At 50.5% G+C, this 55727-nt stretch carries 65 protein-coding genes and 1 pseudogene (2 of these 66 cut by a window edge); 53 read left to right on the top strand and 13 right to left on the bottom strand.

The features are described 5' to 3' along the window. The 4 genes in view from J7438_RS07045 to J7438_RS07030 are tightly spaced (at most 8 nt apart) and all read left to right on the top strand, a layout consistent with a single transcriptional unit that may run on beyond the window. Nucleotides 1-897, top strand: partial view of a phage tail tape measure protein gene (locus J7438_RS07045; protein ID WP_209275988.1) — the 3' portion only. Its footprint begins 1269 nt before the window's first position; the window shows 897 of its 2166 coding nt (coding positions 1270-2166); its start codon lies beyond the left edge, outside the window; the stop codon is at nt 895-897. Continuing rightward, the gene (locus J7438_RS07040; RefSeq protein ID WP_209275987.1) at nt 897-1283 is read left to right on the top strand and encodes a phage tail protein; all 387 of its coding nucleotides are present in this window, start codon (nt 897-899) and stop codon (nt 1281-1283) included. The genes J7438_RS07045 and J7438_RS07040 overlap by 1 nt, the downstream gene beginning before the upstream one ends. Further along, on the top strand, nt 1283-1489 hold the full coding sequence (locus J7438_RS07035) for a tail protein X (protein ID WP_209275986.1): 207 nt from the start codon (nt 1283-1285) through the stop codon (nt 1487-1489). The genes J7438_RS07040 and J7438_RS07035 overlap by 1 nt, the downstream gene beginning before the upstream one ends. Nucleotides 1490-1497: 8 nt before the next feature. Continuing rightward, nucleotides 1498-2508, top strand: a complete 1011-nt coding sequence (locus tag J7438_RS07030; protein ID WP_209275985.1) for a contractile injection system protein, VgrG/Pvc8 family — start codon at nt 1498-1500, stop codon at nt 2506-2508. A gap of 94 nt (nt 2509-2602) precedes the next feature. On the opposite strand, the gene J7438_RS07025 is transcribed toward J7438_RS07030, so the two are convergent. Then, a complete protein-coding gene (locus J7438_RS07025) occupies nt 2603-2953 on the bottom strand; it encodes a helix-turn-helix domain-containing protein (protein ID WP_209275984.1) in 351 nt (116 codons plus the stop codon). Between the two features lie 169 nt (nt 2954-3122). On the opposite strand from J7438_RS07025, the gene J7438_RS07020 reads away from it, so the two are divergent. Next, nucleotides 3123-3332 carry a hypothetical protein gene (locus J7438_RS07020; RefSeq protein WP_209275983.1) on the top strand — a complete coding sequence of 70 codons (210 nt, stop codon included), beginning with the start codon at nt 3123-3125 and terminating at the stop codon, nt 3330-3332. A 7-nt stretch (nt 3333-3339) separates the two neighbouring features. On the opposite strand, the gene J7438_RS07015 is transcribed toward J7438_RS07020, so the two are convergent. Further along, complete coding sequence (locus J7438_RS07015; protein WP_209275982.1) at nt 3340-3687, bottom strand: hypothetical protein; 348 nt, start codon at nt 3685-3687, stop codon at nt 3340-3342. 16 nt (nt 3688-3703) lie between these two features. Next, nucleotides 3704-4480 (bottom strand): hypothetical protein, encoded by a 777-nt coding sequence (locus J7438_RS07010; protein WP_209275981.1) that lies wholly within the window; start codon nt 4478-4480, stop codon nt 3704-3706. A gap of 219 nt (nt 4481-4699) precedes the next feature. On the opposite strand from J7438_RS07010, the gene J7438_RS07005 reads away from it, so the two are divergent. The 23 genes from J7438_RS07005 to J7438_RS06900 all read left to right on the top strand — a co-directional run bounded on the left by J7438_RS07005 (nt 4700) and on the right by J7438_RS06900 (nt 16603). After that, nucleotides 4700-4882 carry a hypothetical protein gene (locus J7438_RS07005; RefSeq protein ID WP_209275980.1) on the top strand — a complete coding sequence of 61 codons (183 nt, stop codon included), beginning with the start codon at nt 4700-4702 and terminating at the stop codon, nt 4880-4882. A 181-nt stretch (nt 4883-5063) separates the two neighbouring features. Then, nucleotides 5064-5549 (top strand): phage regulatory CII family protein, encoded by a 486-nt coding sequence (locus J7438_RS07000; RefSeq protein WP_209275979.1) that lies wholly within the window; start codon nt 5064-5066, stop codon nt 5547-5549. A 4-nt stretch (nt 5550-5553) separates the two neighbouring features. Then, entirely contained in the window at nt 5554-5793 is a 240-nt protein-coding gene (locus J7438_RS06995) for a hypothetical protein (RefSeq protein WP_209275978.1), read from the top strand. Further along, nucleotides 5786-6391 (top strand): tyrosine-type recombinase/integrase, encoded by a 606-nt coding sequence (locus J7438_RS06990; protein WP_209275977.1) that lies wholly within the window; start codon nt 5786-5788, stop codon nt 6389-6391. Before J7438_RS06995 ends, J7438_RS06990 begins: the two co-directional genes overlap by 8 nt. After that, nucleotides 6388-6723 (top strand): hypothetical protein, encoded by a 336-nt coding sequence (locus tag J7438_RS06985; RefSeq protein ID WP_209275976.1) that lies wholly within the window; start codon nt 6388-6390, stop codon nt 6721-6723. Before J7438_RS06990 ends, J7438_RS06985 begins: the two co-directional genes overlap by 4 nt. Before the next feature lie 11 nt (nt 6724-6734). Next, on the top strand, nt 6735-7058 hold the full coding sequence (locus J7438_RS06980; protein ID WP_209275975.1) for a carbon storage regulator: 324 nt from the start codon (nt 6735-6737) through the stop codon (nt 7056-7058). Further along, entirely contained in the window at nt 7055-7384 is a 330-nt protein-coding gene (locus J7438_RS06975) for a DUF7673 family protein (protein ID WP_209275974.1), read from the top strand. Before J7438_RS06980 ends, J7438_RS06975 begins: the two co-directional genes overlap by 4 nt. Continuing rightward, complete coding sequence (locus J7438_RS06970; RefSeq protein WP_209275973.1) at nt 7374-7619, top strand: hypothetical protein; 246 nt, start codon at nt 7374-7376, stop codon at nt 7617-7619. Before J7438_RS06975 ends, J7438_RS06970 begins: the two co-directional genes overlap by 11 nt. A gap of 133 nt (nt 7620-7752) precedes the next feature. Continuing rightward, the gene (locus J7438_RS06965) at nt 7753-7935 is read left to right on the top strand and encodes a hypothetical protein (RefSeq protein ID WP_209275972.1); all 183 of its coding nucleotides are present in this window, start codon (nt 7753-7755) and stop codon (nt 7933-7935) included. A 71-nt stretch (nt 7936-8006) separates the two neighbouring features. After that, a complete protein-coding gene (locus tag J7438_RS06960; RefSeq protein WP_209275971.1) occupies nt 8007-8216 on the top strand; it encodes a hypothetical protein in 210 nt (69 codons plus the stop codon). After that, nucleotides 8203-10956: a toprim domain-containing protein gene (locus tag J7438_RS06955; RefSeq protein WP_209275970.1), complete on the top strand. Its 2754-nt coding sequence runs from the start codon at nt 8203-8205 to the stop codon at nt 10954-10956. Before J7438_RS06960 ends, J7438_RS06955 begins: the two co-directional genes overlap by 14 nt. Before the next feature lie 59 nt (nt 10957-11015). Next, on the top strand, nt 11016-11141 hold the full coding sequence (locus J7438_RS27615; protein WP_286196449.1) for a hypothetical protein: 126 nt from the start codon (nt 11016-11018) through the stop codon (nt 11139-11141). Beyond that, nucleotides 11138-12028, top strand: a complete 891-nt coding sequence (locus J7438_RS06950; RefSeq protein ID WP_209275969.1) for a hypothetical protein — start codon at nt 11138-11140, stop codon at nt 12026-12028. The genes J7438_RS27615 and J7438_RS06950 overlap by 4 nt, the downstream gene beginning before the upstream one ends. Then, on the top strand, nt 12025-12189 hold the full coding sequence (locus J7438_RS06945; RefSeq protein WP_209275968.1) for a hypothetical protein: 165 nt from the start codon (nt 12025-12027) through the stop codon (nt 12187-12189). The genes J7438_RS06950 and J7438_RS06945 overlap by 4 nt, the downstream gene beginning before the upstream one ends. Further along, nucleotides 12186-12590, top strand: a complete 405-nt coding sequence (locus tag J7438_RS06940; RefSeq protein ID WP_209275967.1) for a hypothetical protein — start codon at nt 12186-12188, stop codon at nt 12588-12590. Before J7438_RS06945 ends, J7438_RS06940 begins: the two co-directional genes overlap by 4 nt. A gap of 3 nt (nt 12591-12593) precedes the next feature. Further along, nucleotides 12594-12830, top strand: a complete 237-nt coding sequence (locus tag J7438_RS06935; RefSeq protein WP_209275966.1) for a hypothetical protein — start codon at nt 12594-12596, stop codon at nt 12828-12830. Between the two features lie 56 nt (nt 12831-12886). Then, a complete protein-coding gene (locus J7438_RS06930; RefSeq protein WP_209275965.1) occupies nt 12887-13501 on the top strand; it encodes a hypothetical protein in 615 nt (204 codons plus the stop codon). Nucleotides 13502-13583: 82 nt separating this feature from the next. After that, nucleotides 13584-13832 (top strand): helix-turn-helix domain-containing protein, encoded by a 249-nt coding sequence (locus J7438_RS06925; RefSeq protein WP_209275964.1) that lies wholly within the window; start codon nt 13584-13586, stop codon nt 13830-13832. Nucleotides 13833-13876: 44 nt separating this feature from the next. Beyond that, entirely contained in the window at nt 13877-14215 is a 339-nt protein-coding gene (locus J7438_RS06920; RefSeq protein ID WP_209275963.1) for a Lar family restriction alleviation protein, read from the top strand. Nucleotides 14216-14294: 79 nt separating this feature from the next. Then, on the top strand, nt 14295-15164 hold the full coding sequence (locus J7438_RS06915) for a DNA cytosine methyltransferase (protein WP_209275962.1): 870 nt from the start codon (nt 14295-14297) through the stop codon (nt 15162-15164). Between the two features lie 330 nt (nt 15165-15494). Next, nucleotides 15495-15707: a hypothetical protein gene (locus J7438_RS06910; protein WP_209275961.1), complete on the top strand. Its 213-nt coding sequence runs from the start codon at nt 15495-15497 to the stop codon at nt 15705-15707. 104 nt (nt 15708-15811) lie between these two features. Then, nucleotides 15812-16036 (top strand): hypothetical protein, encoded by a 225-nt coding sequence (locus J7438_RS06905; RefSeq protein WP_209275960.1) that lies wholly within the window; start codon nt 15812-15814, stop codon nt 16034-16036. 345 nt (nt 16037-16381) lie between these two features. After that, a complete protein-coding gene (locus tag J7438_RS06900; RefSeq protein WP_209275959.1) occupies nt 16382-16603 on the top strand; it encodes a helix-turn-helix transcriptional regulator in 222 nt (73 codons plus the stop codon). Here J7438_RS06900 and J7438_RS06895 read toward each other — a convergent pair. The 6 genes from J7438_RS06895 to J7438_RS06870 form a co-directional block, all read right to left on the bottom strand. Further along, complete coding sequence (locus J7438_RS06895) at nt 16590-17795, bottom strand: tyrosine-type recombinase/integrase (RefSeq protein WP_209275958.1); 1206 nt, start codon at nt 17793-17795, stop codon at nt 16590-16592. The two genes, J7438_RS06900 and J7438_RS06895, sit on opposite strands and share 14 nt — an antisense overlap. A gap of 509 nt (nt 17796-18304) precedes the next feature. Continuing rightward, on the bottom strand, nt 18305-19228 hold the full coding sequence (locus J7438_RS06890; protein ID WP_209275957.1) for a hypothetical protein: 924 nt from the start codon (nt 19226-19228) through the stop codon (nt 18305-18307). Nucleotides 19229-19378: 150 nt separating this feature from the next. Next, nucleotides 19379-20479, bottom strand: coding sequence for an ABC transporter permease (locus J7438_RS06885; RefSeq protein WP_209275956.1), 1101 nt, complete (start codon nt 20477-20479; stop codon nt 19379-19381). Then, complete coding sequence (locus J7438_RS06880) at nt 20473-21174, bottom strand: ATP-binding cassette domain-containing protein (protein WP_209275955.1); 702 nt, start codon at nt 21172-21174, stop codon at nt 20473-20475. The genes J7438_RS06885 and J7438_RS06880 overlap by 7 nt, the downstream gene beginning before the upstream one ends. Nucleotides 21175-21202: 28 nt before the next feature. Then, entirely contained in the window at nt 21203-21790 is a 588-nt protein-coding gene (locus tag J7438_RS06875; RefSeq protein WP_209201335.1) for a ZrgA family zinc uptake protein, read from the bottom strand. After that, nucleotides 21787-22338, bottom strand: a complete 552-nt coding sequence (locus J7438_RS06870; protein ID WP_209275954.1) for a putative ATP-dependent zinc protease — start codon at nt 22336-22338, stop codon at nt 21787-21789. The genes J7438_RS06875 and J7438_RS06870 overlap by 4 nt, the downstream gene beginning before the upstream one ends. A 213-nt stretch (nt 22339-22551) precedes the next feature. Here J7438_RS06870 and J7438_RS06865 point away from each other — a divergent pair, with 213 nt between their 5' ends. Both J7438_RS06865 and galU read left to right on the top strand, forming a co-directional pair. After that, entirely contained in the window at nt 22552-23919 is a 1368-nt protein-coding gene (locus tag J7438_RS06865; RefSeq protein WP_209275953.1) for a phosphohexomutase domain-containing protein, read from the top strand. Nucleotides 23920-23986: 67 nt separating this feature from the next. Further along, entirely contained in the window at nt 23987-24811 is an 825-nt protein-coding gene (gene galU, locus J7438_RS06860) for a UTP--glucose-1-phosphate uridylyltransferase GalU (RefSeq protein ID WP_209201332.1), read from the top strand. Here the strand turns inward: galU and J7438_RS06855 are convergent. From J7438_RS06855 to ispB, 3 genes and pseudogenes are all read right to left on the bottom strand, one after another. Then, nucleotides 24777-24989: pseudogene (locus J7438_RS06855) on the bottom strand (phage head morphogenesis protein); the annotation flags it as partial. The gene galU and the pseudogene J7438_RS06855 sit on opposite strands and share 35 nt — an antisense overlap. 69 nt (nt 24990-25058) lie before the next feature. Beyond that, nucleotides 25059-27962 (bottom strand): ankyrin repeat domain-containing protein, encoded by a 2904-nt coding sequence (locus J7438_RS06850; RefSeq protein ID WP_209275951.1) that lies wholly within the window; start codon nt 27960-27962, stop codon nt 25059-25061. Between the two features lie 259 nt (nt 27963-28221). Then, nucleotides 28222-29199 (bottom strand): octaprenyl diphosphate synthase, encoded by a 978-nt coding sequence (gene ispB / locus J7438_RS06845; protein ID WP_209275950.1) that lies wholly within the window; start codon nt 29197-29199, stop codon nt 28222-28224. Nucleotides 29200-29703: 504 nt separating this feature from the next. Here ispB and rplU point away from each other — a divergent pair. The 4 genes from rplU to proB all read left to right on the top strand — a co-directional run bounded on the left by rplU (nt 29704) and on the right by proB (nt 33049). Further along, entirely contained in the window at nt 29704-30015 is a 312-nt protein-coding gene (gene rplU, locus J7438_RS06840; RefSeq protein ID WP_209201329.1) for a 50S ribosomal protein L21, read from the top strand. A gap of 258 nt (nt 30016-30273) precedes the next feature. Beyond that, a complete protein-coding gene (gene rpmA / locus J7438_RS06835) occupies nt 30274-30531 on the top strand; it encodes a 50S ribosomal protein L27 (RefSeq protein WP_020581555.1) in 258 nt (85 codons plus the stop codon). 194 nt (nt 30532-30725) lie between these two features. Then, the gene (gene cgtA, locus J7438_RS06830) at nt 30726-31925 is read left to right on the top strand and encodes an Obg family GTPase CgtA (RefSeq protein WP_209275949.1); all 1200 of its coding nucleotides are present in this window, start codon (nt 30726-30728) and stop codon (nt 31923-31925) included. Continuing rightward, nucleotides 31922-33049: a glutamate 5-kinase gene (gene proB / locus J7438_RS06825; protein ID WP_209275948.1), complete on the top strand. Its 1128-nt coding sequence runs from the start codon at nt 31922-31924 to the stop codon at nt 33047-33049. Before cgtA ends, proB begins: the two co-directional genes overlap by 4 nt. 229 nt (nt 33050-33278) lie before the next feature. On the opposite strand, the gene rpsT is transcribed toward proB, so the two are convergent. Beyond that, a complete protein-coding gene (rpsT, locus tag J7438_RS06820) occupies nt 33279-33548 on the bottom strand; it encodes a 30S ribosomal protein S20 (protein ID WP_209275947.1) in 270 nt (89 codons plus the stop codon). 83 nt (nt 33549-33631) lie between these two features. Here rpsT and J7438_RS06815 point away from each other — a divergent pair, with 83 nt between their 5' ends. From J7438_RS06815 to J7438_RS06725, 19 genes are all read left to right on the top strand, one after another. Next, nucleotides 33632-33979: a hypothetical protein gene (locus tag J7438_RS06815; RefSeq protein ID WP_209275946.1), complete on the top strand. Its 348-nt coding sequence runs from the start codon at nt 33632-33634 to the stop codon at nt 33977-33979. Continuing rightward, on the top strand, nt 33976-35553 hold the full coding sequence (gene murJ / locus J7438_RS06810) for a murein biosynthesis integral membrane protein MurJ (RefSeq protein WP_209275945.1): 1578 nt from the start codon (nt 33976-33978) through the stop codon (nt 35551-35553). The genes J7438_RS06815 and murJ overlap by 4 nt, the downstream gene beginning before the upstream one ends. A gap of 138 nt (nt 35554-35691) precedes the next feature. Further along, complete coding sequence (gene ribF, locus J7438_RS06805) at nt 35692-36606, top strand: bifunctional riboflavin kinase/FAD synthetase (protein ID WP_209275944.1); 915 nt, start codon at nt 35692-35694, stop codon at nt 36604-36606. 67 nt (nt 36607-36673) lie between these two features. Continuing rightward, nucleotides 36674-39520 carry an isoleucine--tRNA ligase gene (gene ileS, locus J7438_RS06800; protein WP_209275943.1) on the top strand — a complete coding sequence of 949 codons (2847 nt, stop codon included), beginning with the start codon at nt 36674-36676 and terminating at the stop codon, nt 39518-39520. Nucleotides 39521-39893: 373 nt separating this feature from the next. Next, the gene (gene lspA / locus J7438_RS06795; protein WP_209201323.1) at nt 39894-40400 is read left to right on the top strand and encodes a signal peptidase II; all 507 of its coding nucleotides are present in this window, start codon (nt 39894-39896) and stop codon (nt 40398-40400) included. Nucleotides 40401-40420: 20 nt separating this feature from the next. Next, nucleotides 40421-40858 carry an FKBP-type peptidyl-prolyl cis-trans isomerase gene (gene fkpB / locus J7438_RS06790; protein WP_209201322.1) on the top strand — a complete coding sequence of 146 codons (438 nt, stop codon included), beginning with the start codon at nt 40421-40423 and terminating at the stop codon, nt 40856-40858. A gap of 50 nt (nt 40859-40908) precedes the next feature. Continuing rightward, entirely contained in the window at nt 40909-41859 is a 951-nt protein-coding gene (gene ispH, locus J7438_RS06785; RefSeq protein WP_209201380.1) for a 4-hydroxy-3-methylbut-2-enyl diphosphate reductase, read from the top strand. A 342-nt stretch (nt 41860-42201) separates the two neighbouring features. Beyond that, complete coding sequence (locus tag J7438_RS06780; protein ID WP_209275942.1) at nt 42202-42819, top strand: GspH/FimT family pseudopilin; 618 nt, start codon at nt 42202-42204, stop codon at nt 42817-42819. After that, a complete protein-coding gene (gene pilV, locus J7438_RS06775) occupies nt 42810-43328 on the top strand; it encodes a type IV pilus modification protein PilV (RefSeq protein ID WP_209275941.1) in 519 nt (172 codons plus the stop codon). Before J7438_RS06780 ends, pilV begins: the two co-directional genes overlap by 10 nt. Next, nucleotides 43325-44374 carry a PilW family protein gene (locus J7438_RS06770; protein WP_209276049.1) on the top strand — a complete coding sequence of 350 codons (1050 nt, stop codon included), beginning with the start codon at nt 43325-43327 and terminating at the stop codon, nt 44372-44374. Before pilV ends, J7438_RS06770 begins: the two co-directional genes overlap by 4 nt. Then, nucleotides 44374-44997: a pilus assembly PilX family protein gene (locus J7438_RS06765; RefSeq protein WP_286196452.1), complete on the top strand. Its 624-nt coding sequence runs from the start codon at nt 44374-44376 to the stop codon at nt 44995-44997. The genes J7438_RS06770 and J7438_RS06765 overlap by 1 nt, the downstream gene beginning before the upstream one ends. A 44-nt stretch (nt 44998-45041) precedes the next feature. Continuing rightward, nucleotides 45042-49835: a pilus assembly protein gene (locus J7438_RS06760; protein WP_209275939.1), complete on the top strand. Its 4794-nt coding sequence runs from the start codon at nt 45042-45044 to the stop codon at nt 49833-49835. Between the two features lies 1 nt (nt 49836). Then, nucleotides 49837-50244 carry a type IV pilin protein gene (locus tag J7438_RS06755; RefSeq protein ID WP_209276048.1) on the top strand — a complete coding sequence of 136 codons (408 nt, stop codon included), beginning with the start codon at nt 49837-49839 and terminating at the stop codon, nt 50242-50244. A 111-nt stretch (nt 50245-50355) separates the two neighbouring features. Continuing rightward, nucleotides 50356-50901, top strand: coding sequence for a GspH/FimT family pseudopilin (locus tag J7438_RS06750; protein WP_209275938.1), 546 nt, complete (start codon nt 50356-50358; stop codon nt 50899-50901). Then, nucleotides 50898-51473 carry a PilV family protein gene (locus tag J7438_RS06745; RefSeq protein ID WP_209275937.1) on the top strand — a complete coding sequence of 192 codons (576 nt, stop codon included), beginning with the start codon at nt 50898-50900 and terminating at the stop codon, nt 51471-51473. The genes J7438_RS06750 and J7438_RS06745 overlap by 4 nt, the downstream gene beginning before the upstream one ends. A gap of 3 nt (nt 51474-51476) precedes the next feature. Then, entirely contained in the window at nt 51477-52268 is a 792-nt protein-coding gene (locus J7438_RS06740) for a PilW family protein (protein WP_209276047.1), read from the top strand. A gap of 87 nt (nt 52269-52355) precedes the next feature. Then, nucleotides 52356-52751, top strand: a complete 396-nt coding sequence (locus J7438_RS06735; RefSeq protein WP_209201315.1) for a type IV pilin protein — start codon at nt 52356-52358, stop codon at nt 52749-52751. A 318-nt stretch (nt 52752-53069) separates the two neighbouring features. Beyond that, nucleotides 53070-53546, top strand: a complete 477-nt coding sequence (locus J7438_RS06730; protein WP_209201314.1) for a pilus assembly PilX family protein — start codon at nt 53070-53072, stop codon at nt 53544-53546. A 204-nt stretch (nt 53547-53750) separates the two neighbouring features. Continuing rightward, nucleotides 53751-55727, top strand: partial view of a sensor domain-containing phosphodiesterase gene (locus J7438_RS06725; protein ID WP_209275936.1) — the 5' portion only. It continues 114 nt past the right edge of the window; the window shows 1977 of its 2091 coding nt (coding positions 1-1977); it begins with the start codon at nt 53751-53753; its stop codon lies off the right edge, out of view.

Genomic DNA, 55727 nt, shown 5'->3' with positions numbered 1-55727 from the left:
GCCATGAACAGTCTTGATCCGGACACGGTGCAAACCATTATGAAATCCCTTGCCGGTGGTGCATTGGCTTTGGGTGGGCTTGCGATTGGTCGTAGGGTGTTGGGAGCAGGTCGATCCATTGCCGGAATGGTACGTGGTAAAAAAGGCGGTGGTGCCGCTGGCGGTATTGGTGGTGCTCTTGCTTCTGCCGGTGGCGTGCAGCCTGTTTTTGTTACAAATTTTCCGGGCGGTGTGGGAGCTGGTATGGGAATGGGCGGCTCATCGTCAGCCCGTCGCAGTGGTTACTCTGGCAGCTTACCCAAATCGTCTGCCAGACCAACCACCAGAGCCAGCCGACTTACCCAGTGGGGCAGGCACGGTTCCGGAGCCATGAAACTGATGGGCAAAGCTGCCATGCCGCTGATGCTGGCCGGTGGTGCGCTTTCCGTAGGTTCAACCCTCAGTGACGATGGACTCTCCAGAGCGGAAAAAGCCAAAGCTGTTTCTTCTGATGTGGGTGGTATGGGTGGTGCCCTTGCGGGAGCCGCTGCCGGTGCTGCCATGGGTTCTGTGGTTCCGCTTATCGGTACGGCAGTGGGCGGTATTCTGGGTGGCATTCTCGGCGGCATGGGTGGCGAATGGCTTGGGGGTAAAGTGGGTGGTGCCATGAACCCCATCGAACAGGAAGTAAAACGAGCCAATGCCCGACCAAAAGCCATCGCAGGAACCGGTAGCAATACGCCAGCGGTTACCCGACAGATCACCAATAGCGTACCGATCCAGATCACCCAACAACCGGGACAAAGCAGCCAACAGTTAGCGGTGCAGGTAGCGGATGAAGTGGAGAAGGTGCTCGAAAAACAACGGCTGAAATCCGAACTCAGCCTGATGGATAACTACTCACTGGGGAATGCCTGATGGCGAAAACAATGCTGGCATTGGGTGACTTCCGGTTTTCGGTGGATACTGCCGCCTATCAACGACTGCGTAAAGTGGCTTCATGGCGCTGGGCAAAAAAGGACACCGCCAGCGGGAAACCGGGGCTGGATTATATTGGCCCCGATCTGCAGGAAGTCAGTATGAATGGCACCATTTACCCACACTACAAAGGTGGGCTTGGGCAGGTTCCCAAAATGAAAGCCATGGGCGACAGTGGCACACCGCAGCGATTGGTGGATGGGCTGGGTAATGATTTGGGATTATGGGCAATCAGTCGTTTAGAAGAGATCCAGAGCCAATTCCATGATCGGGGCGTACCCCTGAAAATCGACTTCGATTTAAGCCTGATGGAGTACCCCAGCTAATGGCCAGATACACCACCAAACAGAATGATATGCTCGATGCCATCTGCCATGAGTATTACAAAGGGCAACGGGGCGCACTGGAGGCTGTGTACAACGCTAATCCGAAACTGTGTGAATATGGCTTGCTATTGCCTGGCGGACTGGTGATTGTGCTGCCGGTACTGGCACCCAAAGGCAGCTCCACCAAAATTGATTTATTTGGATAGGAACGACTATGCAACCAGCCCGAAAAATTGTGATCAATGGCACCGACCGCACCACTGAATACAACCGTTACTTTGTCAGCCTGGAACTTACCGATGAGGCCGGGCTCTCTTCCGATAGCCTGACCATAACCCTCAATGATGATGGGCAGCTGGCCTTCCCTGCCAAAAAGAGTGAACTGCAAATCTGGACCGGCTACCAGAAGCCGGGAGAGCCAGCCGTGCTGCAATACCGTGGCCTCTTTTCCATTGATGATGTGGTGCTGGGCTTCCCGACACGGCAAATCACCATTACCGCCAGTGCTGCCCGAATGCGTGGCAGCTTTGTTGCACCAAAAGATCAGACCTGGGAACAGGTGACCCTGGGCGATCTTGCCCAGACCGTTGCCAGTCGTAACGGTTTTACCCTGAATATGAGCGCCGATCTGAAAGCCAAAGTGGTGGAGTACCACGACCAGAAAAGCCAGTCCGATGCGGATATGCTCACCCGATTGGTGGAGCTCTACGGTGGCACGCTAAAACCGGCGGATAATCAACTGGTTATCTTCGCCAAAGGGGATGGTCGGAATGTCTCAGGGCAAGACTTGCCACCAGTGCCTATTCTCCTGAATCAACAAACACGGGGAACGGTTCGACTCTCTGGCCGTAACCACTATGCATCGGTAGCGGCACATTTTGCGGTGGACGGTGGGCAGGAAACCGTAGCCACCTCCGACGCTCAGCCCCAGAAGATGTTACCCACCCGTTATGAAAACCGTGAACTGGCAGTAGCTGCGGTGAAATCGGAACTGATCAAACTGGAGCGCAAGCAGTTTGAATTTCGCATGAGCCGGATGCCGGGGAATCCGGAACTGAGAGCGGAGCGAATGGTTGAGGTGATTGGGCACGGTCGGGAGCAGATCGACGGGCTATGGGTGATTACCTCTCTCACAGAAACTCAGGACGGTAGCGGCTACTGGATGAATTTTACCGCCAGTGCGCCAAAGCAGTATCCACAGCGGATACCGGCACTGCAGGCATAAAAAATCCGGCACGGAGGCCGGAGTGTTTGGCAAGCTGCTTTCTGCGAAGCATCGGTTATTCATATCATTAACAGGAGTCCTATAACCTTAGCCCTTACCGGATGATCATCTCCAGCAGCTGGTTCAGCACAACCAACTGTTGATCGGTGAGGCCGGGCAGCTTCTCTATCAATTCGGTCAGAGGTTCCGACAAACGGGCCTCTGTGCGGAACATCGGCTCCCTTCCTTCCAGATACCAATCCGTCGTGATGCCGTACAGACGGCACATATTCACCAGATCATCGTAATCCCTTGGTGCCCCACCGGTGGGACTCTCCCAGCTGCGCAGGGTACTGACCCCTCTGCCCAGTTTTCGGGCGGCTTCCTCTATCGTGATACCGGCAAGTTCCCTGGCAAGCCGACATCGCAGGTTCTTCTCTGCTGGCTGAGCTGTCTTTTTTGCCATTGAGTTCTTGGTCGGCCAGATTTTTATTGATGTCGATCAAAAATAGACAGCGTTTTTGTTGTTCCCCACGTGAACTTTTGGGAAAAGTTACGTGCACGTACGACCTAACTAAATATTTGGTCTTGTCATACAACGACTTAACTCAATATACTGGTTAAGCATACAGTTAATGATTTCGGAGATGGGCATGTTGAAAGGCTGTAACCACCCAAAGAAAACCGTCGAAATTGACGTTCATGAGCTGGCAGTGCTGAGATCGGCGAAAGACTTGTTAATGCGCAGGGTGCAGGCAGAGAAGATTGAAGACCCGGTGCAACGGCTGCAGAAGCTGTCTGTTATTCGTGTGGATACGTTGCACTGGTTGAAAGGAGGTTATTGATTACAGATTAATTGGACTGCTTCCAGATGCCCTGTTCTTTACAGGTGAGTGGTAACCAGCCTTTTTTATAGGCATTTTGCTCAAATTCATATGAATCAGTGATACCAAATTCATCTCTTATTTTCTGCGACTCTTTATCTACCCATTGTCTTCTTTCTTCATAGGTAAGTTTATGTTCAGGCATCTGCATTTCTTCAACGGTAAGAGGCTTCAGTGAATCTGGAAACATTCTCTCTGCCGATGCGCTGATCTCATTAAGGGATTTATGATAATCGCAGTATCGAACCAGTTCCGGATCGGGAGATGAACAGGCAACCATAAGGATGGACGATATCAGCATGAATACTTTTTTCATGACAGTTTCCTTGGGTTTAAAGAACATCAAGTAAGCTTGTGGCCAGCACAGGATCCAGCTGGGTATGATTCATTCCTTTTTTCTGGGCATGACGATAGACAGCGGTATATACCTTGGCTTTCTGTTCAATGCTCAGTTCAATATCTTCAATCTGGGCTGTTTGCTCTACCAGTGTGATCACCGCCTGCATCAGTTCTTTCGATGCAACGTCTTCACTTTGGGCATCGGCCTCTTCTTCGATATTCAGTCTTAATCCTCTGAACATAGGTTCCAGTTCACCATCAAGCCGGGCAACAGGCAGCATCGGGGCTACTTTTATTTTCTGACCGAACTCAGGGCCATCCCCAAATGCTGCAATGGGGCCTATACGCCCCTGGATAAGCGGGTCCAGATATTTAGAACCGACATTGGAAAACCACCAGTGAGACTTTGGTTCATCTTGAATCTGCTTTGTCCGTTCAAAACAATCCAACAACACCTCCTGAGTTTCAAAACCAACAGGCCCTGTGAGTACTTCATGGGTGATGTAGTCGATCTGCTTGTCTTTGTAGATATAAGTGGTGGGGCTTGCCAGACAGACAACCAGACGGGTCTTGTCGAAAACAACGGCGACATTCCATTTATTGCCAACGATGTCATGCATTCTGAGCTTTTCAGCAAGCTCGGCATCACTCTCATGCATATCAACGCTGTATCTTTTCCCTTCACCGGACACCAGCCAGGTGAGGCAGACGTTCTCCTTACGCATGATGGCCGTCAGTATCTCTGAACCCGGAATATTCCCTTTATTCATGCTTTCAGCTGCCCCTCTGGAGATCCCGAGAGAGGCTGCCCAAGGGTAGAGTTTTCGACCACAGAGGACTGATGAAAGTCGATCCTTAAAATCATTCATAAAAAAAAGAGCCAATCTGAGTTGACGTTCCTAAATTTAGGAATTAAAGTTAACTTAACGCTGTTAACATTCCTAAACGGTGTGAACTTTAGATAACTTTGTAAACGGAAATACAGCATTATGCCTAAGAAAAATGAAAAGTCGCAAACAGATATTGTCGCCTTCCGCTCTAAAGAGCTTAAGGAAAGGATTGGCACTCTGGCGACGTTAGATGACCGGCCTCAGTCACAAATGGCTCGATTGCTGATGAAACGTGCAGTGGAGTTGGCAGAGAAAGAGTTTGGCATTGCCAGGCAGGTTTGAATGATGGTGTTCAGGACTGGCAGGTCCTGAACACCGGAGGCATCGGTCACTACCTGGCAGGGTAGCAACGCAGCAGCTCGAACACTTTAGCCTCAGGGGTATGTTAACAAATAACAACCCTCTGAGAATAGCGTAGACCGCTGCCTCCTGATTTTCTACGTGAAAAGCATGGAGGTGTTACGTGAACACAATAAATCCAACCAATGGCTTGCCAGATACGACGCTGGTCAAAAAAGCCATGAAGGGCACCGTCTCCCGTTTTAGCGGTGGTGCCCGTGCCATGGGGCAGCTGCTGAACAAGGCGCCCAATGTGCTCTCCAATGAGATTAATCCTTCCCAGCCACACCATAAGCTGGGGCTGTTGGATGCCATTTACATCATGCACATCAGTAATGATTTCCAGATGCTGGAAGCCATTGCGGCGTGCCTGAACCATTCAATTATTCACCTTGGGGACTTCTCCGCCACCAGTGATACGGAGTTGCTGGATTTGTATGCCCGGTGGCATGGAGAGATCGGTGATGTGGCCCGTGAAGTCTCCTTAGCATTGGCGGATGGTCGTATATCCCGTGATGAGTTCGATCGCATACGCCAGGAGGGAATGGAGCAGATCCACTGGTTCTTTGAGTTTCAGGCTCGGCTTGAAGCCCTGATCGACGAGGGTTGAAGCCATGCCACTGCGACGGGAACACCGGTGGTTTACATCACCCAGAAAAGTGGTAGCGCAGTGCAGTTTTGAAATTCCGGTAGTGCCTGATGAAGCCATGTTGCGTTCTGCCTGGCATCGATCCGGCCTGAACCTCTCTTTTGAGGAATGTATGAGTGACCCGGTACTGGCAAGAATCCTTCATATGATGGCCAGACAGGGAGCAAAACATAAGGAAGCCGTCGGAGGCGAAAAATATGTTTAAAAACTACTTCACCCAGCAGGAAGAAAAACTGCTGCTCTCTACCGTTCGACAGTACACGTCGGACATTTACGCCGAGCGGGATTACTGGTGGATGGTGCTGGCCCGTCATACCGCTGTGCGGGTTTGTGTGTTGTCTGGCCTGACCGTAGGCGATGCCCAGAGTGCCATTGCCCGTGAACGGCTGGTGATTCGCCCGGAGATCAACAAGCGTAATAAGCGACAGGATCTGTTTTGCAAAAAGATCATTATGGATGCACTGAAAAACCTGTTGCGTATTCATAAACAGTTGGCTGGCCATGGGTTTGACAATCTCACCTTTGAACAACGGCCTTTGATCATCTCCAGAAATAAGCAGGGAATGAGCATTCGCAGCTTTCAACATCGGATGAATCTTTGGTGCAAAAAGGCAGGTATTGCCGGTTCCCCTCACTGGTGGCGACACACCTGGGCAAAACGACAGGTTGAAGCCAGTGACGATGTAAGCAGAACGCTGATGAAAGTGCAGCTCTGGCTGGGCCACGACGACCCCAAAACCACCGCTATTTATACCCGCCCTGATAAACAGGAGATGGACACGTTCGGGAGGTACACCGTATGAGCGCCGTTGCGATGAATGTGATCGACACTGTTGATCTGACTGAGCGGGAAAACCGCAAGGCTTACTTTCAGCCAGTGATGGCAGGCCTGCCAAAAGCGGCTCAGGACGTACTCCAGTTTGTGTTGATTGACCACCCCTATTGCACGGCTGCCAAAGCCATGGCCGGAGTGTTTGTCGGGCTGGTTTACCGCCAGAAGGTGGAAATCTTCGACCTCTATCAGCTCGACAGAGACAACATGCGCAAGGTGCACAATCTGTTGGAAGAAGCCTGCACCAATGTCAGTGGCTGGGGTAATGCGGCCAATGCCGTGAATACGTTTCATAACCTGTAGGAGAAAAAACCATGCTGGTTCTATCAAGGAAAAAAGGGGAAAGCCTGCGCATCGGTAAGCATATCCGACTCACCGTGTTGGGTTTCAGTGATCGGACGGTGAAGTTCTCCCTGGAAGCCGGTAATCGGATTGCGGTGATGAATCGCTCCATTGGTCAGCCCCTGTTTTCGGATAAGGAACTGACCATCACCACCATCCCCAACCACCGCAATCAGGTGAAAGTGGCCATTGAGGCACCGAAGGATGTGGCGATCTGGCGGGAAGAACTCTGGTTACAGATGAACAGCTGTATTCATGAACCTGGTATCGAGCTGAAAAAGGCGGTGATGGCATGAGACTCCTCAGCAAAATTCATCAGGAAGCCCGTCAGGTCGTTCAGCCACTGGTGGATGTAGCCCTTAGTGATACCGGCGGTGCTGAGGCTGCGGCTCAGGTATTGCTCAGCTGCCATGACGGTGGCACTTACCATTTGTGCGTTCGGGATTTGTGCGTGCTGGATGACCGTTTGTATCAGGCCGCCATGCTGATTATCCGGCTTCGGGTTGAGCACGGTATTGAACCCCATGAATTGTTCGTTAATGACAATCCATTCCCGACGTTGGCAAAACGCTGGGGTGATCATCTTCATATTGTGAGTCGGGGAGAGCGTTATGGTTGCTGACATCAAGCATGATTACGAGATTGAACGGCTGGAAATCTCCAGCGCCGAAGCCGGTGTCTTTGGTCGAATGCTCAACCACATTCGCCAGCAGCACCTCACTTTGGATGGTGCGCTCTCTGATGATGAAAGCCGGTTGATGCTGAGGCTGCTGAACGACATCAACCGGAGTATTTATCACACCGGCAAGGGGGCTGGCAGCCAGCAAAAAAAGAAGGCAATCCCACTATGTTCGTAATTCGCAATAACCCGAAAGGGCCAGGCTACGAACTGGTGGGAAAAAAAGCAGGACGAGGAAACCCTGATTGGCCGTGGCAGCGCCCGACAGTGTTCCATAACCATTCGGCAGCAACAGCGAAAAAGGCAGAACCATGAAAAGCAATGATCTTCTTGGGTTTCGTTGTCACTTTTACCCCGGTGCGGTGTTCCCCAAGTGCCAGCATGCCGCCAAGTGTCGGCCTGCGTTTTGGGATGATAAAGATCGTTGCCCCGGTGTGTACCAGTGCAAAAAGCCCGAAGCGGAACGGGTGAAACAGGTCAACCAAACCCGCTGAGTTTTGAAAGGCTGTTGGCAGACAGCATCAGAAAGCAACCCGATAACTGCTGATTTTGGTCAGGAATGACAATGAAGACTCGAACACCAACCCTGAGATTAGTCAGGATGTCACAGCTGTCCCCGGAGAAACGACGGGAAGCATGGCGAAACATCAAGGAAAACAACCATCAGCTGGCGGCACTGCTCAGTGACCCTCAGTTCCAATCCCTGAAAGATCACTTTGACGGAGATGTACTGCTCAAGGCGGAAGACCTGGAGGCAGTCGATGGCAAGTATTGAAGACCTGAAAGAGCTGATTGATCTCAATGATGTGGCTGAAAAGCTGGACATGAAAAAGCACAGCGGGGGAAAGAATGGCAACGCCGTCTATTTTTCCCCGAGCCGTGAAGAGCAAAACGCTTCCCTTTCCGTGTTTGCCGGTGGCAAGGGCTGGAAAGATCACGCTACCGGTGCCAAAGGCAGCTGTATTGACCTGGTGATTGAGGCAGGTCGTGCAGCTAATGTGCACGAAGCCGCTGACTGGTTGCACCATGAATTCAACATTCCGAAAGACAAAATGGCACGGGTTGAAAGATCCCAGGAAGAGTGGTTGGCAGAACAGTGCCTGAAGCGTGCCAACGATTGCACCGGTTACCTGTTTGATGAGCGTAAGATTCTCAAAGAAGTCATTGAGTACGGGATCAGCAGTAAAACACTTGGTTATTCCGATTACACCACAAGCAAACCCGCTGGCGAAAAGTTTCATGGCGGCCCTGCGGTGGCGTTTATCTGCAAGGACTTCGCCAGCCGTCGGGTGAATTGCCTGGAGTACCGTTATTTTGATGCGGCACTGAACGGTGGCGTAAAGAACCATTGCCACGGCAATAAAGGGCCGGCGTTCTGGTCCATCAATCACGGCAATTTGAAAGCGGCTCATACGGTTGTACTGGTGGAGTCGCCTATTAATGCCCTCAGTGTTGAGAGTGCCATTCATAAATGCGGTGAATTGAAAGGCTGGACCGCTCTGGCGGTGATGGGTGCCTCCAACCTCAATGAAAAGAACTGGTCACTGCTGCAGGGCAAGCGGGTTGTGGTGGCGATGGACAATGATAAACCCATCGAAAAGGGACCCAAACAGGGTTACTGCGCTGGCGATCTGGCAGCCTGGGCAATCCATGAAATCCTGACCGGTCTGAACATTGTTTCTCATTTTGCTGACCAGAGTCGTTGGGATGAGTTGAACGACCTGAACGACATACTGAAAGAAAAAGGCGTTGAAACCCTGCGCCGTGCTATCAAGAACTTTGAGCCCTGGTTGATTCCCGGTTTGTCGGGCAATGGTGGCGACAACAAACCCGCCACCCAAGGCAAGCCACGTTTGTTTTTGCCAGAGCACGATTATGCCAAGTACTGGCAGTTCCGGGTAAAGGAAGACTTCACCGGATTCCAGAAAGAGGTAACGGATAAAGAAGGTGAAAGTCATCTGGTCAATGAAGACCTGTGTGGTTTTCGGGTAGCGGCACTGTCTCGGGTAAAAATCCAATCTGCCAATGCCACCATGAGTGGTGAAAAAGATAACCAGCCCAATGTCGTATTTGCAGGCAGTGTGCAGAGCGCCCGACATGGCAACAAATTAGTCCGCCAGGTATTCACCGATGAGCAGCTGTATAACCCTGAAAAGTGGCGCTCGTTTGGTGGTGCCATCTATAAGCCAGCCCAGTTCAGCCGGATGCTCAATATTATGGAACGTGCTACCCATATCGGTGGTCGTGAAGCCCTGAACTTTGTGGGTTTGGCCTTTAAAGATGGTAAGCCGGTATTGAACGAAGGGCCTGACTGTTACTTCACCGAACCGGAAAAGCAGTGCCCCTACCATAACCTGCAATTTCCATCCGGCCCCACCAGTGATGCAGCACTGGTGATGAATGCCTACCAGAAAACCTTTGAGCAGAATGCCGCCATGATGGCACTCGCCTGGATTCTCGGTGGGCACCTGAAAACCTATCTGGGCTTTTGGCCTCATATGGTGATGCAGGCCGATAAAGGCGCCGGTAAATCCACTTTGATTAAACGACTGGAGCGCACTACTGGCTTCACCATGTTCTCTGGTCAGAGTTTGCAGACGGAATTCCGACTGGTGACAGCGGTCAGCCATACCTCTCACCCGGTGGGCTGGGAAGAGATTTCAGCCAGACGACAGGATGTGATTGATAAAGCCGTGGCACTGCTGCAGGAAACCTACCAGTACACCATCAACCGTCGTGGTTCGGAGATGACCGAGTTTGTGTTGTCTGCCCCTGTATTGCTGGCCGGTGAAGATGTGCCGGTGAAATCGCTATTGGGCAAGGTGGTACGGACTGAGCTGCAACACCGTGGCGACATGCTTTCTGAGAACCTGCCGGTATTCCCGGTGCGGGAGTGGCTGAAGTTTCTGGCCGGTGTCGGTCGTAGCCGGGTCATGGAGATTTACAACGACTGTCGTGATTACTGCATGATCAAGTGCTCCAGCACGGTAGAAGACAACGGTGCTGCCCGAATGCTGGGGAATTACGCAGCACTGGCTACAGCCTGGAACCTGTTGTGTGAGTTTGCAGGTATGCCAAGAAATACCGGTGATTTTGGTACCGACCTGGTACGCACCATGAATCAGCACATTCTGGAAACCAGTTCCGATCGGGAGCCCTGGGTGTGGATTATGGAAATCATCCTGGGCGAGATCGATGCCGGAAAGTATGACCGGCCATTCAAATTTGAACGCAACGGCGATGATGTTTTGTTGTTTGTCCGTACCGCACATTTGATGCAGTACCTCAGCCAGACCCAATCACTGCGCCCCAAGTACGATGCACTGCCAGTAAAGAGTGACCGGGTATTAAAGAAGCAGATGGAAAAGGCCGGTGTGATTCTGCCGGAGTTTGACGACAAGGAACGCCGTATTGCTGGTAAGCGGGTTGCCCATATGTGCGGGCTGTCGTTGAAGAAGCTGGAAGAGTTTGGCTTGAGCCCGGTATTACCGGAAGAGATTCCTGACCACTTGTAATAAAAGAAAGCGCCCCGGGCGGCCACCCGAGGCATGTACCAACGAGAAGGAGAAACTTCATGTCTGATTTCAATGAACAGGTATTCCTGAAATATCAGCGTCGGCACAGAGAGCAGCTTAACAGAAAAAAGCGCCGTTTGAGAAAGGTGTTGGCGTTTGTTCGGATGGCGAGGGCAATCCCATGATCGGCGTAGTGCTCAAACATTTTGAGGTGGTGTGCCTGCGTGGTTTCGGGGTGGCACTGGCGGTGGTCTCTACCGGTGCATTGGTGTTGCTGCTGGTCAGCCTGCCCATGACCGATGTGCAACTGACCATGACCACCATTACCGGAATTGCCCTGCAAGGTTGCCTATACCTTTTCGCCCGATCTGAAGATGTGCGACTGCAGCGGATGGGTTGGGTGCTGTTGGTGGGTTCGGTTATCGCAACGGCGGCTTTTCTTGAATCCGCCTGGCAGCAGCATGTTGCCCAGCTGAATCATAAGCAGGTCGATTCGGTCGCCAGCTCATTCACCGTGCAGCAGATCCAGCGAGAGATTGAAGACCGGAATCGTCAGATTGACGTGATGCTGTCGGCCTCTGAAAAAGATGTTGCATCCATTTATCGGGATCGCAGCGATAAGCGCAACGACAAACTCACGCCACTGTATCAGCAGCGTGACGAACTGATGCAGCAACTGAAGCAGCAGCAACAGCAGACCCTGAGCAGTGGTGCAGAAGCAGGCAGCCTGCAGGCAATGTTGACCGGTGTCAGTCGTGAAGCCCGGTTAGCCACCTTTGTGGTGATGGCTGCACTTATTGATTACACCGCTTTGCTGGCACTGGGCATGGTGAGCAGGACTGAATCACTCACCGCAGCAGAAGTGCAGCAGCCTGAATCGGTGGTGAATCAGCTTGATTCAGTGGAGTGGATAGCGGTGCTGCAGCAACGGATTCTCTCCGGTGAGTTTGGTGAACACCCAAGCCAGCGCCAGATGATCGATGAAGTGAAGCAGGCCTATGAAGCCCTGAAAGACGATGGTCGGCTGGTAAAGGATGGGCAACGGTTCCGGGTGATCGGGGAGGTGGTGTGATGGAGGTCAATGAGAAAGCACTGCTGGAAACCAGCCTTGAATTGCAAGTGGTGCAGCAAAGAAAAACCCGAAGCCCTGAAGAACACCGTCGGAAGGTGGAGCACCTGGAGTTTTTGGGAAAGATCAAAGAACTGTTGGAAGAACTGGAGAAGCAATCATGACAAAGGTATTTGCCAACGTAAGGCCCGAATCAAAGTACTACGAGGGTCAGGTTCAGGATAAGCCATTCCCGGTTCGGTTTGAGCCGGATATTGCAGGTTACCACTGGCAGGGTGGTATCGGTGGCCAGTATCGCACCGATGACCTGCACTTTTTCATGGAAGCAGAGTTTCGGGGAGAAGTTCAGCTCAAGCCGTTTCTGGTGGTGAACCACTCCGAACTTCAATCGCTGGACGTGACCTGCAACTCAATATTGAAAGGCGTGGGTAAAGAATGGGGCTCAGGTTACTGGGAGAAAGTCATTAAGAAGCTGGAGGCACTGCTTAGAAAAGCCAGGAAGCAATACAAGGCCGAATTGGCGAAGGAAGAAGAGGAAAGAGAAAACGAGCGTTGGGGGTATTGAGTGATGAAAATTCGTGATTTGGAAAGTTACACCAGAACAGAGCACCTTGGAGTTCACATTGTTGAGGGTGTTCTTCCTGGTGAATCAGAATCCACTGACTACGTGATTCTGGTTGATAACAAGGTGGATGAGCTGGACTCTGAAATTGCGGTTCTGGATCCATGCGCAGTGTGGGGGCACTGGTTGCCGGCAGATGAAGATGGTGTTCAGTCGTCGGTTTGTCAGAACTGCGGTGAATAACTGGAGTGCTCTCAGGGTTTTGCCTGGGAGCAATTAAAACATTGAGGAACGGTAATATGAATAAATACACTCGATACTTCAAAGTCACCAGCGGTGCATTGATTGAAGCTGTAAAAGAATGTCGGTCGACAAATGATGCTGCAAATAAAGAGTATGTTGCCCTGCTGAATAAACTGGGCGCAGAAGAAACTTATTATGTCGTAGGTCATCGGTTGGTTGCGATGACCTTCAAGAATTCTCCAGATCAGAGAATCTATAAAAGGAATAAAAATACCAATGATGGTTGGTATCCAAAAAAGAACTGTAAGGAAGGTAAAGAGATCGCTCAGGCGATTGAGTCAATAAAGACGCAATCGGTAGATGACTGTTTAAAAGCCGTTGGTTTGTATAGTGGGCCAAGAATCATTCAAGGCGGTTACGCTTACTCTGCAACTTTGGTTGTGATTCCATCTGAACCAATGGAGCTTTATGTCACTGTTCCCTGGTATGACGAAGATCCGGAAGTAATTGAGCAATACAAAAAGGATAAAGACGCTAGGAAGCGTAGCAGCATGTCGCTTGATGCTCTGCTTTGGAAACCACCGTCAGAAATGACTGAAGTAAAAGAATGGGAGGTGAAGAAGGTAATTCAGGAATGGAACGATTCTTTGAAAGAAGTTGATGCAGCTTAATTGTTTGGGATGAAAACCTTCTCAAATGCCTTATTTAATTCTGGTTCCCATGCCTCAGCATGGGAATCTAAAGGTGAATAAAATGCACAGCCCAAGATACACCCTTGAATGCGAAGACCTGACACCCTCTCAGGCCAATGTGCTGCTCTGGTTGGCTGAAGGCAAAACTCAAAGGGAAATCGCCAGTGCTTTCTCTGTCAGCCATAAGACCATTGAAATTCATCTCCGGTTTGCCAAAGAGCGACTGGGTGCCAGAACTCCAGCGGAAGCATTGGCGATTTGTTTTAGCAGGGGATATATGAAGGAACGATTACTGGTGACTGGGGGGTAAACTTGAATGTGTTGTTAAATGCTGATGAATGAGGGCTGGAAGCTATGGGTATTGAATTAAAAGACTGTCCTTTTTGTGGAAGCAAGGCTCAATTAATTGAGTGCAGCAGGCAAGACCCACTGGGCAGAGCAAGGATTGATTGTTCAGTTTGTCGAGGCGGTTTTGATTACCTCGCCGATAAAGATCAACTTGCAAAAATGTGGAACTCCAGAGTTCCAACAAAACGGGCTGCACCTTGTGAAAATTACTGTGAGCAAGCAGCTTTCAATATTGAAATAAGAAGGTTGAAGTCATTATTGGGTAAGGCTTGGGATGCAATTCAGGAGGCAGGTTATGAAGATCACTGCTTTGAATTGCGTAAAGCTATTGAAGAAGGCATTTAACCCTGAGTTTTGCGGCGCCGTAGGCGTCCGCAAGAACGGGTTGTTAAGCTGCGATTGGCACGGATTTGAGGAATAAAGGATGGTAACAGTTAATAGCTATTTCTGCGGCGCAGGTTTAATGGATGTTGGTTTGCTGAATGCCGGCATAGAAATAAGCCAATCATTTGAAATGGACAAAGATGCCTGCAATACATATCGGGTTAACCTGGGCAACCATATCAAGCAGGTGGATATTACAGAGCAATTAGTAATGGAACAGGATAGTTGTGATGGAATGGTATTCACTTACCCATGCACCAAATATTCAACCATTGCCGATATTCATAAAACCAGAACAGGCGACGAATTGTTTTTACACGCTCTGCGGCACCTTGCGATTGCCCGGCCTGAATTTTACGTGGTTGAAAATGTCCCGGGTATGAGAGCCTTCCCTATTGTAATGGAAGCTATGACAAAGATGCCTGATTACTATGTTCAAGTCTTCTGCCCTATCCAGTCTGAAAAGTGGCTGCCACAAAGACGAAACAGATTGATCATTGTAGGAACTCGTCGCAATTTCAGTATCAGGCCGCCAGAGAATACAAAGCCTGTGAGGTTGGCTGATATTGTGGAAAGTGAGCCAAAGGTAACACTACCAAAAGCAATTAAGGCCAGAATGACTGGAGCCTATAGAGACTTGCCGATTATTTCTGACCCGGCAAACGGTGACATTTCGCCAACCTGCGTTGCTCATTATGCAAAAGATAAAAGCACTCGATTGATTAAAGATAAAAGGTTTCCCCTGGGAGTCAGACCTTACTCAGTCAGAGAGTACGCCAGGCTTCAGGGATTGCCTGATTCATTCAAGTTTCCGGGTTCCGAGACAGCGGCTTACCGCCAGATCGGAAACGGTGTTTCTGTCCCGGTGGGTGAATGGATTGGAAAAGAAATGAAGCGTTATATGAAGTAAGCTAAAGCGGCTTAACCCTTTAATTCAGGGGCTCGAACGCAGTGAGAGTCCCATGGAATTTATTGTTATCTGCGACAGCTAGGAGGCAACAAGTGACACCAGTCAGAGAAGCCATGATCAGTGTTAGCAGAATGCGAGATAAGGCAAAAAAGCCTGAAACATACAGATTGAACGCCTTGTGGTGGAGGCTTCATTCAATGGAATCAAAAGACCCTGAAACTTGCCGCTTGTTCTCTCGCAATATGTACAAACTATACAAATACATGAAAGCCAGACCTGAACTTTATCAGGCAAAACCGAAAAACAAGACCGATTTTCAGTGGAGTCAATATGGAAGCTAAGGTGCATGATGGAAAGGTCAATATCGACGCTGAAAAAATGACCTACTGGAATATCAGAGATATGTCCGCCAAAGGTTTGTGTCACGGCTCAGGTATTCATTTCTCTCAACAAGTCAGTGACGTTCGTAGAGAGAGAATACTAAAGCTTTGTGACTCGATAGCAAAACAGCTTCACATGCTGGAAGACGAACTAAGCAGATAACCCCCGCTTGTGCGGCGCAGTCCGCGCGAAGCTGTTGTTATGCGCTTGGCACGATGCCGCTTGTAGGCTTTTAGATGACAACTCGATTCAAAGGAATTTTGATTATGAAATATCACGAAATGACAACAGCGGAACTACTTGAGCTTATGCCGGACAATTTACACCTGGCGAAAAACAGTAATGCTCCAGAACATGATAGATGGCGAGTATTCAACAGTCACACAAAAAAATATGTAGCTCCCGGCTTTAGCTCAGCAAAAGAGCTAATGATCCATGCGCTGACTCGTATAGATGAGCAGAGAAACGAATGGATGGGAGTTGAATCCTGATAAAACGCATAACCCCGGCTTCAACGGCGCAGTCCGTTGAAAGCCGTTGTTAGGCGAGAACCAGGAACCAGAGAGAGATTAACAAAAAATGGAAACAGTAAAAGTCAAAATGGAAACAAGATGGTTCATTGAATGCCCCAATGGATGCGAAGAGCAAGACGTTGATACTTATGAGCTTGGCGTTTTTGAGTGTACTCAGTGCGGATATAAAGCTAAATACAATTCAGAACCGGATAACTGCGAAGACGCATAACACATTCTTATACGAACACAGTTCGTATAAGTGACGTTACTTTTGTACCTCTAAGCACCGGTGGCAGCCGGTTAACTGAAAGGCTCGAGCAAATGGAAAAAGTTGTTTTACGGGTTGAACCCGTTACCAGATACCTGACGACTGCGGAACTGGCAGACCGCTTTCGTTGTTCCAACAGAACCATTTACCGTTGGATGAAACGGGAAAAGAACCCGTTCCCTAAGCCCAGGCTTCAGCATTGTGGCAGCTCCAACCGTTGGGCTGAAAACGATGTGTTGGCATGGGAAAATAAGTTTGCACCTACCGGGCAGTGAACTCCATCAACCTTGTCCACCACTTTGAGTAGGCTTCGGCCTGCTCTTCTATATACAGATGATGGTCATAGACTTGCCACTCCCCAGGCAGCTTATGGCCAAGCATGATTTCAGCCACATGGGGTTCTGTCAGCGTAGACCAGTTGGTTCTGGCGGTTTTTCTCAGGCTGTGCACCGACCAGTGTTCCATCTCCACTTTTCGATTTTTCCTCAGCCACTGCATGATGTTGTAGGGCAGGGCGAGCGGTGCCCTTCTACCCATTACCTCTTTACTGCCGGAGTTGGTGAACAGGTATTTGCCATCACAGAGCAGTATGGCCTGTTCAATCAGTGGGATGATTTCAGGAATGATGGGTCTGGTAAGTGGGTTGCTGGTGAGCTTGCCCAATTTATGATTTTCGGGTGGTACGATCCAGAGCCGGTTTTCCAGATCAAAGTGCTTTTTCTCGCTGATCCGCAACTCACCATTACGGCAACCAAAGACTAAACACAGTTTCAGGAACAGTTTGTTTTTGGTGGCCATGCGTGAAAGTTCGATAGCTTCCCAGACCTGTTGGATTTCTTGAGGCTTGAGTGAGCGGGTATCGACGTTTTTCCGAACAGACAAATCTTCGACCGCATTGATATGAGCCAGCACGTTGTTTTCCAACAAGTGCCGCTTCACACCAAATTTCAGCATCTGCTTGGCGTTGGTTAGAACCCTTTCAGCGATGGAAGGAATGTTATCAGCCAGTCCTTCAAGAATTGCCAGCCACTGGTGCAGGGTGACTTCTTTTGCCGGTAATGTGCCGATGGTTGGAAATACATGGATCTCGAAGGATCGTTTGATGTCCTGGTGGTTGGCTTTGTTCTTTTTGCAGTAGCTCTCATGCCATAGCTCATAAAGACTCGCCAGTGAGGTGGCCGTGATAATGGCCTGTTTTTCCATCTTAAGAACAATTTTCGGGTTGAAGCCTTTCTCCAGTTGCCCTTTCAATCGTTCGGATTCTCTTCTGGCCTCTTTTAGTGACAGGTTCGGATAGCTGCCGATATCAGCACGATCTGCTTTACCGTTGAACCGGTAGCGCAGTTGCCAGGTGATTTTTCCTTTTGGTGAGACTCTGGCACTGAGGCCATCACCATCTGTCTTTACATCAGACTTTTCCCTATTTTTTTTATGGTTGGCCTTAAGCCATGCATCCGTGAGCGACATTCATTTCACCTCATGTGTACAAATGTTTTTTGAGCCTGAAAATCCGGTTTTTTGTACATAGATTTGTACAAAATTCTTGTGACTCCGCTCAGGTTAGCATGTCTCAGCTTGGCGGCTACGTTAACACCGTTTGGAAATTTACAGCAGGAAAAACAAGGGTTTTGGAGTGATTTTAAAAGTCATTTGTCGCAAGTTGTGGACTTGCGACTCACAGGCTGTCATTGGGGTGGGAGATGATAGCAAAAGTGCGTCTGGCTTCAACTTCCCGGAGAAGTGGTGACGTTGTTGGAGGCATGAGCGGGTTCCAGATTGTGTACGTATCTCTGTACACAGGTGCCTACCGCAAAGAAGGGGTGTGTACAAAATAAGAAAATAATCAAAATTTGGGTGAATTATCCAAATCGGGGGGATGACTGCAAGTAGGCTGGCGGTCAGTCCGGTGATTCTGTGGTTTAAAAAACAAATACCGGACTGGATTTTAAACTCGCTGAATTGGCAAGCGATGATAGTCAGTCGTGAGGTGTCAACGGGCCAGAGGGCTTGAAATCAATCATTATACGAGCTGGCTGATGATACCAGTTGGAAAAATTGAACCATGCCGGATAATCCATTCTGGTGGCCAGTTGATACTTCTGCTGGTTTTGAGTCCTGTGGACAACCCGTGGCAAAATGGTTCCGGCTTTCATGCCGTTGGTGACTTTACGTTGCACATTCACCGTTACCTGTTCAGTGGCTTCGCCTGAAACGTCATCAAAGTGGGTGAAGGTTACGTCAACGTCTACAGGGTAATCGACAATACCCCACCAGTTCTCCTGGTCAACGAGAAGAAAGCGGCCTTGCTTCATTTGCTGCCGGTCGAACATTTCCTGTTCTCTGGCGTTGATCATGGCGTCTTCGTTGAAGGCTAAATCTGAGTACCGTATCGCTCCACCATGTGCAACTTTATAATCCGTAATTTTCCAGGGTGAGTCTTCCGGGAGTTCAATCGATGTCAGGCTGGCAGCGCCCAGATAGGGCGAGGTTGCATGGACCACTGAGTAGATGGATGCTGCGGCTACAGCGATGACTGTCAGCACCACCGCGACCCCAATCAGCCCGTCTGACACCCGTTCACTGAAGGAAGAATCGTTGTCAATGGTATAGCCTCTCCCGAAAAACGGGCCATCCCACCATCCCAGGTGTGAATGATGATGGGTGTGTTCAATATGTATATTGTCGGGGTTACCTGAACGGGAAGGGTAGTAGTAACGATTGAGCTTAAGCTGAAACAACGCCATATGCCGGTAGTCGATCGGCAGAGAGTAGCTGCTATAACTTTGCCCGGGAAATCCGGTATGGCTACTGGCATAATCAAGCTGCGGATAAGTGATAAAAATGGTCAGAAACAGAAGTAAGGCTATGTTTGGTAGCCTGTTGACAACTTGTGCGGGCATTCTAACACTCCGGGTGGAAATTTCTCCGCTAATCAATTCGGAATGAAATCTTCCAACGTGTTTGGTAAATACTATGTTTAACTCCATTAGATCCGGATTGTATGGAAAAGTTCCATTTATTGCCTTCCCAGCTTAGCGATATTAACCAAGTTAATTTATTAACCATTTTATCAGGAAAAAATCAGCGGTATGGGCTGACAGCATTGCACTGGCAATGAAACCCAGGGCAAGAGCACTGGAGATAATTAACAAAGGCTCAAGCAGGGCCATAACAATGATGCAGGTCTGGCTCATTCCCAGCGTCTGATAAAGCTGTATTTCCTGTTTTCGTTCCTGGAGGTTGCGGGTCAATGCATAAAAAAGGGTCAGCAGGCACAACCCGAGCGTGACAAACGATATGAATATCAGACTGACCGCTGCCCTGTTCAGATAGTTATAAAGTAGCTCCAGTTCTCTGGCTGGCATCGCGGCGGTTATCGCCAGGCCTTGTTCCGTGGCTGATTGAGTCAGGCTTTTTTCAAGCGCCAGAAGGGCCATACGGTCCTGCAGTTTGATATCGATAAAAGAGATATCATCAGGACTTGACCAGCTCGGCGTATTGCCTTTTACGTATGATTTTCTTGCGGTTATCAAACCTTCAATCGGGATATAGATACTGTCATCCTGATGGGTATTCTGCCGTGGCAAAACACCAGCGATGGTAAATAGCTCTTTGTACTCTTGTTCTGGCCCTGGTTCGCTGCCATCGCCAATGGTTATCTGATCGTTGACTTGGTAACCAAGGGTATTGGCGATGTTTATCCCGATATAAGCAGCCATCGGGTGATTTGCAGGGTTGGCTGAATGTCGAGTCAATCGCGCAATCCCTTTGGCGCTGGTACCAATAACGGTGATTCCCCGATGGGTTTCGCCATAGGCATAAGGAATGGCGTATTCAATCTCCGGGTGGCTTATCAGCTTATTCAGCAGGCTCAGGCTCATTTGTGGTGGTGGTGAGCCCACATGGAATAGCGAGAACAGAACCAGGGGCATGGCCGGTGTTTCTTTACTGATGATCAGGTCGCTTTCCAGTGAATAGCGATCAATACTTTCAATCATTTGTTGCTTGATACCTTTAAACAGAAACACAAGGTAAAAGCCAAAGGCCAGAACCAGCAGCATGGTCAGCGTGTTTTTTTTCCGATAGTTCATGCTCTTCATGGCATGCTGGAAGGTCAGTAATGCAGTACTGAGCCAGTTGATGTTTACCATAGCCTGGCCACCTGTTGTGAATGGTTGATGTCTGACATATCAATACAGCGGTCAAATCCCGGGTAAGGGGTATGGTCAACACAAATCAATGTCTGTGCATGTTCTCTGGTGCTTTTCAGCAGCATGTCATACAGGGTTGTTCGCGCCTGCGGGTCCAGTGCTGATGCGGCTTCATCGGCCAGAATCAGCGGGGGAGAGCCGATCAGAGCCCGGGCAATAGCGACCCGTTGTTGTTGACCAGTGCTCAGCATACCGGTGCTTTGGCGCAGGAGTTCGGGGTTCTCCATGTTGAGTGCGGCCATCAGCTGGTAGGCCTCGTAATTCGCCGTGGTTTTCCGGTCTGCCAGTCGCTGCTGGCGCCACCTGGATAAACGACAGGGTAGTAAAATATTTTCCAGTGGATTCAGATAGGGAATCAATATTGGCTGCTGGAAAATGTAGCCCACCTGTCCGGCTCGAAAGGTTTCCCGTTCGGATCTGGACAGGCTGTCAATCTGCTGGCCAAGTATGTCAATTCTGCCACCGTCGGGTAGGAGTAACCCGGTCAGCAGTTGCAGTAGCGTGGTCTTGCCAGAGCCGTTCAACCCGGTAATCTGCAGGCGTTCACCGTTCTTTACCGTAAACAGTGGTATCGACAGGCAGCTTTGCTTTCCTCTGCTTAATTCAAGCTTTTCTACGGTAACTGCCTGACTCATACATGGCCCTCTTTCAATACACAGCTTTTTAATCGTTAAAAAAATCCGGAAGGAAATCACTCTTTGCTGGTTGTTTCTGCAACTGAACCTCCTGCTGTTTCTGACTTAGCTGCTGTTTACTTTGCCAGTTGTCACTGACCAGCCAGACGCTGGTGTGTTTTAAATCAGGTATTGCCTCGAAAGCCAGGAATGTGAAGTGAGACAGGTTTTCCGGGTGCTGACATTCATATTCGAGATAGCCGTTGATTTCACTGAGCTGTGCTGCCAGCAATTCCGCCTTGAGATCAGGGCTGTCTTCCGGTTCAACAAGAAACTGCTTTTGCGTTTGCCGACACTGCGCATCGTCCGGGAGGGTAACCAGAGGGGTAAATTCTTGCAGAGACCGGGCCAGAGCACCGGGCGGTAGTGTTGTGATCGTGCTCGCGGCCTCCGGGGAGATGGAGAGGAACAGGTTAAGGGTATCCTGTTGCAGGTTAACATCCAGCAGCATGGATGCTGGTTCATAAGCCCGATGGATATTTTGTCCAATGGCGCGGTCTTTCCCATGGCTTGACGTTATCGCGACGGTCAGGCTCAGTATAAGGCAGGCAGTCACTGCTTTGTGGTGAATGTTCATGGGCAGCGTTCCTGAAGGTATCGCTTTCCAGCATCAATCAGTCCGGTATCGTTGAGAAAGTTGCGACCAATCAATAACTGTTGAGGAAAATTGCTGCGACTGATTAAGGACATTTCTACAATCCGGGTAATCCGGCCTACTTTTACGGTGTTTCGGACAACCGCTCGCTCACTGGGCGCACCTTTATGGGTGATTATTCTGGCTACCCGGCTGACCGGTTGATGCATGGGGGTTTTCTGGCGGCTTTCCCGGTGAACGAAATCGTAGTAAACCCAGCGATAGCCATTTCTTTTAATATGCATGCGGATATTACGGGCATCCAGGGCCGTGGTTGTCGCACCACTGTCAACCAATGATGCGACCTTATGTTGATTTATATTGACCAGCGTGGCGTTTTCCAGATAGCCAAACAGTGGTCGACCGTTAGCGGTGCAGGGTTGGCTGGCTACCGGGGGCGACAGCGACAAACCCGAAAAGAAGACCACGGTAATGAACCGTAACAGCCGTCCTGATGGCTGCGTGGATGGGGATTTGATGGCCCTGTTCATAACTCTGATAACCGCTTTACTCTGTTCAGCATTTATCTGAAAGCTATCGGCTATTTAGGTGACGATTTGATGGGTGGCTTTCTCCACAAAGGCTTTGTGATTGATGTATTGCCTTGTCGTTTAACATGCAGGCATTTTTTATCCGACACAGTTTGTCTATTTAAGGGAATTCGTAGTTAAATACAGACTTTTAATTTCCGTTGCGACCGAGAAATGACCAAGCTTCCCTGCTTCAAGGCATACGATATCCGTGGCCGCCTGCCGGATGAACTTAATGAAGATATTGCTTACCGCATAGGGCGGGCCTATGGCGAGCACCTTAAACCGAAGGATGTCGTTGTTGGTGGCGATAGCCGCCTGACCAGTGAAGCCCTGAAACACTCATTGTCTGAAGGCCTGCGTGATGCCGGGGTCAATGTGCTGGATATTGGCCTGTCCGGTACCGAAGAGATCTATTTTGCCACATTCCACCTGGGGGTTGATGGCGGAGTTCAGGTGACGGCCAGTCACAACCCCATTGACTACAACGGTATGAAACTGGTGCAGGCCGGTGCGCAACCCATCAGTGGTGATAACGGCTTGCGGGAGATTCAGCAGCTGGCAGAAGAGAACCGGTTTGGGGAGTCTGCGGCACAACGGGGCGGTTACAAGAAAATCTCTGTTCTGGATGATTATATCAGCCACGTTCTGGGGTATATCCAGGCTGACAGTCTCAAGCCGATGAAACTGGTGGTCAATGCCGGTAACGGTGCAGCAGGGCATGTGGTGGATGCTATCGAGGAACGATTCCGGGCGGCCGGTGTGCCGGTAGAGTTTATCAAAATCCTGCACGAGCCGGATGGTCGCTTCCCTCGGGGTATTCCTAATCCTTTACTGCCAGAGTGTCGTCAGACGACGGTAGACGCCGTTCTGGAACATCAGGCCGGTATGGGCATTGCCTGGGATGGCGACTTCGACCGCTGCTTCCTGTTTGATGAGCAAGGACAGTTTATCGAGGGGTATTATATTGTCGGGTTATTGGGGGAGGCATTCCTGGCCCACAACCCTGCGGCAAAAATCATCCATGACCCCAGGCTGACCTGGAACACCATCGATCAGGTAAAAGCGGCGGGTGGTGAACCGGTGCTGTGCAAAACCGGTCACGCCTTTATCAAGCAGCGGATGCGCCGGGAAGATGCGGTTTATGGTGGCGAGATGAGTGCCCATCATTATTTCCGCGACTTTGCCTATTGTGACTCCGGCATGATTCCCTGGCTGCTGGTCGCTGAGTTGATTTCCAGAAAGGGTCAACCTTTGTCAGCGCTGGTCAGTGAACGCATCGCCATGTTCCCGTCGTCTGGTGAAATTAACAGCCAATTGACAGATCCTCAGGCCGCTATAGAGCGTGTGCTGGCACACTATCAGCAAGATGCGCTGGAAATTGATAACACCGATGGCATCTCCCTGGATATGGGGCAGTGGCGCTTTAACCTGCGACTGTCCAATACCGAGCCAGTGATTCGTCTGAATGTAGAAAGTCGTGGCGATGAGGTGTTGATGCAGGAAAAAACTGCCGAGCTGCTGAAGCTGATTCGTGACTGATATTTTCAAGAGACTGCTCATTAAGGAGCAGTCTCTTCATTTGAGTTGGATAAATAAAGAGCCTTAAATGATCAAGAAATGCCTTTTTCCGGCAGCAGGCTATGGTACCCGGTTCCTGCCAGCCACCAAGTCCATGCCCAAAGAGATGATGCCTATCGTCAGCAAACCGCTGATTGAGTATGGCGTTGAAGAGGCACTGCAGGCCGGTATGTCGGATATCTGCATTGTCACCGGACGGGGCAAGCGCTCGCTGGAAGATCACTTTGATGTGAACTACGAGCTGGAGCATCAGATTTCCGGTACGGACAAGGAAAGCCTGCTGTCCGATATCCGCAGCGTGATCGATCAGTGTACCTTCTCCTACACCCGTCAGCGTGAGATGAAGGGACTTGGCCATGCGGTATTAACCGGGCAGACGCTGATTGGCGACCAGCCATTCGGCATGGTGCTGGCGGATGATCTCTGCATCAATCTCGGAGGGCCCGGCGTTCTGGCCCAGATGGCGCAACTCTATAAGCAGTTCCGTTGCAGTATTGTTGCGGTGCAGGAAGTGCCGGAAGATGAAGTGCATAAATATGGGGTGATCGCTGGCCAGCACATTTCAGAAGATCTGATCCGGGTTGAGAATATGGTGGAAAAACCCGCCAGAGAAGATGCGCCCAGTAATCTTGCTATCATTGGCCGCTATATTCTTACACCGGACATCTTTGACCTGATTCATGATACCCAGCCGGGTAAGGGTGGCGAGATTCAGATTACGGATGCTTTGATGGCTCAGGCGCAGCGAGGCTGTGTCATGGCTTATAAGTTCAAGGGTGAGCGTTTTGACTGTGGCAGTATTGAGGGCTTTATTGAGGCTACCAACTATTGTTACGACCATTTGTACCGTTAAAAAAGGTTCGCTCAATCTCCTCTTTGGTCAGCTGAATCACACCACATCGGCAATTCCAGCCATTGGGTGGATAGTGGGTCTGCCAGAGTGGGGCGTCTACCGGGCGGTGCTGCTGATGCTCTGCCCGGGTGTGGTGCTCTTCCACGGTGCCATACATCAAATAGGGGGCAGTTTTGCTGTTGGCTCTGGAGGAAACTTTGAAAACATGAAATCAGCCAGCCGCATTGGCGTAAGCTCAGATTTTCGGCTATCGATTACCAGAGCCAAATTCCGGATCTGGAAAAAGTGGAGTCAGCAGTCTTTCGCACTCTGCATGGCCTTCTTTGCGGGCGGCGTCCCGGGGCGTCAAGCCGCCGTTACTTTTTATACTGATGATAATGCCGGGAGCTTTAAGTAACGCTTTGATGGACCCTGCCTGGCCAAATTGGGCAGCGCAGTGCAGGGGCGTGAAACCCTTGGTTGTTTTCGCATTGACGTCAATGCCTGTGGCGTTCAATAAAAGCGCGATGCATTCTACGTTGTCTTTTATGGCGGCCCAGTGCAGGGCCGTAAAGTTCCCAGATGGTGCCATATTGACATCAATGCCTTTGGCGTCCAATAACACCATGGCGCATTCTGTATGGCCAAATTGGACAGCGCAGTTCAGGGGCGTGAAGCCTTCTTCAGTCGTCACATTCATGTCAATGCGGTCATCGGTCAATAACGCCGAGATGCACCCTGCATGACCTTGTATGGCAGCCCAGTGCAGGGGCGTAAAATCTGAAGACGATTTCACATTGACGTCAATGTCTTCGGCGGTCAGTAATGCCTTGATGCACTCTGCGTGGCCTTGTGCGACAGCACAGTACAGGGGCGTATAGCCATCGTCATTCTGCACATTGACGTCAATGCCATCGGCGGTCAATAACGGCCTGACACACACTACGTGGCCTTGTGAGGCAACACAGTGCAGGGGCGTCAAGCCGTAGTTATCCTTCACATTGACGTCAATGCCATCGGCGGTCAATAACGGCCTGACACACACTACGTGGCCTTGTGAGGCAGCACAGTGCAGGGGCGTAAAGCCATCGTTATCCTTCACATTGACGTCAATGCCATCGGCGGTCAATAACGGCCTGACACACACTACGTAGCCTTGTGAGGCAGCACAGTGCAGGGGCGTCAAGCCATCGTTATCCTTCACATTGACGTCAATGCCGTTGATGGCCAGTAACGCCCTGACGAACGCTACATGCCCGTTTTCGGCAGCGATGTGCAGGGGCGTCGAGCCATCGATATTTTTCTGGTTAACCTGCGGGTTGCCGAGTTTCAACAGGTATTCCAATCCAGGCAAATTACCGGAACTTGCAAAGCACGTCAGGGGGTTGCCCAGTTCATCGTTCAAGAAGCTGGTCAATTGATCACAATGACCGGTTAACAGAAGATTGGACAGGGTTTCTGCCTGCCTCAGAATAAGTGCCTTTTTGAACAGTCGCCGACAATCATTGGGTGTCAGTAACTTTTTGATATCCTCGTGGGAAAAATCAGAGACCTGCCAGCTGGCCAGGCGTGATGTGATTGACAAAACATTTATTCCCTGTTGTTGAAGTCCCAATAAAACCGGTTTCAGCAGAGGTGTATCGATCAGCCAGTCCAGTACGCCTGGAGTAATGAAAGTTGTACCAGAGGCAAAATGATCAACTACACATTGGTATAACGTTTCTTTAAAAGTGTCATCGTGTTTAATCAGCTTGTCACTGAGTTGGTTGGCAAGTGCCCTGGTCACCATCGCTGGTATTTTACCAAGCTGTTCGATGGTGGTGTGTTGCAGGAAAAACGAGGCAATATGCCAGGCCTTATCGGTTTGCTCCATTGCCTGGGTGAGCAGGGCATAAATGGTGGTTTCAGGCCAGGTTGAGAAGTCAATGGAGATTAAATGAGGCAATGTCAGAGTGGTGTGATTATTCGCCTCAAAAGTACACGGCAGCCCCGTTGGCAAGTACTGGTCATGATTAAATACCCAGAAGAAAAGCTGGTTGATGGTGCCGATATGCCAGGCCGAATCGACACCTGCAGGAATAGTAGCGAACACCTGGGCCGATGATTCACAGAAATGGCTGGCCACCCAGGCCAGTAACTTTTCCCGATACCGGCCAAGGTAATAGTTGCCATTGCCTGTTTCTTCGATGACGGCCCTGAGATCAAGGGACTGTTCTTCGCTTGTTTGCAGTAGATGATTGACCGGTTTAAAGAGCGTGCTTTCAAGCGTACCCGTTCTCTCTGAAGTCAGTTCAAAGGGAGCAATAACGTCGGTTTCCCATGCCTGCACGCCCAGTTTTTTCAGGGTTGCACTGAGCTGGTCAGACCACCCGGACGAGAGTTTACGCAGGATGGTACAGGCATTGACTGACAGTGGTGCAGCAGCAAGAAATCGCCGGGTAAGGTCATCACCCAGATTGGTCGGTGCCAGTGGGTCAACGATATGAGGAAGCCCCAGAGGCTCACAGAAAAGATTGTGCAAGCTGTGTTCCCAGTGAACCTCGATGCCTGGTGATATATCAACCAACCTCTCCCGTTGCAGCTCAAGCAGGAAAGACTGGATAAATTGATCAAACAGCTCACTCCTGACCTTGAAGAGCTTCCCGCCCAGCCCTCCCCAGGAGGCTTCCAAATTAAGAAAACTCCGGGTAAAGCGGCCGTGAATACCGGGAGCGCACTCCTGAATGTCGCTCAGGCAGTCATGAAGTATCCCTGCGATGTAATTTTGGTTGTCAACATTTGGATCGTGTTGTTGATCCCTGAGCTGAATGACTAGCTGTCGAATCTGGAAGCGTGTCTCACGATACAGGGCGAGCAGGCTGTTTTTAAGATGTTCAGGCGGTGATTCCAGTTTCTCATGAAAAATATCTATTGATATATCGTATTGATGATTAACGTAGGGGTGTACCAGTTGTTTCATCTCCTCAATATCATTCAGGAAACGGGCTTTTATCTCAGGAAAGGCAGCATGGGTTTCCAGTTCCTCGTAACAATGAACCCCGGGCAATTCAATATATTCTGGGTGCTGGGCAACCGTTGGTATTGGTGGCTTTTCATAAGCAGTATCTGGTTGCCAGGGTTGGAAAAGTATCGAGTTGATTTCTGTATTTAACGAAAGCATGAATTTATCCATGTCCTATTTGTTTTGGACATATTTGATTGCAAAATAGTGGAAAAGTTGCATGTAAATGGTTTGCATTGATCTGATTGATGATCACCCCTGAGCCATGGCCGCAGGGATAGCTTTCGTTGGATGCGACACCAATCCTGAAAACCGGGGCCATATCTTTCTGAAGGTGGCGGCGAACCTGCCCAGCCATAAAAAAAGGGGCCGGTATTCACAAAATACCGGCCCCTTCGCTTGCAAGGGTTTGTCTTGTAATAAATGCTGCCTAACAGCTTCTGACAACCGCAAAGTCCGCAAGGTCCGCCATAGCATTGCGATACTCGCCTTCAGGTAGCAGGTTCAGGCAGCGTTTTGCCTTGGCTGTGTATTCCCGGGCTTTAGCCGCAGTGTACTGAAGTGCTCCACAGCTGCGAACCGCTTCCACAACGGCTGCAATATTGTCCCGGCCACCTTGCTCAATCGCTTCCCTAACCAGCGCTTTCTGTTCGCTGGTACCATGTTTCAGGGTGTAAATCAGCGGCAATGTCGGTTTGCCTTCTGCCAGATCATCCCCGAGGTTTTTACCCATGGTTTCAGAATCGCCCTCATAGTCCAGCAGATCATCCACCAGCTGGAAGGCAATGCCGAGGTAATTACCGTAGTTAGCCATATCTTTTTCCAGTTCCGGGCTGGCTTTGCTCAGCACGGCAGCCGTCTGGCTGGAGGCCTGGAACAGCATGGCGGTTTTGCAGCGAATGACTTCCATGTAGTCATTTTCGGTAACATCAGCATCATTGATGTTCATCAGCTGCATAACCTCACCCTCGGCAATGACATTGGTGGCGTCCGCCAGAATATGCAGTAGCTTGAAGCTCTCCAGCCCTACCATCATCTGGAATGCGCGGGAATAGAGAAAATCACCCACCAGAACGCTGGGCGCGTTGCCCCACAGGGCATTCGCCGTGTCTCTGCCACGGCGCAGGTCTGACTGATCCACTACATCGTCATGCAGCAGGGTGGCGGTGTGCAGGAATTCAATAATGGCGGCCAGTGGCACATGGTTGTAGTCATTGTAACCGCAGGCCCGGGCAGTCAGCAGTACCAGCAATGGGCGTAGCCGCTTGCCACCGGACTTAATGATGTATTCACTGATTTTGCTGACCAGGGCGACGTCAGAGTGCAACTGCTCGTGAATGCACTCGTTCACCCTGCGGAAATCGTCGTGGACTGCGATCTGAAAAGAGGCTTGTTGTTTGTCCGGCATCTGGCTTATTTGGTGGGGCGAAATTGGGCATCGTATTTAGTGCTACTGCAACTGTCAATAGCAGCCGGTGATGAAGGCACTTATACAGGGTCTTTGCAGGGTGCTTACTTATTTCGGCGAAACAGGCAGCAGGCCTCCTGACCCCTTTCACCGGGCAGGGCAGGATAAAATGCCAACAGGTCTTGCCAGTGAGGCTTGACTCCCTTAAAATTTGCGCCCCTATCTGAGAATCCGGTGCGGTGTGCCGCTTTGTCATGGATTGCTGATCAATAGCTGGTTTCAGCTGCCCTTCAGCTCATGAGGTGCCGCCCATCCCTGATGGTAACTGAAAGGCCGTACTGGTCTTGTTGGAGCCGTCAGCTTCTTTAATAGCCGTCAGCTTCTTTAATAGCCGTCAGCTTCAAAAGAAGTGGTTTTTAGATAGCTAAAAATTCCACCATGCCTTTCCAGGGTCGGTGGATGCCTTTGACAAAGAGGCTCTTAAGGATTTTCGGAGATCAAATCATGTACGCAGTTATCAGAACTGGTGGTAAGCAGTACCGCGTTACCGAAGGAGAAATCCTGAAGGTAGAAAAACTGAGCAACGCCGCTGGCGAAAGTCTGGAAATCAACGACGTTCTGATGATCGCCAATGGCGAAGAACTGAAAGTTGGTGCTCCAGTGGTTGAAGGTGCCAAGGTTACTGCTGAAGTTGTCAGCCATGGCCGTGGTCCAAAAATCAAGATCATCAAGTTCAAGCGTCGTAAGCATCACCGCAAGCAGATGGGCCATCGTCAGTGGTTCACTGAGCTGAAGATCACCGGAATTGCCGGTTAATTATTGCTGACAGGTTTTTTTTAACCTGTTGAATACTTCTGGAGGCTGTCCGAGAATAGCGCCCGTAGCGAGGACGGCAGAAAATTGAGGATAAAAATTCGGTTTTGTGAGGTGAATAGCGGGGCTATTTGCCGAACAAAAGCGAATTTTTAGACCAATTTGCTGTCGCCGCAGTAGGGCAGTCTATTCTCGGACAGCCTCCTGGGACGGTCTCTGGTGTGGTAGCCGGCGACAGGTCCGGGATAAAAGGAGAGCAAGATGGCTCACAAAAAAGCTGGCGGTAGTACCCGCAACGGTCGCGATTCAGAAAGTAAACGCCTTGGTGTCAAAATCTTTGGTGGTCAGGCTATCCAGGCGGGTGCCATCATCGTTCGTCAGCGTGGTACCAAGTTCCACGCTGGTGCTAACGTAGGCATCGGTAAGGACCACACCCTGTTCGCCAAGGCCGACGGTAAAGTCGTGTTTGAAGTGAAGGGTCCTAAAAAGCGTAAGTATGTCAGCGTAGCTGCTGCATAATGGCGTTCTGGCTGTCAGTGATTATCTGATGATTGCTGACGGCTCACCCTGAAAGCCCCGCTATCGCGGGGCTTTTGTTTATCTATTGGCCGGACAGTGCCTACAGGTAAGCCCTGAAATCTATTAAGGGTTTACCTGCAGGCATTGGCAGATGACTGGTTACGCTGCAATTATGGTTGCAGGAGAGTGGCGCAATGAAGTTTGTAGATGAAGCGACAATCACGGTTCAGGCGGGTAAAGGTGGTAATGGCTGCCTGAGCTTTCGCCGTGAAAAATTTATTGAAAAAGGCGGCCCCGATGGTGGCGACGGTGGTGATGGTGGCAGCATCTATGTGATTGCTGACAATGACCTGAATACCCTTGTGGATTACCGCTACCAGAAGCACTACCAGGCACAGAACGGTGAGCCGGGTCGGGGCCGTAACTGTACCGGTGCCAAAGGTGCGGATATCGAGCTGAAAGTGCCGGTGGGCACCACGGTTGTGGATAACGAGACGGAAGAAGTTATCTGCGATCTGACCCATGTTGGTGAGCGCGTCAAGGTCGCCCAGGGTGGCTTCCATGGGTTGGGGAATACCCGTTACAAATCCAGTGTCAACCGTGCGCCGAGACAGACCAGCCCGGGTTCTGAAGGCGAGCGCCGGGATCTGCGCCTTGAGCTTAAGGTGATTGCCGATGTAGGTCTGCTGGGTATGCCCAATGCGGGCAAGTCTACGTTTATTCGTGCCGTATCCCAGGCTCGGCCAAAGGTGGCTGATTATCCATTTACTACCTTGGTTCCAAATCTGGGTGTGGTGGCGGTGGATCGTCATCGTGGCTTTGTTATTGCCGATATTCCCGGTCTGATTGAGGGCGCTGCTGAGGGGGCTGGCCTCGGTATTCGCTTCCTCAAGCATTTGGCCCGATGCCGTATTCTGCTGCACCTTGTTGATGTGGCACCTTATGATGACACCGATCCGGCGGAGTCTGCCAAGGCGATCATTCATGAATTAGAACAGTTCAGTGAAACCCTGGCGAACCGGGATCGCTGGCTGGTGTTGAATAAAGTCGATTTGCTGCCCGACGATCAGCGTGAAGCTGTCTGCCAGCATATTATCAAGGAGCTGAACTGGACTGGCCCTGTTTACCAGACATCCGCTATTGCTGGTCTGGGCACCGGGATTCTTTGTCAGAACATCATGAGTTTTATCGAAGAGCGAACGCTGGAACAAAGTGAAGATGCAGAGCTGGCCAGACAGGAAGAAGAGCGGCTGAGCAAGATGGAATCGGAGGCTCGCATGCGTATGCGGGAGCTGGCCGAAGAGCGTCGTGCTCGTCGGGCGGCAAAAAAAGCAGCGGATAACGATGACGACGACGATGATGACGATCATGATGTCGAGGTGTTCTACGTATGAGTGAACGCAACCGCTTGCAGGCAGCCCGGCGCTGGGTGATCAAAATTGGCAGTGCGCTGTTAACCAATGAAGGTCAGGGTCTGGATCTTGATCGCATGGACGCTTGGGTGACGCAGATGTGCCAGCTGCGTGATCAGGGCGTGGAGGTCGTGCTGGTCTCTTCCGGTGCGGTTGCGGCCGGCATGGAAAAGCTGGGCTGGATGGAGCGGCCAACAGCGCTGCATCAGCTGCAGGCAGCGGCGGCGGTGGGTCAGGCCCGTCTGGTGCAGGCCTGGGAGGTTGGTTTTCAGAAGTACGGTGTGCAGCCTGCACAGGTACTGTTGACTCACGATGACCACAGTAATCGCCGACGTTACCTGAATGCCCGGAGTACCCTGAAAACCCTGTTGGAAATGGGGGTGGTACCGGTCATCAATGAAAATGACACGGTTGTGACTGATGAACTTCGCTTTGGCGATAACGATACGCTGGCAGCGCTGGTGGCCAACCAGGTGGAAGCGGATGTTCTGGTGATTCTGACGGATCAGGATGGCCTGTTTACCGCCGACCCAAGAACCAACCCTGATGCCAGGCTGATGCATGAAGTGCGTGCCCGGGATGAGTCCCTGGATGCCATGGCGGGTGGTGGCAGTGGTCGCCTGGGGCGTGGTGGCATGCAAACCAAGTTGCGCGCATCCCGCCAGGCGGCTGCCTCCGGCTGTGCGACGGTGATTGTTGGTGGTCGTGCGGACAGTGTGATTACCCGGGTGTTTGCCGGTGAAGAGCTGGGGACCCTGCTGCTTCCGGACCAGGAGCCAATGGCGGCACGCAAGCAGTGGCTCCAGGGGCATCTGAAAACCGCCGGTGAACTGGTGCTGGATGCCGGTGCTGTCCGGGTACTGAAGGAACAGGGTAAGAGCCTGTTGCCGGTAGGGGTAAAAGCGCTGAGAGGCCGCTTCCAGCGTGGTGAGATGGTCACCTGCCTGGATGAAAACGGTAATGAAGTGGCTCGGGGGTTGATCAATTACGGTGCCAGTGAAGCGGAACGCATAATTGGCAAGCCCAGTCATCAGATTAAGGCGCTACTTGGCTATCAGCGAGAGCCTGAGTTGCTGCACCGGGATAATATGGTGTTTGCGTCTTAGTAATTGTCCCGGAATAACTTCCTCTTTTTGCCACGGAGTCACGGAGAACAGAAGAAATCGTTTCCTCCGTGACTCCGTGTCTCCGTGGCAAAATTCTTTCCTGGCTGGATAGCATCGGAAATGTGGAAGTTATTTCAGGGCAGTCCTTAACTGACAGGCATAAAAAAACCGGCAAACGCCGGTTTTTTGTATCCTGACAACGCGCAGTGGTTGTCTGTCTCAGCGGGGCTCAGGCAGTTACCAGGGCCTTGATCTGAGCGTTCAGACGGCTCTTGTGACGAGCAGCCTTGTTCTTGTGGATGATGCCCTTGTCGGCCATGCGGTCGATCACAGGCACTGCTGCAGTGAAGGCAGCTTTAGCGGCTTCAACGTCTCTGGTGTCGATCGCCTTGATCACCTTCTTGATAGAAGTGCGAACCATGGAACGCAGGCTGGCGTTGTGCTGACGACGGTTTTCAGCCTGACGGGCGCGCTTGCGTGCAGAAGGAGAGTTTGCCATTTCGGTGCTCCTGGAAATTCAATTTCGTTCGGGTTGTCTCAGGGCGGCTTTGGGGCACCCTGCATGGAACTTGAGCGGGACAGGTGTTTGCCGCAGTTACTGGCAATGCCCCGGGTAAGACATTGTCAGCCCATATCCCACTTTCATTTAGCTCAGGGCTTTATCCAGCTCAGGGCTATACCTGGCTCAAGGCTGTATCTGGCTCAAGGCTATTTAGCCGCCGAACTATGCCGACTCAGGCCGGCCTTGTCAATACGGCATACTGCCTGCAGGGCTTTAAATCTGCCGGACTGTGGCGTTTTTTGACGGTCCGGGAGGTGACACTGTTTTTGGGCAAAACCAGCGATTTTCACAATATATGTGGCAATCGCAATTACCTTGGATATGATTGGCTGTTTATTCTTATGCTTTTACATTCAATTGCAACATGAGTGATTCCGATAACAGCCCGCCAGCCAATCAGCCTGAATCGAAAAAATCCGGATTGCTGAGATCCAGCCTGGTGGTGGGGATAATGACCATGCTCTCCCGGGTACTCGGTCTGGCCAGGGATGTGGTGGTTGCTGGCTACTTTGGTTCGACAGCCTCAGCGGATGCCTTTTTTGTGGCGTTCAAAATCCCGAATTTTCTTCGTCGCCTGTTTGCTGAAGGGGCGTTTTCTCAGGCCTTTGTGCCGGTGTTGTCGGAATATCGTTCTAAACGAACCTTTGACGATGTCCGCGAACTGGTCAGCCGCGTAAGTGGAACCCTGGCAGGGATATTGCTGCTGGTGACGGTTGTGGGTGTCTTGGCGGCTCCGATATTGATCCGGCTGTTTGCGCCGGGCTTTATCAATGAACCGGCAAAACTGGCGCTTGCCGGTGACATGCTGCGGATTACTTTTCCTTACCTGCTGTTGATTTCCCTGACGGCGCTGGCGGGCTCAATCCTGAATACCTACGGGCGATTTGCGGTACCGGCATTTACTCCCGTGTTGCTGAATCTGAGTTTGATTGGCTCAACGCTTCTGCTAACGCCCTATTTTGATCAGCCGGTTATGGCGCTGGCCTGGGGAGTAGCGATTGCGGGTATTTCCCAACTGTTGCTGCAGATGCCATTTCTATTGCAGATTCGCCTTCTGCCCATGCCTCAATGGGGGCCTCAACATGAGGGCAGCCGTAGAATCATGACACTGATGGTGCCGGCGCTGTTCGGGGTTTCTGTCAGTCAGATCAACCTGCTGCTGGATACGGTGCTGGCCTCTTTCCTGCAAACCGGCAGTGTCTCCTGGCTGTATTACTCTGACCGCTTATCCGAGCTGCCACTGGGCGTGTTTGGTATCGCCATTGCCACGGTGATTCTGCCCAGCCTCTCGGCCAGGCATGCGGAAGCAAACGATGGGCATTTCTCCAGAACACTGGATTGGGCTATTCGTCTGGTATTGCTGATTGGTGTACCGGCGGCAGTTGCGCTGTTTATTCTGGCCGGGCCATTAATCGCGACCCTGTTTGACTATGGCGAGATGACGGACCGTGATGTACTGATGTCCGCCATGAGTTTGCAGGCCTACTCTCTTGGCTTGATTGCTTTCATGTTGATCAAAGTGCTGGCACCTGGTTATTTTGCCCGTCAGGACACCAAAACGCCGGTAAAAATTGCCATTATCGCGATGGTTGCGAATATGGTGTTTAACCTGATTCTGGTATTCCCCCTGCAACATGCCGGGCTGGCACTGGCCACAACTATGTCGGCTTTTCTGAATGCGGGCTTGCTGTATCGTGGTTTGCGACGGTCCCGGGTTTATCAGCCTGCCAGTGGCTGGCTGGTTTATTTTGCCCGGCTGCTGGCTGCTAACCTGGCGATGGCGGCGACGCTGATCTGGCTGGCCGAAGATATTGAACAATGGCTGGCCTGGTCACTATGGGAGCGAGTATCCCAGACTGGCCTGCTGGTCCTGTCCGGATTGGCGGTTTACATCGGTGTGCTTTTACTCAGTGGTGTCAGGCCCGGGCAATTCAGGCATTAACTGTTTTTCCATAATTTTCCCGGCTGCTTTCCCAACTCAGTGACCCGTGGAACCTGCTGGGGTATACTGCCCGGCTTTATCGTCAACATTTTTTCAACAATGGTTGAATACAGGAAGTAAGGGAGTCCGAGCCCCTCCATGCAGTTGATCCGCGGGTTGCACAATATCAGGCCAGAACATCAGAGATGCGTGGCCACCATCGGGAATTTTGATGGTGTGCATGTGGGCCACAGGACAATTCTTGAGGCCCTGAAACAACAGGCGTTTGAGCTGGACGCCAGGGTATGCGTTATCACCTTTGAGCCCCAGCCCAGGGAGTATTTTCAGGTTGATGCACCCGCGAGGCTGTCCAGCCTGCGGGAGAAACTGGCGCTGCTGGCGGAAAATCATGTGGATCAGGTGCTCTGTCTGCCTTTCAATGACCGGCTGCGCGGCCTCAGTGCTGATGATTTTGTCTTCCGGGCACTGGTTGAAGGTCTGGATATTCGCTACCTGATTGTGGGTGATGACTTTCGCTACGGCTGTGACCGCAAAGGCGATTTTACCCATCTGGAACTGATGGGTGAGCAATACGGTTTTGAAGTCTGTGATACCCAGACCGTATTAATGCAGCAGGGGCGTATCAGCAGTACCCGCATTCGTGATGCGCTGGCGGAAAATAAGTTTTCCGAAGCGGAACATATGCTGGGCAGACCATTTACCATGATTGGCCGGGTGGTGAAGGGGCAGCAGCTGGGCAGAACCCTGGGCTTCCCCACGGCGAACATCAGGGTATGTCGTCGACGTCTGCCTTTGCGGGGTGTGTTTGCTGTTCGTACACTGGTGGATGGACATCGTTTTAATGCGGTTGCCAACCTGGGCGTCAGGCCATCGGTATCCGGCGTTAAACCGCTGCTGGAAGTCCATATGCTCGACTTCAAGGGGGATCTGTATGATCAGACCCTGCGGGTAGAGTTTGTTGAAAAGATCAGGGATGAACAGAAATTTGAATCGCTTGAAGCCTTGCGGGCAGCGATTGCCAATGATATTGAAACAGCCCGCAAGCTTTTTTAAATAACCCGCAGGCTTTTTAAATAAATAGCTGTGATGAATCGTCCGTAGAGGTTCCGGTAAACAACTTATGTCTTCTGAAAAGTCCGACTACAAGCATACATTGAATTTGCCGCAGACCGATTTTCCGATGCGCGGCAATTTGGCCCAGCGTGAGCCACAAATGCTCAAGCGCTGGTATGACATGGATCTCTACGAAGAAATTCGCAAGATCAGCCAGGGACGGGAAAAGTTTATTCTCCATGATGGCCCTCCCTATGCCAATGGTGATATCCACATCGGCCATGCCGTTAACAAGATCCTGAAGGATATTATCGTTAAAGCCAAAACACTTGATGGCTACGATGCTCCTTACGTTCCGGGCTGGGACTGCCATGGCCTGCCGATTGAACATAAGGTCGAAGGTATGCTTGGCAAGGCCGGCGATAAAGTGGATTTCAAAACCTTCCGCAAAAAGTGCCGTGAATACGCCGCCAAGCAGGTGGATGGCCAGCGTGAAGACTTCAAGCGCATGGGGGTGTTTGGTGATTGGGACAAGCCATACCTGACCATGGACTTTCAGACCGAAGCTGACATCATCCGTTCCCTTGGCAAAATTGCTGCCAATGGCCACCTGGTCAAAGGCTATAAACCGGTTTACTGGAGTGTTGTCGGTGGCTCTGCCCTGGCGGAAGCAGAAGTTGAGTATCAGGATAAAACCTCTACCCAGATTGACGTGCGTTACGCTGCCATTGATGAAGCCGATCTGTTAAGCGCGTTTACTTTTGAAGGTGGCTCTTCAGTAGAGAAAGGTGAAGGCGAGGTTGCCGTTGTTATTTGGACGACAACGCCATGGACTCTGCCATCCTCCCAGGCGGTCAGCATGGGGGGCGAGTTGGATTATGCCCTGGTGCAGTGTCAGGTGAATGGTGAACTTGCCCGTCTGGTTCTCGCTGAAGCCCTGGTAGCCAGTGCCATGCAGCGTTATGGCATTGAAGACTACACGATCATTGCCCGGGCAAAGGGCGCAGCGCTTGAAAACAAGAAAGTTGCCCATCCATTCTATGACCGGGAACTGCCGCTGATACTGGGTGACCACGTCACCATTGACGCCGGTACCGGTAATGTTCATACGGCACCTGACCACGGTGTTGATGACTTTAATGTGGGGCGTCACTACGGTATCGGTACCCTGAACTATCTGGACGACAGTGGTTATTACCGTGCCAACGTAGAACTGTTTGCCGGTGAGCACGTTTACAAGGTTGACCCGAAAGTGGTTGAGGTTCTGGTTGAGAAAGGTCGACTGCTGGCTCAGGAGAAACTGACGCACAGCTACCCTCACTGCTGGCGTACCAAAACACCCCTGATTTTCCGTGCCACGCCTCAGTGGTTTATCAGCATGACCAAAGAACACCTGCTGGATACCGCCATGGATTCCCTGAAAGGTGTCGTGTTTACCCCTGAGTGGGGCCGTAACCGGATGGAAGCCATGCTGGGTCAGAGCCCGGACTGGTGTATCTCCCGTCAGCGTACCTGGGGTGTACCGATCGCGCTGTTTATCCATAAAGAGACCGAAGAGCTGCATCCGGAAACTCAGGCACTGATTGAACAAGTTGCACTGAAAGTTGAACAGGAGGGGATGGATGCCTGGTTTGATCTGGAACCTGCGGATATGCTCGGTGCGGAAGATGCTGAGCAGTATGTGAAAGTGACCGATACTCTGGATGTCTGGTTTGATTCCGGTGTTACTCACTATTCGGTGATCGAGCGACGTGATGGGCTGCAATTCCCCGCAGACCTCTATCTGGAAGGTTCTGACCAGCACCGTGGCTGGTTCCAGTCGTCCCTGAAAACCAGTATTGCCATGCAGGGTGTGCCACCCTACAAAGGCCTGCTGACCCATGGCTTCACCGTGGATGCCAATGGCCGGAAGATGTCCAAGTCGCTGGGTAATGTGATTGCTCCCCAGAAGGTCTTCAAGTCTCTGGGCGCGGATATCCTGCGTCTCTGGGTCTCTGCCACAGACTATACCTCAGAAATGACCGTTTCTGATGATATCCTCAAGCGCACGGCAGACAGCTATCGTCGTATTCGTAATACCGCACGCTTCCTGTTGTCCAACCTCACCGGTTTCAACCCAGAAACCGATGCGGTTGCCTGGGAGGATATGCTGTCACTGGATAAGTGGGCTGTGGATCGTACCCTGAGACTGCAAAATGAAGTGGTGGATGCGTACAACAGCTACAACTTCCTTTCGGTCTACCAGAAAGTTCACAATTTCTGCTCACTGGATCTGGGTGGTTTCTATCTGGATATCATCAAGGACCGTCAGTATACCACTGCGCAGAACAGTCTGGCCCGTCGCAGCTGTCAAACTGCGATGTACCGTATCATCGAGGCCTTTGTCCGCTGGATGGCACCCATCACCAGCTTTACCGCCGACGAAATCTGGGAAGCGATGCCCGGGCAGCGTGGAGCATCTGTTTTCCTGGAAACCTGGTACGAAGGGCTGAACAGTCTGGAGGGTGATGAGCTGGGCCGTGAGTTCTGGAATACGATTCTGGACGTGAAGACGGCAGTGAACAAAGCCCTCGAAGATGCCCGTGTGGCTGGAACCATCGGTGGCTCTCTGGAAGCGGAAGTGACTCTGTTTGCCGATGAGGCACTGACAGAAAAACTGAACCGTCTGGGTAATGAGTTGCGGTTTGTGCTAATTACCTCTGCGGCTACCGTTAAGCCTCTGGCGGATGCGGGTGATGCTGCGGCTACTGAACTGGCAGGACTCAAAGTGCTGGTTGAGAAGTCCGGGCACAAGAAGTGCGAGCGTTGCTGGCATCGCCGCGAAGATGTCGGGACCATTGCTGAACATCCGGAGCTTTGTGGCCGTTGTGTCGCAAACGTAGAAGGCAGTGGCGAACAGCGGCAATTTGCCTGATACCAGGAGGCTGTTCGAGAATAGACTGCCCTACTGCGGTGGCAGCAAATTGGTCTAAAAATTCCGTTTTGTTCGGCAAATAGCCCCGCTATTCACCTCACAAAACGGAATTTTTATCCTCAATTTTCTGCCATCCTCGCTACGGGTGCCATTCTCGGATAGCCTCCTGGCTTTTGCCATAAAAAATACCCGGTCAGTGCCGGGTATTTTTTTGGGTAGAAGTCCATTTTATGACCTGTTGTTCAACGTTGGGGTGTTGTAACTTGTTAAATTCTTATGGATTTCGGTAATTCGCACTATCCCCCAGCGGTTCAAGACACTTAGTATTGACATGACTCACTGAATAATATGGATTTTTTAGCAGGAACCGGCCATGCAGAGTAATACTTCAGGAAAGCTTCACTGGCTCTGGCTCAGTGCCATCGTGTTCGCCCTTGACCAACTGATAAAATGGTGGGTTATAGAGGAGTTTTCCCTTTACCAGCAATTACCGGTATTGCCCTTCTTTTCCCTGACCCTTGCCTACAATACCGGTGCTGCATTCAGTTTTCTCAGTGATGCGTCCGGTTGGCAGCGCTGGTTTCTCAGTAGTGTGGCCATTATCGTCAGCATCATGCTGGTGGGGTGGTTGAAGCAGCTTCGCTCAGGGGAAAACTGGCAGGCCTGCTCTCTGTCATTAATACTGGGCGGTGCGTTGGGGAATTTGATTGACCGGTTGTTGCACGGTCATGTCACCGACTTTCTGTTGTTTTACTACAAAAACTGGTATTTTCCAGCGTTCAATCTGGCGGATACGGCCATTACGGTGGGAGCCGGCATGTTGATTCTGGATATGTTCCGGAGTAATCCTTCGGTGGAAAGTAGCAGCAACGATAAATAGAAGAGCAGGAGCGAGTCACTGTGTCAGCAGTAATTGAGAAAGGCAGCAAGGTCACTCTGCATTTTTCCCTGAAGCTGGATGATGGGAGTGTGGTGGACAGCACACCAGCGGAGAAACCGGCATCCCTGATCATCGGTGATGGTAATCTCCCGGAAGGATTTGAAGAAACGCTGTATGGCTTGGCGTCGGGTGAAGACCGGGTGTCCCGGATTCCTCCGGAAAAAGCGTTTGGTATGCCGAATCCCAATAATCTGCAGCGCATCCCAAGGGGCAGTTTTGCCAGTGGGGTTGAGCTGGAGGAAGGGCTGGTGATGTCCTTTTCTGACGCGGCTAACAGTGAGCTTCCCGGCGTGGTCAGAAATTTTGATGATGAAATGGTTGAAGTTGACTTCAATCACCCTCTGGCAGGTCGGCACCTGACCTTTGAGGTACAGATTCTGGATGTAGAGACGCCTTGAGCGATAACCAGAGCCATAAAGCAGTGACAGAAAAGGTTGGTGATTCCCCTATGAAAATCAAACTGGCTAATCCCCGTGGCTTTTGTGCAGGTGTGGACCGTGCCATTGAGATCGTCAGCCGGGCGCTCGATGTTTTCGGTCCTCCTATTTACGTCCGTCATGAGGTGGTCCACAACAAGTTTGTGGTGGAAAACCTGAAAGAGCGTGGGGCAATCTTTGTCGATGAGCTGGATCAGGTACCGGATGACGTCATCGTTATTTTCAGTGCCCACGGTGTTTCCCGGGCGGTTGAAGATGAGGCACAACGTCGAGGCCTGAAAGTGTTTGATGCCTCCTGCCCGCTGGTAAAAAAAGTTCATATGGAAGTGGTGCGTTATTCCCGGGATGGCATGGAGTGTGTACTGATTGGTCACCATGGACATCCTGAAGTGGAGGGCACCATGGGGCAGTATGACTCGCGAAACGGCGGTGCGATGTATCTGGTTGAGAACGAAGGCGATGTTCGTGCTCTTGAGGTAGCAGACCCTTCCAGACTGGCCTATGTCACCCAGACAACCCTCTCCATGGATGACACTGCCAAAGTGATTGAAGCCCTGCGTCTCAAGTTCCCTGAGATACAGGGACCAAGAAAAGACGATATTTGCTATGCCACGCAGAACCGGCAGGATGCGGTAAAAATTCTGGCGGGACAGTGTGACCTGGTGTTGGTAGTCGGTTCAGTGAACAGCTCAAACTCCAACCGACTGCGGGAACTGGCCGAGCGCTCGGGGGCTGAAGCTTATCTGGTGGATAATGCCGAAGATATCAAACCGGGATGGCTGGTGGACAAGGCATCCATTGGTATCACAGCAGGCGCTTCGGCACCGGATATTCTGGTTCAGGGCGTTATCACGCGGTTAAAAGAACTGGGCGCAGAATTACCGGAAGAGCTGGCTGGCAAAGAAGAGAATATTGTCTTTACCATGCCGAAAGAGCTGCGTTTGAAAGCGGTTTCTGATTAATTCATTTTGCTAATTTTTGCGAACAATTGGTCAAAGTAAACGTTATTCGTTGAATAAAACCGGATCAATGGCCATGAATAACGATAAGCTGTAAAGGTTGGTTAACGCACCTCTTGGCATTTTAAACCGGGTTTTGGGTTTTCTGCTGATTGCTGACCCATTGATCAAAGGAAAGGAACCTTTAATAGATTAAATCCTGGTACTTCAGTTTTTGGGTTTAAAATTGGGTAAAAGATGCAATGTCTTTTCACCAGAAAGCCTGATGCAGATTCAGTTGCATGACAGCATCTGGCAATTGGATACCGCAAATCATCAAAAAAACTGAGTGCCAGGGATTGGGCAATGAAGTACAAGGTTGGGCATCGTTTCTCAGCAAATCATGTTGCTTGCTCTCATACAGCCTGTGAGAGCAATCGTCATTTCCCGTCTGAATATTTTCCGCAAACACCTTTAAAAACACTGGGTGTTTCTCTGGTTGAGTTGCTGGTCTCCCTGTCCGTTGCGGCTATTTTGATCGCAGCGTCTGCACCCGGCATGAAAACCCTTATTGTCAATAACCGGATAGATAATGTGGCAGATGAACTGTATGGCAGTTTGATGCTGGCCAGATCTGAGGCTGTCAAGCGACAACGGACCGTTTCTTTGTGTAGCACCGTGGATGACCTGACCTGCGATGAAAGTAACGCTGGCTGGCATCACGGCTGGCTTATTTTTACGGATGAACGTGATGATGGTCTGTTGAACGACAGTGATCAGGTGATTCGTCGTGTTACAGGGCAGTCAGAGCTTATCTCAATCCTGTGGAACCGTGGTTACAGCCTTCGCTTCAATAGCCGTGGCCAGACCAGTCAGGCAGGCACTTTTCAGGTTTGTGACCAGGACAGAAACAGCGATGCCAAAGCAATTATCATCAGCATGACAGGCCGTCTCCGGACGGAGGAGCGGAGCGCATGCGGTTGAAGAATTTTCATAGTGGTGACAAAAGCCCTGAGAAAAAAAACCGAGGTGCAGGGTTGATTGAAGTATTGATCAGCCTGCTGGTGATCACAATCGGCATTCTTGGTATGGCAGGGGTGCATAGCAGCAGTTTGCAGTATAACCAGTCAGCCTATGTGCAATCACAGGCTACCTTTTTAGCGACGGATATGCTGGATCGTATTCAGGCCAACAGCAGCCTGGCCAGAAGCGGTAACAGTTATCAGGCAGGTTTGAATGATCTTGAATACAGCCAATGCATTGACAGCGGCTATCCCAACAGTTGTGAAGCTGGAAGCTGCACTCCTCAGGAGATGGCAGTCTACGATATTTTGCAATGGAAGTTTCAGCTGACCTGCCAGATTCCGGGGAGCAAGGGTTCAATTAGCTACCAGGACAGCGATGGTGTTCGAACGTATATTATTCGTCTCAGTTTCCCGGATATGGGCAACAGGGCCCCCCTCAGTGATGTGGTATTAAGGGGGATACTATGAAGCGGATTGAGCAAGGATTCTCTCTGGTTGAAATGATGATTGCCCTGGTCCTTGGGTTGGTTCTTTTTACCGGGGTTGGTCACCTGGTGCTGGCATCCAGCCGATCGTGGGTATTGCAGGATGAGCTGGCACGGGTTCAGGAAAATGGTCGGCTGGCCCTGGATATTCTGGGGCAAAGTATCAGTACTGCGGGATATACCGGCTGTCCTGCCCAGACAAAGCTGGCCAATTTAGTTTACTCCAACAATGATAATCGTCAGTGGATGATGCATTTTGATAAAGGTGTTCTGGGTATTCCTTCCGGTAACAGTGTTGAGCAACAGCTGGACAGCAATGCTATCTCTGAAGCCATTATTATCCACAGTGTTGATAGCAATCAGTCCACCCTGGTCAGTGGCCATAATACTGGCAATGCTTCGGTAACACTGGCACAAAGCCGTAGCCATGATGAAGGTGATCTTCTGGCGCTGATTTCATCAGACTGTGGGCAGGTTTCCATTTTCCGGGCAGGGGCTGCAACAACCAATAGTGTGGTGACGCATCCGGCAGCAGGCAGCAGCAGCCTTTACAACTGTATCAGTCAGTTACAGGGTAACTTCAGTTGTCATGACAGCGCTGTTGGTTCCGGCAATATCAGTCACCAGGGATCACGACTGGCACCTTTGCAGTCTTATGCCTTCTATCTGAGGGAAAGCAATAACGTACCGACACTGTACCGGAAACTGGCGGGTGAATACGCCAGTGGCAATAGCATCAATACAGAAGCGCTGGTTGAAGGCATTGAAGGGCTGAGTATTCGTTATGGACTGGACAGTGATAATGACGGGGTTGCCAACCGGTATATGACCGCTGGTGAAATAACACCTTACAGCGATGAATGGCGGCGCATTATTACGGTCAAGCTTGAACTGCTGGTTCGGAGTTTCACTGAAGTGGCTCCGGAAGCTCAGGCCTATTTCTTTGCTGGCCAGCGAGTGTTGCCTGATGATCTCTATGTTCGTCGAAGCTTTATGAAAACCATTAAGCTCAGGAACCGGGGGCTGTGATGGAAATCATTTTAACTGCATCAGGTATCAGGCAACGTACTGAATCTTTCTGGAAAAGCCGTTTATTGAATCCGGAAGCAGGTGAGAGAGGAAGTATATTGCTGGTCAGCCTGGTTATGCTGCTGGTTATTACGGTTGCTGGTTTGACCGCTGTAAAAATGGCAACGCTTGAAGAGAAAATGAGTGGTAATTATCAGGATCAGCAGATGGCATTTTATGCCGCAGAGGCGGCGTTAAAAGAGGCGGAAAATTTTATTGCCAACAATGAACTGGCCTTATCAGGCTTTGGTGTGAATTGTGACAATGGGTACTGTTTTGCCGGAAGCGATATTGACGATATTGGCAGCTGTGACCCGGGTGTTTCCGAACCTTGGTTAACGGGCACCCTGTGGAGTGTGAGCGATCGGCACAGAGTGACGACAGTTACCATCAGCGGTATATCAGCCCAGGCCAAATACATTATTGAATTTCGCTGCTATATCGCCAAAGAGGCATCAGGGCCTTTACCTGACCCCGCCAACCGTGGGGACTGGGCCAGGTTCTATCGGATTACCGCTCTGGCTACGGGCGGTTCCGGCGATTCGCGGGTAATGCTTCAATCGTCGTATAAAAAAAGCAGCTGATGTTGAGTTAGCGTTTGAATATTAACAGGGAAGTGGAGGTGATCATGGATCGATATACCTCACATGGTGTTACTTTCAGGCAGGTCGTGTTGTTCGGGCTGCTGGTGCTGTTGTCTTTTCGGGCCAATGCTGAAGCGGTTTCCAGTGATTATGCCGCAACGCCCCCCTTGATCAGTAACACTTCGGAGCCGCTGGTTATGCTGGTGATGTCCGTTGACCATGAACTTTTTAAAAAAGCGTATAGCGATTATACGGACCTTAATTCGGATGGACGACTGGATACCAGCTATGTGGACAGTTTTGACTATCTAGGGTATTTCGACAGTGGCTGGTGCTATCAATACGCTTCCGGACGCTATTCGCCGGTAGCCAAAGCCACCGGTGATCACGGGCACTATTGCACCACCTCTCAGGCTCCCTGGAGTGGTAACTTTCTGAACTGGGCCACCATGACACGGATGGACATCCTCAGAACGGTGCTTTTTGGCGGAAAGCGATCAACGGATACCGATAATCAAACGATACTGGAACGGGCTTATATCCCGAGGGATGTGCATGCGTTTGTCAAAATTTATAGAAGCAGCGATTCAGGTATTCCTTCCGGGAATTTTACGCCCTATAACAACAGTGAGATCAGTCTGTGCAATGTTGCCGGTTCCGAAAATGGCACGCCTGAAGTCAGGATTGCCAGGGAGGCCTGGCCGCGCTGGGCTTCTACAGAAGTAAAGCAGTGCCAGTGGGGTGCACAGAACAGTCCTTCTACCAGATACAGATTAACGACAAACGATGTTTATATTAACACCTGTGTAACCGGTAAAGATGCCGCAAATACGGATCGCTGTAAGCTGTACAGCACCGGCAAGAGCAAACCCGTCGGCTTGCTTCAGCAGTATGGCGAGTCAGGGGATATCCGTTTTGGTTTGATCAGTGGTTCTTATGATAAAAATATTTCCGGTGGCGTATTGCGACGAAATATCAGCAAAATTGCCGGCAACGTCCAGAGTTCTGATGATGAGATAGAGCTTTCTTCCGGACGCTTTACCAGTGTTGAAGGGATTATTCATAACATCAATCAATTCAGGCTGGCGAAGTACAGTTTTTCCCAAAACAAATATACAGATTGTAATAGCTACGGCATTTCTGTATCAGCGTTTAAATCCAGCAGAGGCACCTACTCTTCACGTCATTGCAGTATGTGGGGGAACCCTCTGGCGGAACTTTATCTGGAGGCACTTCGCTACTTTACCGGAGAAACTACGGCTACCAGTGGCTTCGACACCACCAATGACAGAGCCTTCGTCAGTGATCTGTCCAGAGAGAACTGGGCGAATCCAATGTCAACAGATAATGCCTGTGCCAACTGCTCGATCATTGTTTTATCCACGGGATTGAACTCATTTGATACTGATCAGCTGTCCAGTAGCTCTGATCTTCCGGGTATGACGGGAACCAGCTCTGTTAATAGTAAAACGGATGAAATCGGGGATCATGAGTACGGCGGAAGTTTTGCCGGTCACTATCTGGTGGGGGGGACGGGTAGTACACGTCAATGTACCGCTAAGTATCTATCTGGTCTTTCCGATGCTGTGGGCCTGTGTCCGGAAATTCCCCAGCTGGAAGGTGGCTATCAAGTGTCCGGACTGGCTTTTCATGGCAACACGACAGACCTGCGAACAGATCTTGATGGCAATCAGAAAGTGAAAACCTATGCCATAGAGCTGGCTGAAACCATGCCCAGTTTTACGTTGAATGTGGATGGCAGGCTTTTTACTTTTCAGCCGGTTTGCCAGACCAGTGCAAATTTTGGCAGTGGTAGCGGTAATTTTTCCGGCAGTGGCAGTGATTGCACGCTGACCGATGTAGTGGTTGAGAAACAGATACTGGACGGGACCGGGCAGGTGGTTGAGGGGGCTCTGCTGTTTACCTGGGAGGATTCTCTCTGGGGCAACGATTATGACTACGATGCCTCTTCCAGAATCAAGTTTTGTGTTGGCAGCCAATGCAACCAAACAGCAGACAGCACACTGAATACCTCCGGGTTTAATGCCAATGAAGTCAGGGTGGCTGTGCAGGTGGATGGCGTGTTTGCGGGTTTGAATATGCGCTTCTCTTATACCGTCACCGGGAGTTCGGGGAGTGATGGACTGCAAACTGATTATGCCTACAAGGGAACAACCGCATTTCAGGTTACTGATTTTACCGCTTCCGGAGCGGCAGCTGGCGTGTTACCCAAACCGCTGTTTCTTGCGGCAAAATACGGTGGTTTTATTGATCTTGATGGCGATGGCAGTCCCAATCATGATGCTGATGGGGATGGCAGACCTGATAGCGACGATCACCGCGAGTGGGACAATAGAAATAATGTGACGGGAGCCCTGGGCGCGGATGGCTTGCCAGATAACTATTTTTTTGCCAGAAATCCAGCCTTGCTTGCCAGTCAGCTGGGGCAGGTACTGGAGGATATTTCCAGTCGGGTCTCTTCGGCAACGAATGCGGCGCTGTTTGCCAATAGTTCTACAGGCACTGGCGCTATCTATCAGGCACTGTTTCAGCCAAGCCTTGATATTAATGGGAAGTCGGTGACTTGGGGCGGTATTCTCCATTCACTGTTTATCGATAGCAAAGGCTATATCCGGGAAGATGGTAACGGGAATGCCCAACTGGATGACTACCGCTCAGATAAAATCGTTGAACTGTTTTTTGATCCGAATGCCGGGCAGACAATGGTTCAACGTTACACCTCTGACGACTTTGGTGTCACCAGGGTAGCTGATGGCCCGCTGAAATCACTTGCTTCACTTGAGACGATCTGGGATGCCCGGGAACAGCTGGCCTTATTAAGTGATCTGACCAATCAGAGAAGCTATGATGCACTCGCCTCCGGTGGCCGTCATATACTGACCTGGCTGGATATCAATAATAATCAGCAGGTGGATGATGACGAACAGCTGCCGTTTATGCCTTCAACCTTTACTGAACATGAAGGGTATCTGGGCGTTTCTGCCAGTGAAGTCGCTACTGTCGTTAACTATGTTCGGGGAGAAGAGCAGGCTGGTAGCCGTTCCCGTACCATCGATTTTGATGAAGATGGTATTGATGAAGTCTGGCGTCTTGGGGACATCGTTCACTCAACCCCCAGACTGGTGGCAGCACCCGATAGCCGTTACGACGCCTATTACAACGACAGCAGCTATCGAACCTTCCGCAATCAATACCTGAATCGGCGGCATGTGCTCTACGTCGGAGCCAACGATGGTTTGATTCATGCCTTTAATGGCGGGTTCTGGGAAGATAGTTCCTACCGCTATGAGCGCACAGCCAGTAATGGTGAGGTACAGCATCCGCTGGGTTCAGAGCTTTGGAGTTACGCACCAATGAATCTGTTACCTCACCTTCGCTGGCTCACTGAGACCGATTACCCCCATGTTTATTACATGGATTCGGAACCGATGGTCTTTGATGCCAATATCTTCGCTGATGACAGTACTCATCCTGGTGGTTGGGGAACGGTTCTGGTGGTGGGTATGAGACTGGGTGGGGGCAATATTGATGTCACCATCGACAGCGAAAGTCGCACCATGCGCTCTGCCTGGGTGGTGTTGGATATCACTGATCCCGAGCAGCCACCGGCGTTGCTGGCTGAAATTACCCATGCTGATCTGGGTTTTACAACCTCACAGCCTGCGCTGGTTAAAAGGCGGGAAGCTGGTACGGATGTTAATGGCGAGACCGATTGGAGCAATCCGGTGCAAAACGAATGGTACCTGGTGTTTGGCTCCGGGCCAGCAGGCAACGGTTCTTCAGCCCTGAGATCAGCCCTGGAGCAGGGAACGTCGGATCAGAATCTTCGAGTATTTGCTTATGATCTGAATAATAAGAATTTTGTTGCCGGTTTTGATCCCCTGGTGACCACCTTTTCTAAGGCTTATGCAGGAGATGTGGTGGCTGAAGACTGGGACCGGGATTACCAGGATGATGCCGTTTACTTTGGCACGGTTGAGACCGGAGGTGTCAGTTTGAGTGGAAAGCTGATGAGGCTTAGGCTGACATCAGCACTGGAAAACTCCAGCCTGAATGTGTTGATGGATGCCGGACAGCCGATTATGGCCCCCCCCATGACCGTGACTGATGACAACAGCTTCTGGGTATACTCTGGAACAGGACGGCTGCTGACCAATGGTGATAATCGCAGTACTGAGGCCAACTATTTCTACGGTGTTCAGGAACCGTTGAACAGCTCCAGGCAGTTTACCTATGCATCCGTCAGCCAGAGTAACCTGGTCAATGTGGGGGATGTGGTTGTATTTAGCAATGGTGATGTCCTGAAGAAGTCAGACTCCTCCTATACGCCATTTACGGTAGGCTCCCGAACCATCAACAGTTTTGGCACATTACAGGCGGTGGTCGCTGAGCAGGGGGGGTGGAAGCTGCCTCTCAGTGTTGATGGCTCTGGCCCAGCCGGGCGAAGTGTGAACAGCGCTGCCAGGTTGTTCTCCCAAATCCTGTTTACTGAGTACCGTCCACCTGCGGACAGTTGTTCCATTGATGGTACAAGCTCACTTTATGCCGTTCATTACCTGACCGGTACCGCATCGCCTGATGCCGCTCTGGGCAGTGTACCTCTGGATAGTCTGGAGCTGGAGCGTTCCCTGAATAAGGTGAGTCTGGGGATAGGTTATGCTTCTTCACCGGTGGCCCATCAGGGGGAAAGGGGGAAGCTCACAGCGGTGACCCAGGGGGCCGGTGGCAGTATTACAGCAACAAACCTTGATTACAGTTTCAGCTCGGAAGGACGGCAGAGCTGGTGGCAGATTTTCAGCATTCCATGGATTGATTGATATGAATACAGATAAGCCAGTGGTAAATAGTCATGAAAAGGGTTTTTCATTACCCGAGCTGATCATTGTTGTCGCCATAATTGGTCTTCTGGCAGGTATCGTCTATCCCACCTATAGCCAATATATGTATGAAGTTCGACGCAGCGATGCCTGGGCCGCCCTGACCGCCGCTATGGCTGCCCAGGAGCGCTGGTACTCCGTTAACCATACCTATACAGACTCTATGGATATGCTCGGTGGAAGCAGTTCTCCCGAGGGTTATTACACCCTGAGCGTTGAAGCCGACAACTCCTCATTTACCCTGACAGCCACTGCGCTGGGCAATGGTGTTCAGGCAACGGACTCAGGTTGTACACAGTTTACTGTGGATCATTTAGGCGTTTTGGCCCCGGAAGCGTGCTGGAAATAAACGGACGACTTCCAGTTTTTATCCTTGTTTTTGTACCGTCTATCGACTTCTGAACGTTGGTTTAACTCACACACCTAGATTTAAAGAAAGGTGTCCTCGACAGGGAAGTAGGTGGGTTTGTTATTTCTTCAAACAACGTTAAACCATAAATACAACCGTGGCTTCACGCTTGTAGAGATGATGATCACCATTGTTCTGATCGCCATTATGGTCAATCTGGTGGTCCCCTTGGGGCAGATTGCTGAAAAGTTCAAGCTTGAGTACGTAAATCAGCGGCTCTACGCTAGTGCCGTTCTGGCCAGAAGTGAAGCGATCAAGCGTGCTGAAACCGTCAGCGTCTGTCGCTCCACAACTGGCGATGGCTGTCAGCCCGGGGTGAACTGGGCAGATGGCTGGATTGTTTTCGTTAACCGCAATGGCAACAACCATGTTGACTGGGGTGAAGACATTATTCGGGTGTATAACCCGGTCAGCAGCCCGGTTGAAATTCTTTGGCACAGCAATGCTGAGGTGCTCAGTTTCAGACCCAGGGGCAGCACATTTCATCAGGGTGCCTTCACTGTGTGTTCAGTGCCAAAAAGACCAACGTTGCAGCAGGTGGTGAATATTTCAGGATCCGGGTTGATTCGCAAGCGGGAGGGGGGGCAGTGTTTATGACCAATTCTGACAGACCCATAAATACTGAACCGGGTTTACTTTCGCTGACTGCTGTTCACAAGACAGGGTGGCAGAGCGGACCTGTGCGGCAAAAAGGTATTGGTCTGGTTGAAGTCATGATCGGCGTGCTGATTTTTGCCGGAGGGGTCATGGCGGTTACCGGTATGCAAAGTCAGGCCATTCGAGCGAATCATGACGCAATTCAGCGATCTCAGGCCGTATGGATGGCCAATGCCGCTGCTGAGTTAATGAGGTTAAACCCGGCCGGGCTGCCAACTTATATTAGAGGATCATCAGGAATCTCCGCTAATTTGAGTAACTCATGCCAGTTAATTCCTCCCGATTGTATTGGTACGACATGTCATGCTGATCTAATGGCGTCGTTTGATTTGCTTGGCTTGATGTGTAGCAGTGCAAATACCATGATCGAACCGAAAATGGACATTCAGTGTGATGGTTCCTGCGGGCCGACGGATAAAGTCAGAATCCTGGTTTCCTGGGGTGCAAGGGGATCGGAAAAAGGTGTTCTGGCAGATCGTCAGCAGGTTGAACTAAGGTACAACAGGAATTGAATAATGCCAGTGAGGATAAGGAATCATCAACAGGGGTTCAGCATTGTAGAAATGATGCTGGCCTTTGTTTTGGGGCTGATTGTCGCAGGCAGTGCTTTACAGTTAATGGTGAATAATAGTCGCTCCGCCGGGGTGAATGAGTTTATTGCCACGGCTCAGGAAAATGGACGTCATAGTCTGTATATCATGAGTACTGAGTTTCGCAGAGCCGGCTTCAGATCCACGATCGGAGCAGATCCAACTCAACCTTTCTACCTGGGCAGATGTGAAGGAGGGGCGGTTTGCACCATTGACGGTGGTGGTACCAACAGTGATCGGGTTGCCATTCAATATGAGCCTATGCCGAATCGTGACAATGGTCAGCTTCAGGACTGTACCGGAGCAACCGTTGTCCCGGGTGCCTTGACAGCAGATGTGTATTTTGTTGCCCGGGATCATGCCAACAATAACATCAATACTTTGTTTTGCCGTGGTTATGATCCATTAACGGGAAATCCGCGGGGGCATGCCCAGGCACTGGTTCAGGGTGTCGATCGGTTGCAGGCACTTTATGGGATTGCCCCGGCGGGGGAAACATACATTAACCAGTATGTGCCCGCCTCAGGGGTGGCAGACTGGAAACAGGTTTTGGGTATACGGTTGGGTGTGTTGGTCAGTGCTGGAGAGCAATCACGTGTTTTTGAGAGAAGGTCCAGAACCTACAACCTGCTCAATAGTGGGAACCTGACACTGGATGACCGGACGCCAAGGTACATGTACAGCACAGCCATCCGTTTGAATAATACTGGATTGTAATTTTCTCAAAAAAAGCAGACGGGTTCTTTTTACTGATTAAGAAGCATTGACTCCATACCCGTTATCTGACAGTTCCGGAGAAAACCGATGAATAAGGTTAATAAAGGTTTCAGCTTGATTGAACTGATGATTGTGGTGTCCATTATTGGTATTTTGGCAGCCATTATGATGCCCAGTTATCATCAATATGCCACTGAAACAAGAAGAAGTGAGGGCGCTGCCATGCTGATGAACGTCATGCAGCAGCAGGAACGGTACTACACCGAGATGTTGAGATACACGGCTAATCTGGCTGATTTGGGATTTGCGAGCCCTGTAGAGTCTGAAAGTGGTAATTACCAGATAGAGGCCGCTCAGTGTGGCTCAGACCCCCTTGAGCGCTGCGTGCAGTTAACCGCTGTTGCCCAGGGTTTGCAGGCAGCAGATGGCAATATGACTTTGGACAGCCGCGGAGCACGAACACCTCAAAGCCACTGGCGTTAGCAAGATGTCAGCAGGCAGATGATTTGAAATTACATGGCGCAGGATGGATAGAGTAAAGTGCTGTTATAACTCACACAAAGCAGTCAGAAAACAAAGCTAACACTTTGCCTACCGTTTCATATGGTTAAATCTTAAAAAACCGACTTTTCCGCTCAGAACAAATGCTTGTCAACGTTTTCAGTGAGTTCCTCTTTTGTCTTATGAGGAGGGCAATAACCCGTTTGGAATTTCACTGATGAAAAAGCCCGATGGATATTATGTAGCAGAATGATCAGTCGATAGCACCATCTGAAGACCACATTAATACGGGCTGTCATTATGGAAAGCTGTTCAGAGCAACGCAAGCAGACGGGTTCTTTTTTATTGATCGTTATGGTTGTCATGCTTGTTATGACGTTTTCCGGTCTTATGGTTATGGAAACAGCATTGCTGGAAGAAGTAACAGTAGGCAATGAACAGCGAACCAGTGAGGTATATCAGGTTGCCTTCAATGAGTTGGAAAGCCAATTTTCCTACCTGGATGCCCATCCCGTACACTTCCGTAATGCCTTCTCCGGGAAGCAGGAAACTCTGTCTCCTATTGTTAATCCGAATGGGTGTAACAATGCAGGTGGAATATGTCAGAGGGTTACACTCAGGTATATTTCTAATACCCTTCCTCCCCCCGGATTTGACATTGCTAAATTCATTGGCCGTGTTTACGAATTAGACAGTGTCGCAATACTGAATGGCAGCGGTGCCAGCTCAAGTCAGACGTTGGGGATTATCTTCGTTGATACACTACCAGGGAGCTAGCCCGGATATTTCATAAACTACCCAACCTCAAGCTCGTGGATTATCAATGACTGAATTCATCCTTGTATTACAGGCTTTCCACTTTGCTCTATTACCTGATCGCGTAGTTTGAAACGTCAACAGCCCGTGACGATGCTCTTTGCGCTATATAATTCAGCAGGTAACCGCCGATAGCTTTCTAAGATCAACAGGGACAGCATAACCATGGCATTGGGCGACAACGACTTAATTCGCTTTTTAATCATTGACTCATCAACCAGGGAAGCAGAATCGCTCCTGAATGTTTTCCGTGAGTCTGGTTATTCCACTCGGGCAAAACAGATCAACTCTTTGGATGATCTCACGGAAGCCACGTCCGGACAGCAGCACTGGGATCTATTGTTGATGGCAGAGCCTCCCGAGCCATTAACTTATTCCCGAATCTTTGATGATATTAATCAGAAAGGCATTGATCTACCGGGTATCGTCCTGATAAATCCGGATGATGAAACCGATGAACTGTCGCTTATTCAAATGGGTGCCCGTGCAGTGATTCCAACGGGGCATGACGAATATCTTTTGACAGTTGCCCGGAAGGAGTTCGAAGACCTGAAGGTCAGGCGACACCATCGACGCATGAGCGTCGCCTTGCATGAATCAGAAAAGCAACGTCAATTATTGCTCGATGACCAGGTTGATGCGGTTGTATACATTAATTATGGGCGTATCCGGTTTGCTAACACGGCATTTATCAACCTGCTGGGGCTTGCGGAAGAGGAGTCTCAGGATGGAAAGTTGTTCAGGGATTTGATCATTACCAAAGATCAGCAGGACGTTGAAGCGTTTCTCATGGGAATTGAAGAAAGTGGTCAGGCACTGGCGGCCATTCAATGTCCTTTAGTCGCTCACAATGGCTCAGAAGTGCCTGTGTCCATAGTGATCTCACCGACGTCATTTAATGGTGAGTTCACTCTCAGTCTGCAGATTAAGCCCTGCGAGAAAGAAGGTGAGCAGGACGAAGTAGATAAAACCCTGGAAAAGTCAGCACCGGACGCCGAAACGGGGCTATTCGACCGAAAACTGTTCGATCAGGCATTGGATATTGCTATTCAGAGAGCAGTAGAGGGCAAAGGAAAGTCAACATTATGTTATCTCCATCTGGAAACCCTGAAAGCCGCCCATGAACAGCATGGGAAAGAGGTTAGCCAGAAGCTGTTTAAATCGGTTGCGCAAAAGATAACGTCACATCTTGACGCCACGCATCATGTATCCAGTCGAGGAGGGGCAAACTTTGCCGCCCTGCTTCGGGAAGGGGAAGAACAGGACGTTACCGAACTGATGGAAAGTTTGCTGGCAGCCGTTACCGGCGAGGATATTGTCATTGATCAACATTCGTTGCCGGTCAAGTTGTCAATAGGTGCTGTTATTCTCAGTGATACCGTCAGCGATGCTGAAACATTAACTGGTCAAAGTCGTCAGGCCACCGTGTTGGCACAAAAGCAGGGTGGCAACCAACTGTGCTTTTACCAGAAGCGTAAAGCCAGCTCGGTTCATTCCGTTGAAAAGCAGCTGGCTGGCATGGTCAGCCAGGCGATAAAGAACAAAACATTCAGGCTGAGTTATCAACCCGTTATCTCCCTTGCAGGATCGCCATCTGAGTATTATGAAGTCTCTTTTGTTCTGACCGACCCGGAAGGAAAGGAACATGAGGCTTCAGAATTCAGGCCCAAACTGGAAAAAATCAGTTTGTGGAACAAGCTGGATCGGTGGCAACTGATTGAAGCCAGTAAAGCATTGATGGCTAAAAGAAAAGAAGGGAGTGATACCCGGCTGTTGCTGCATGTCGGTGGTTGTTCTGCAACGGATGATACGTTTATCCCATGGATGAAGGTTGCTCTGAAAACGGCGGGCATTCCCACTGATGCCGTTGCCATTGAATTGAGTGAACAGAATCTGGCCCGTTACTCAGAAGTGATACCGGATTTTTTCAGCACTCTGAAAGCGATGGGATGCCAGACAGTGATCAGTGAGTTTGGTTGCAGCCTTAACCCACTGGAAGGGATTGCTCATCTTGATATAGACCTGGTAAAGCTTGACCAATCCTTCACAGAAGACCTTAGCAGTGGCGGTAATGCCCAGGAGTTACAAAAGATGATCCAGGATCTCAGTCAAAGTGGCCGTAAAGTGATCGTGCCCGGGATT

It is taken from the genome of Thalassotalea sp. G20_0 (assembly GCF_017744175.1).
In the GTDB taxonomy this organism is placed as follows: Bacteria; Pseudomonadota; Gammaproteobacteria; order Pseudomonadales; family Endozoicomonadaceae; genus Endozoicomonas.
This window is presented reverse-complemented; position numbering and strand designations above follow the sequence as displayed.

Coding starts and splice junctions, on each gene's coding strand:
- J7438_RS07040 (WP_209275987.1), top strand. CDS start 897: ATGGCGAAAACAATGCTGGCATTGGGTGACTTCCGGTTTTCGGTGGAT.
- J7438_RS07035 (WP_209275986.1), top strand. CDS start 1,283: ATGGCCAGATACACCACCAAACAGAATGATATGCTCGATGCCATCTGC.
- J7438_RS07030 (WP_209275985.1), top strand. CDS start 1,498: ATGCAACCAGCCCGAAAAATTGTGATCAATGGCACCGACCGCACCACT.
- J7438_RS07025 (WP_209275984.1), bottom strand. CDS start 2,953: ATGGCAAAAAAGACAGCTCAGCCAGCAGAGAAGAACCTGCGATGTCGG.
- J7438_RS07020 (WP_209275983.1), top strand. CDS start 3,123: ATGATTTCGGAGATGGGCATGTTGAAAGGCTGTAACCACCCAAAGAAA.
- J7438_RS07015 (WP_209275982.1), bottom strand. CDS start 3,687: ATGAAAAAAGTATTCATGCTGATATCGTCCATCCTTATGGTTGCCTGT.
- J7438_RS07010 (WP_209275981.1), bottom strand. CDS start 4,480: ATGAATAAAGGGAATATTCCGGGTTCAGAGATACTGACGGCCATCATG.
- J7438_RS07005 (WP_209275980.1), top strand. CDS start 4,700: ATGCCTAAGAAAAATGAAAAGTCGCAAACAGATATTGTCGCCTTCCGC.
- J7438_RS06995 (WP_209275978.1), top strand. CDS start 5,554: ATGCCACTGCGACGGGAACACCGGTGGTTTACATCACCCAGAAAAGTG.
- J7438_RS06990 (WP_209275977.1), top strand. CDS start 5,786: ATGTTTAAAAACTACTTCACCCAGCAGGAAGAAAAACTGCTGCTCTCT.
- J7438_RS06985 (WP_209275976.1), top strand. CDS start 6,388: ATGAGCGCCGTTGCGATGAATGTGATCGACACTGTTGATCTGACTGAG.
- J7438_RS06980 (WP_209275975.1), top strand. CDS start 6,735: ATGCTGGTTCTATCAAGGAAAAAAGGGGAAAGCCTGCGCATCGGTAAG.
- J7438_RS06975 (WP_209275974.1), top strand. CDS start 7,055: ATGAGACTCCTCAGCAAAATTCATCAGGAAGCCCGTCAGGTCGTTCAG.
- J7438_RS06970 (WP_209275973.1), top strand. CDS start 7,374: ATGGTTGCTGACATCAAGCATGATTACGAGATTGAACGGCTGGAAATC.
- J7438_RS06965 (WP_209275972.1), top strand. CDS start 7,753: ATGAAAAGCAATGATCTTCTTGGGTTTCGTTGTCACTTTTACCCCGGT.
- J7438_RS06960 (WP_209275971.1), top strand. CDS start 8,007: ATGAAGACTCGAACACCAACCCTGAGATTAGTCAGGATGTCACAGCTG.
- J7438_RS06955 (WP_209275970.1), top strand. CDS start 8,203: ATGGCAAGTATTGAAGACCTGAAAGAGCTGATTGATCTCAATGATGTG.
- J7438_RS27615 (WP_286196449.1), top strand. CDS start 11,016: ATGTCTGATTTCAATGAACAGGTATTCCTGAAATATCAGCGTCGGCAC.
- J7438_RS06950 (WP_209275969.1), top strand. CDS start 11,138: ATGATCGGCGTAGTGCTCAAACATTTTGAGGTGGTGTGCCTGCGTGGT.
- J7438_RS06940 (WP_209275967.1), top strand. CDS start 12,186: ATGACAAAGGTATTTGCCAACGTAAGGCCCGAATCAAAGTACTACGAG.
- J7438_RS06935 (WP_209275966.1), top strand. CDS start 12,594: ATGAAAATTCGTGATTTGGAAAGTTACACCAGAACAGAGCACCTTGGA.
- J7438_RS06930 (WP_209275965.1), top strand. CDS start 12,887: ATGAATAAATACACTCGATACTTCAAAGTCACCAGCGGTGCATTGATT.
- J7438_RS06925 (WP_209275964.1), top strand. CDS start 13,584: ATGCACAGCCCAAGATACACCCTTGAATGCGAAGACCTGACACCCTCT.
- J7438_RS06920 (WP_209275963.1), top strand. CDS start 13,877: ATGGGTATTGAATTAAAAGACTGTCCTTTTTGTGGAAGCAAGGCTCAA.
- J7438_RS06915 (WP_209275962.1), top strand. CDS start 14,295: ATGGTAACAGTTAATAGCTATTTCTGCGGCGCAGGTTTAATGGATGTT.
- J7438_RS06910 (WP_209275961.1), top strand. CDS start 15,495: ATGGAAGCTAAGGTGCATGATGGAAAGGTCAATATCGACGCTGAAAAA.
- J7438_RS06905 (WP_209275960.1), top strand. CDS start 15,812: ATGAAATATCACGAAATGACAACAGCGGAACTACTTGAGCTTATGCCG.
- J7438_RS06900 (WP_209275959.1), top strand. CDS start 16,382: ATGGAAAAAGTTGTTTTACGGGTTGAACCCGTTACCAGATACCTGACG.
- J7438_RS06895 (WP_209275958.1), bottom strand. CDS start 17,795: ATGTCGCTCACGGATGCATGGCTTAAGGCCAACCATAAAAAAAATAGG.
- J7438_RS06890 (WP_209275957.1), bottom strand. CDS start 19,228: ATGCCCGCACAAGTTGTCAACAGGCTACCAAACATAGCCTTACTTCTG.
- J7438_RS06885 (WP_209275956.1), bottom strand. CDS start 20,479: ATGGTAAACATCAACTGGCTCAGTACTGCATTACTGACCTTCCAGCAT.
- J7438_RS06880 (WP_209275955.1), bottom strand. CDS start 21,174: ATGAGTCAGGCAGTTACCGTAGAAAAGCTTGAATTAAGCAGAGGAAAG.
- J7438_RS06875 (WP_209201335.1), bottom strand. CDS start 21,790: ATGAACATTCACCACAAAGCAGTGACTGCCTGCCTTATACTGAGCCTG.
- J7438_RS06870 (WP_209275954.1), bottom strand. CDS start 22,338: ATGAACAGGGCCATCAAATCCCCATCCACGCAGCCATCAGGACGGCTG.
- J7438_RS06865 (WP_209275953.1), top strand. CDS start 22,552: ATGACCAAGCTTCCCTGCTTCAAGGCATACGATATCCGTGGCCGCCTG.
- galU (WP_209201332.1), top strand. CDS start 23,987: ATGATCAAGAAATGCCTTTTTCCGGCAGCAGGCTATGGTACCCGGTTC.
- J7438_RS06850 (WP_209275951.1), bottom strand. CDS start 27,962: ATGGATAAATTCATGCTTTCGTTAAATACAGAAATCAACTCGATACTT.
- ispB (WP_209275950.1), bottom strand. CDS start 29,199: ATGCCGGACAAACAACAAGCCTCTTTTCAGATCGCAGTCCACGACGAT.
- rplU (WP_209201329.1), top strand. CDS start 29,704: ATGTACGCAGTTATCAGAACTGGTGGTAAGCAGTACCGCGTTACCGAA.
- rpmA (WP_020581555.1), top strand. CDS start 30,274: ATGGCTCACAAAAAAGCTGGCGGTAGTACCCGCAACGGTCGCGATTCA.
- cgtA (WP_209275949.1), top strand. CDS start 30,726: ATGAAGTTTGTAGATGAAGCGACAATCACGGTTCAGGCGGGTAAAGGT.
- proB (WP_209275948.1), top strand. CDS start 31,922: ATGAGTGAACGCAACCGCTTGCAGGCAGCCCGGCGCTGGGTGATCAAA.
- rpsT (WP_209275947.1), bottom strand. CDS start 33,548: ATGGCAAACTCTCCTTCTGCACGCAAGCGCGCCCGTCAGGCTGAAAAC.
- murJ (WP_209275945.1), top strand. CDS start 33,976: ATGAGTGATTCCGATAACAGCCCGCCAGCCAATCAGCCTGAATCGAAA.
- ribF (WP_209275944.1), top strand. CDS start 35,692: ATGCAGTTGATCCGCGGGTTGCACAATATCAGGCCAGAACATCAGAGA.
- ileS (WP_209275943.1), top strand. CDS start 36,674: ATGTCTTCTGAAAAGTCCGACTACAAGCATACATTGAATTTGCCGCAG.
- lspA (WP_209201323.1), top strand. CDS start 39,894: ATGCAGAGTAATACTTCAGGAAAGCTTCACTGGCTCTGGCTCAGTGCC.
- ispH (WP_209201380.1), top strand. CDS start 40,909: ATGAAAATCAAACTGGCTAATCCCCGTGGCTTTTGTGCAGGTGTGGAC.
- J7438_RS06780 (WP_209275942.1), top strand. CDS start 42,202: ATGAAGTACAAGGTTGGGCATCGTTTCTCAGCAAATCATGTTGCTTGC.
- pilV (WP_209275941.1), top strand. CDS start 42,810: ATGCGGTTGAAGAATTTTCATAGTGGTGACAAAAGCCCTGAGAAAAAA.
- J7438_RS06770 (WP_209276049.1), top strand. CDS start 43,325: ATGAAGCGGATTGAGCAAGGATTCTCTCTGGTTGAAATGATGATTGCC.
- J7438_RS06765 (WP_286196452.1), top strand. CDS start 44,374: ATGGAAATCATTTTAACTGCATCAGGTATCAGGCAACGTACTGAATCT.
- J7438_RS06760 (WP_209275939.1), top strand. CDS start 45,042: ATGGATCGATATACCTCACATGGTGTTACTTTCAGGCAGGTCGTGTTG.
- J7438_RS06755 (WP_209276048.1), top strand. CDS start 49,837: ATGAATACAGATAAGCCAGTGGTAAATAGTCATGAAAAGGGTTTTTCA.
- J7438_RS06745 (WP_209275937.1), top strand. CDS start 50,898: ATGACCAATTCTGACAGACCCATAAATACTGAACCGGGTTTACTTTCG.
- J7438_RS06740 (WP_209276047.1), top strand. CDS start 51,477: ATGCCAGTGAGGATAAGGAATCATCAACAGGGGTTCAGCATTGTAGAA.
- J7438_RS06735 (WP_209201315.1), top strand. CDS start 52,356: ATGAATAAGGTTAATAAAGGTTTCAGCTTGATTGAACTGATGATTGTG.
- J7438_RS06730 (WP_209201314.1), top strand. CDS start 53,070: ATGGAAAGCTGTTCAGAGCAACGCAAGCAGACGGGTTCTTTTTTATTG.